Genomic DNA, 57,671 nt, shown 5'->3' with positions numbered 1-57,671 from the left:
CCACCGAGAAATTCGGCGGCTTTGAAGACTATCGTGGTGGCGGGCATTTTAGCGGCAGACTTACCTTAAACCTGGTAGCTGCCGGTGTCATTGCCAAAAAGATCCTGGGTGAAGAAATCCAGGTAAATGCTACCATCACGGAAGTGGGTGGCAATCCTGATCCGGAAGCCGGACTGGAAACAGCTATCGCAGCGAAGGATTCAGTAGGTGGTATCGTAGAATGTGTGGTAACCGGGCTACCAATCGGTTTGGGAGAGCCTTTCTTCGACTCGCTGGAATCAGCATTGGCACATGCGGTGTTTGCCATCCCTGCTATTAAAGGCATTGAATTCGGCGCCGGCTTTGCTGCCGCCAAAATGAAAGGGCTGGAACATAATGATCCGATCCTGGACATGACGGGTAAAACCGCATCCAATCATGCCGGCGGTGTGGTAGGCGGTATTACCAATGGCAATCCGCTGGTATTCCGCATTGCGGTAAAACCAACGTCCAGCACGCCTAAAGAACAACAAACCCTCAATATAAAGAGTGGAGAAGTAGAAACGTTCAGTGTAAAAGGTCGCCATGACCTTTGCATTGCACTGCGGGTACCGGTAGTATTGGAATCCGTGACGGCCATGGTGCTGGCCGATTTCCTGCTGCTGGAGCAGCGGAGACCAAGAGTATTTTCATCTCGCTAAAAATATAAAAAAAGGGAAGGCCGGTAAAGCCTTCCCTTTTTTATGAATGTGCTTATTGTTCGATAGCGAGCAACTCCACATCAAATATCAGTGCTGCACCCGGGCCGATTTTCGGACCTGCGCCACGATCGCCGTACGCCAGCTCAGAAGGAATGAAAAGACGCCATTTAGAGCCTACCGGCATCAGTTGCAGGGCTTCTGTCCAGCCTTTGATAACACCACCCACAGGGAAGGAAATTGGCTGACCTCTGTCTACAGAGCTATCGAACACGGTACCATCGATCAACGTACCGTGGTAATGTGTTTTCACTTTATCGCTGGCGGTGGGTTTCGGACCATTGCCTTCTTTCAGGATCTGGTACTGTAAACCATCAGGTAACGTTACTACACCTGGTTTTACTTTGTTTTCCGCCAGGAATTTCAATCCCGCTTCACGGTTCTTTGCAGCTTTGTCAGCTTTCAGCTGCTGCAGATAATTACTTATGCTCATATCAACTTGATCTTTTGACAGTAATAATGTCTGATTCTTTAATGCATCCTGTAACGCCTTGGCCAGTACGGTAGTGTTAATATTTTCGAGGCCCTGTGCTTTCAGGTTCTCTGCAATACTTACGCCCAATCCGTAACTTACTGAATCCAGTTTATTTTTTAATACCGGAGCTTTCACGGCGGTTTTAGCCACCGGTTTCTTAGGTGCAGGTTTAGCCTGACTGAAGCCTTGTGCTGATAAGCATCCCAGGACTCCTATGAACAGGTATTTTTTGTACATAAATGATTAATTGACAGAAATGTTAATTAAAATAAGGCTTTTAAAGACGGCTGCAAGTTAATCAATAAAATATTTCACAGGCAAGCCTTTTGCAGAGATGAACTTTCCGTGGCATTTCTTGTTTTGCACACGTTGGTATCATCCGTTTTTTTATGAAACAATTAGTCCTGTTTATTCTATTGTTATTATCCGGAAGATGGCTATCCGCGCAGGATACCACTGATTTATGGCAGAAAGCCAGGTTAAATCCGAACCTGGGAAGACACAAGTATATTGAGCTGAAACTCCATGGGGGCACGCATCTGTATTCCGGCGATGAGCTGAAAAACGCGCTGAACGAGGGGTACAAGTCGCTCGAACTGAGAATGGGGTGGCAGTCGACCGGGGAAAAGGAGTGGCAGCGGGTCTTCAATTATCCCAGTTATGGCATTGGATTCTACACCGGCGATATTGGTAACCCTACCATCCTGGGTAATCCCAGCGGCGTGTACGGTTTTTTTTATGCACCTTTTCACCGGCGTAAACGTAATCACTTTGAAGCGGGGTTATCGCTTGGGATCACTTACGACCTTAACCCTTACGACTCTACGTCCAATCCTCTCAACGATGCCATCGGCTCTAAGCTGGATGCCTATGTGAATTTCAGTGTAACCGGTGTGCTGAAAGTATCCAACTCATTTGATTTCCTCTATGGGATAGACCTTACACACTTTTCCAATGGCCGCACGCATACGCCCAACCTGGGACTGAATATGGCCGGGCTGAACATCGGGGTAAGGTATCATTACAATACGATCCGCAGCATTGTAAAGGAACAGATAGATCCCACCTACGAGGCTGCACGCCGGCCCACCTTCATCACCGATCCCGTGCCTCCGCAAAAACGTTATCATGAGCTGAGCCTGTATGGCGGCTTCGGTGTGGTACAAGCCTCCAGCGATGAAAAGCTGGAAGCCTTTTATGGAACGGCTTCCCTGATTATGGGATATGATTACCGCTTTAGTCATAAAAGCAGTGTGGGTATCGGTATAGATGGCTTTTACGATGGTTCCCTCGGCTGGACCTATCAGAAACGATACGGATCGGTGCGTACCAGCGATAAAATGCTGATGGCAGCACATCTTGCTTATGTATTGAATATCAAACATTTTCAGTTAAGAGCCGAAGTAGGCACCTATACCTGGAAGCGTGATAGTGAAAAGGGCGATTACTTTATGCGCCTGGCTTTGCGCTATAATATCAGTAAATACGGCTTTATACAGCTTGGATTGAAAACGTCGGATGGGGTAGCTTCCGACTGGATTGAATGGGGAGGGGGCGGAAAGGTGCGCTGGTAAAAGGGCCGGGGAAAAATCCGGGATAATGCCATGGCATCATCCCGGAAAAAAATTATTTAACAACAGGCAGCAACACGCTGGATGGGTGTTGCGCATCGTGGTAGATACGGATGGTAGCCTTTTTAAAGTCTTTATCCGTGGCTTTGTAAATATCCATGAACTGTTGCGGATTCCGGTCGGCCAACGGGAACCAGCTGCTTTGCACCTGGATCATAATGCGGTGGCCTTTCTGGAAGGTATGCGCCACATCCGGCATGGTGAACTTTACTTCAGCAGGTTGATCAGGAACAAAGGCTTCCGGCTTTTCAAAACTGTTACGGAATTTCCCCCGCATAATTTCCCCGCGCACCAGCATCTGGTAACCGCCCATCGGGTAGGTAGCAGAAGGAACCCGGCGATGTTCGCTGGGTGCATCTTCCTCGTACTTAAAATCGTTCGGGAATACGTCTATCACTTTTACAATGAAATCGGCATCAGTGGTACTGGTGCTGGCAATCAGATCAGCCACCACCGGACCCGCCAGGGTAATATCATTGTCGAGTACTTCACTTTCAAATACTGCTACATCGGGTCTGCGGGAAGCGAAGCGCTGATCATCGGTCATATAGCTGATGGTGCGGTTAAAATGTACGTCTTCTGTATAAGGAACCGGTTTGGCCGGATCGCTTACATATTCGCTGAAACTATTGCTGGTAGAAGGTTTAGAGAAGGATAACTTTCCATCTGCCTGCAGATACACCGGTGCTTCTTCCATATTGGCCGGAGGCCATTTAGGCAGTTGTTTCCATTTGTTTTCGCCGGTGAAGAAAATGGTGGCTTCTGCGATATCGGGTGCAGCGCCCTTACCTTTCAGGTAGTAGTTGAAGAAAGGAATTTCCAGGTTTTGCGCATAGTATTCAGCAGTGTTGCTGCCAAAGCGCACATTACCCAGGTGTGTACCGTCGTTGGACGACCATTGGCCGTGGTACCAGGGGCCCATTACAATACGGTTATTGGTGGCAGGGCTCTGGGTTTCAATGGCTTTGTAGGTATTCCATGCACCGAAGCAGTCTTCTGCATCAAATACGCCGCCCACTACCAGCATGGCAGGTTTTACATCTTTCAGGAAGTTGCGCACATTGCGTGCTTTCCACCAGGCATCATAGGTAGGATGCTCGTACATCTCTTTCCAGAAGGTAACGCTGTCGCCGATGATTTTTGCAAAGTTAGGCAGGGCACCGGTTTCCAGGTAATATTTGTAATTGTCGTGTGTATAGTAATCAATGCCTTTAGGACCTTGTGTAGTTGGTTTCGGATGTGGATGATCAAAAACCGTGTAGAAAGAAAAAGCGTCTGAAATAAAGAAAGCACCGTTGTGATGGAAGTCATCTCCCAAAAACCAATCGGTTACAGGGGCCTGTGGACTTACCGCTTTCAGGGCAGGATGACCGCTCAATGCGCCCATGGTAGAGTAGAAGCCCGGGTAGGAAATACCAAAGATCCCAACGTTACCATTGTTGCCGGCGATATTTTTTACGAGCCAGTCGATGGTATCATAGGTATCGCTGGCTTCATCAATTTCCTTCTTTCCTTTTTTAGCGGGATCAAAAGGTCTTACATTGACAAATTTACCTTCGCTCATCCAGGTGCCTCTTACATCCTGGATCACCATGATATAGCCTTCTTTCAGGTATTCCCTGTAATGATTTTTATACAGGGGACGGAATTCTTTTTCGCCATAGGGCGCGCAGGAATAGGGGGTGCGCGTCATTAATATGGGATGTTTCTCGGATTGGTCTTTCGGCAGGTAAACGGAGGTAAATAATTTAATACCGTCCCGCATGGTGATGTACACTTCTTTTTTGGTGTAGTGTTCATACATCCAGAGGGAATCCTGGTTCACGGCCTTACAGGCCACCGGGAAGACAAACAGCGCGGCACAGGCCAGCAGCAGCCATTTTCTCATAAACAGTTTATTTTTGATTTAGATCGCGGCTAAAGTAGTAAAAAAAATGGGGACGCCCGGAAGGTAAATGGGGAACGGTTATTGGCCGAGTTTCTCTCTTTCCTTTTTTGGCAGCGTGGCTACTACCAGGTTATACGAATTTTTGATCCATTCCAGGATGAGTTTATTGGGAATGCCGGAATGCACATCAACCGTATTCCAGTGTTTCTTATTCATATGGTAACCAGGTATTACGCCTTCGTATCTTTCACGGAGTTCAATCGCTTCTTCCGGATCGCATTTAAGGTTAATGGTTTCAAAATTTTCCAGTCCGCTGGCGGCAAAGATCTTTCCGCTTACTTTATACACAAGGGTTTCATCACCAAAGGGAAATTCTTCGGTCACGCCAGGGAGAGAAAGACAGTATTCCTGAAATTGAGCCAGGTTCATAAACGGTTGTTTTATGGTATCTGGCTGTAAAAGTCAGGAAATTTTCCGGAAGGGAGCTAGGGTGTCTGAATTATTTTATAACTGAATGTAACGTTTCTGTCGATTTGTGACATGATTTGGAAGAGCGGGTTAGCACTGGCATCTATCCATCCAAAAGTAGGGGTAGCAGAGATACGGGGCTTATTGTCTATTTGAACTCCCACCCCGGCGATGAGATGTTCGCCTACAAGGTAAGGGTAGTATTCGTTAACAAGATCAGGAAACTTACTTCCCAGGATAGCGCGAAACAGGAGGGGATTTTTTGATACCTGTGGATAGAGTGGATTTTTTAAGACAGTAGGAGTTATATCATACTTACTAATAACCAGGCTGGGAGCAGTATTGCGTACAGTCAGGTAGTTCATGTTGAGAAATCCGGTCAGGTCGTTGTTTTTGTAAGTATATTCTGTATAAGTCACCATTAGCCCTCCGAGTATGTCGAGAAGTTGGACGGTATCTTTACTTCCTTCCTGGATGAGCTGCCGTTGAGCGTTGATGAGTTGACGGACAGTATCGTAGCCGGAAATAGCGGTGCCAAGTTCACGGTAATTGGTTGTATAAATGGTAAGATTCCCGGTATTCCAGACGATTGAATCTTTCTGGGTCAGGCTCTTAACGTTGTACTCAATTTCGTTGTAATATTTTGCAGCGGCCAGATAGCCATCGGGGCTGTAAGTATAGGTTACATAGTTTTGCCATTTGCGATAGGTGGTATTGTAATCCCATCTTTCTATAGCCTGGTATTTGTCATTGTATACGAGGCTGTCTTTGGGTATATCGTTAACGCGGATAGCTGTAACGAGGTACACAGCTTTTACCGGGTCAGGGCCGGGAGGTGTTACTTCATTTTTTTTGTTGCGGCAGGCGGCTGTGATGAGGATTAACAGCAGGGCGATACCATAATATAGGTGTTTTCTGAGTGCTTGCATGTGGAATGGATGTATGACCTCAAAAATAGCAATTTTGAGAGGTTTTTGGGTGAAAAGTCGGGATAAGTTATCTAGCCATGTTTAGTTCCGGGAGATAGGGGGCAGATATGTTTACGGTTTTGGAACATAGCTGTAGGTAATTGTTTTAGTATTATTACCTTCCCTGATGGTTTGTGTCAGGATGTTTTCAGTGCCGGGAAAATTAGTAGCATCGGCGCTTATGGTTGATTCTCCATTTGGCGATTTCATTTTGGTCATATTGTAGTCACTCAACATAAACGGCCCGTAATTACCAAGCATAGCCAGTGCAGAAAGTGGATTATTACGCAGATATTTTGCCAGCGGGTTGCCGAGGCGGCCGTATTCAAGTGTAAAGATTTCATCGTTGGAAAAATTGCCATTTTTTCTGCGCCAAAACGAGGAGACCAGGTTATTACCTTTAAAGGCACCTTCCCAGAAGTCGTTTACTTTAGGAGAAGGAACGTTTGTGGTATCTTTGAAAAAATAGCCAGTCAGTCTCCGGGATTCATCCATTTTAAACAATGTGGTATCGTAGTGCTGAATCACACCACCTGCACTAAAAGTCACATAAGACAGCACTTTATCGGCAGACCATTTCAAGGAATCTTTGATGCTTATACCGGAATTTGAACTACAGATGGATAATATCAACCGGTCGTTGATATCGTAAGAAAACTTATAGCAGTAGTAATAACTGGAACTGAATTGCCATTGTTCAGAGATCCGTCCGTTGGCATATACCAGGCTATCTTTCACGATACCATTCAGGGAAATTGTTTTGACAAGATAGTTGTCATTCACAGGTAATGGAGGCGGAGGTGGTGGTGGCGTCGAAATATCATCTTTCCTGTGCCGGCAGCCGGTAAAGGCCAGGAAGATGGCTAAACATACTGATAATAAAACAATGCCCTGTTTAAACATAATATAGGTGTTGGATGCAACAAGTACAGCGAATGTTGCAAATTGCTATACAACTAAATCCGCTGTTGGATGAAGTACGAAGATAACAGTTAATGCCGGTTCTCTTATCGTAGTCTGCGTCATGACAATTTGCCCTCAAACGCGAAGTCCCGTACGTATCAAACATACAGGACTTCACATTTAAACAGCAGGTATAAATTATTTCTTGTTGATACTGATAATCACGCGGGAATAACGGGCATATGTAATTTCTACTTCCTGGCCTGCTCTGTATCCTTCCAGTGCGCCACGCATCCAGTAAAACAACCGCTTTTTCTTATTCTCCAGCAGGATCATAATATTGGTCTGGGTGTCGTTATTCTCCAGGTATACCGCTTCCATCGGTGCGTTAAGGGTAGCTTTCTGCAGGGTAGTCAGGTCCTTTTTTATAGCCCAGTAGCGTATATCTGTTACTTTTATCAGTGCAAAGACCAGTGCTACCACAAAGCTCAACAGCCATACCCAGAACCAAAGGTTTTTGAACGACAGGAGCGAATCATCTGCATCACCCAGGTTGTTGTGGGTGTACAAATAGATTTGCGGTATCACAGCGGCAATTAATAATAAGCCAAAACCAATAAGGGCGAATTTGGTTAACTGTTGCTTGTTTCTCTTCAGCGCATCCTGTAATAGAAAGTGTTCCTCAGTCGTAATAAAGGTGTAGTCAGACATAGTTGTTAGATGGTTTTTCAGTAGGCTAATATATATATAAACGATTAATTAATTAAATTTATATATATAAATATTTATTCAGTGATTATGTTTTTGCCCGTTTGTGGCCATTTTACAGTAATATGTGTTAAAATATTATTACATATTTCTGGAGATGTAAACGCCTGGTGTAACACGTATCTGCAGCTTTATTAACGTATATATAATTTAGTCATGTCGTTTTGAGTGAAAATTGTTTTCTAATTTGCGCCCATCATAACCCATCGTCCGTTATTCTTCCCCCATTTTTATTATCATAAATACAAGCAATAGTGAAAAGGATTTTTTTATTAGCTGCCGTTCTGTTTTCTCTCGGCAGCCAGGCACAGGACACTACCCAACAAGTAACACCCGGCAGGAAAAACAGCGCAACACAACAATCGAAACCTTATGTGATCATGATCTCCATCGATGGGTTCCGGTACGATTATGCAGAGAAGTATAAAGCAGAAAATCTGTTACGCTTGTCCGGTCAGGGCGTTCGTGCTACCGCTATGCAACCGGCTTTTCCTTCCCTGACTTTTCCGAATCACTATTCCCTGGTCACTGGCCTGTATCCTGCACATCACGGCCTGGTAGATAATCTCTTCTACGACCGTAAAAGAGATGCCGTTTATAAAGTAAGTAACCGCGATGCAGTAGAAGACGGTACCTGGTACAATGGGGTGCCATTATGGGTACTCGCAGAGAAACAACAGATGGTGAGCGCCAGCTACTTCTGGGTGGGCTCCGAAAGCGCCGTGCAAATGGTCAGACCCACCTATTATTTTAAATACCAGGAGAAAACAACTATCGATCGCCGTGTTCAACAGGTTGCAGAATGGCTTAGCTTACCCGAAGACCAACGCCCGCACCTGATTACATTCTATTTCCCGGAAGTGGATCACATGGGCCACTCCTGGGGACCAGACAGCGATAGTGTGAGAAGCGCTGTACAACTGGTAGATAAAGCCATCGGCAAAATGGTGGCCATGGTAGAAAAACAAAAACTACCGGTGAACTTCATCGTAGTATCTGATCACGGTATGATACAGGTGGATACCGTGCATACCATCTCTATTCCCGAATCTCCGCTGCTGCAACCCCTGAAAGTGCTACCTGCAGGCCAGAAGATAATGCTGTATGGTAAAAATGACGAAGAGATCAAAGCCGCTTACGATTATCTGAAACAACACGAAAATCATTATACCGCCTATCTCAAAAAAGAAACACCGGAAAGATGGCACTATGGCCAGGAAGATGTGTATAACCGCATCGGTGATATCATCCTGCTCGCAGAAGCCAATTATATCTTTAAGTCAGCGAAAGAATCGCATCCCGGTCATCATGGATATGATAATAATCTCACTAACATGAATGCCATCTTCATGGCCTGGGGACCAGCTTTTAAACCGCATACCCGCATTGCCACTTTTGAAAACGTACATGTGTATCCGTTAGTAGCCAGAATACTCGGCCTCGATATTACACAGCCGATAGATGGCCAGCTGGAAGTGCTGGAACCGATATTGAATTTCTAACCGGGAGATAGTAAAAGAAAAAGGGGAAAGCGATGATCGCTTTCCCCTTTTTAATAGTATTCACCGGCTGTTATTAAGCGGTAACTTCCTCATAGGCACTTGCAGGTTCGCAGGTGCAGATCAGGTTTCTATCGCCGAACGTATTGTTGATACGGCTTACAGAAGGCCAGAATTTATTTGCCTGTACATATTCCAGCGGGAATGCTGCCTGCTGACGGCTGTATGGACGGGTCCATTCGTCGGCAGTGATTACCTGTTGGGTATGCGGTGCATTTTTGAGTACGTTGTTTTGTTTGTCGGTATGACCCAGTTCTACTGCGCGGATTTCTTCGCGGATAGCCAGCAGTGCATCGCAGAAGCGATCCAGCTCACCTTTGTCTTCACTTTCAGTAGGCTCAATCATGATAGTACCCGGAACCGGGAAGCTCATGGTTGGAGCGTGGAAACCGTAGTCCATCAAACGTTTTGCCACATCTTCCGCTTCTACACCTGCCGTTGATTTAAACGGACGGAGATCAACGATGAATTCATGCGCACAGGTACCGTTTACACCGGTGTAAAGGATATCATATGCTTTCTCCAGGCGTGCCTTCATGTAGTTGGCATTCAGGATTGCATATTCAGATGCCTGTTTCACACCGTTAAATCCGAGCATACGGATGTAAGCGTAAGAGATAAGCAGGATGCTGGCAGAACCAAATGGAGCAGCAGATACCGCGTTGGAAGGTTTGCCTTCATTCAGCGTTACGTGACCGGGCAGGAATGGCGCCAGGTGTTTGGCAACGCAGATGGGGCCCATGCCGGGACCACCGCCACCGTGAGGGATAGCGAAGGTTTTGTGCAGGTTCAGGTGACAAACGTCAGCGCCGATCAGTCCGGGTGCGGTTAAACCTACCTGGGCATTCATATTGGCGCCGTCCATGTATACCTGTCCGCCGTGTTCGTGTATAGTAGCACAGATATCTTTCACACTTTCTTCATACACACCATAGGTAGATGGATAAGTGATCATGATACCGGCGAGGTCTTTACTGTGTGCAGCTGCTTTGGCTTTCAGGTCATCCACATCGATGTAACCGTTTTCCAGTGCTTTTACAATCACCACTTTGTAACCCGCCATTACAGCAGATGCAGGGTTGGTACCGTGTGCACTGATCGGGATCAGCATGATGTTACGGTGACCCTGGCCAATGCTTTGCTGGTATTCGCGGATCACCAGCAGACCGGCGTATTCGCCCTGGGCGCCACTGTTAGGCTGCAGGCTGCAGGCGTCGAAACCGGTAATTTTGCTGAGATACTCACCCAGTTCAGTGGCCATCTGTAAATAGCCGCCTACCTGGTTGGTAGGTGCAAAGGGGTGCATTTTGCTCCAGTGTGCCCAGCTCAATGGAATCATCTCTGTAGCTGCATTCAGTTTCATGGTGCAGGAACCGAGAGAAATCATGGAGGTGTTCAGGGAAAGATCTTTATTTTCCAGCATCTTCAGGTAACGCATCATCAGTGATTCACTGTGATGGTTATTGAATACCGGGTGCAACAGGTAAGCAGAAGTGCGTTGCAGGTCAGCCGGGATACCGGTGTTGCCACCGGAAACTGCTGCTGCATCTGTAGTACCTGCACCAAAGATGTGCAGGATATCGTTTACATCTGCAATGGTAGTCGTTTCATCCAGGGAGATACCAACATTGCCATTGGCGAAGTAACGGAAGTTGATACCCAGTGCTTCTGCTGCATCTTTTACATCAGCGCCTTCTACTACGATGGTGTCGAAGAAGCTGCTGGCCGCCAGTTTCAGGCCTTTGGCTTTCAGCTTTTGTGCAATTGTATTGGTGAGCAGGGAAATACGGGTAGCAATATTTTTCAGGCCTTCCGGACCATGGTATACGGCATACATAGCGGCCATATTAGCCAGCAATGCCTGTGCAGTACAGATATTGGAAGTTGCTTTTTCACGTTTGATGTGCTGTTCGCGGGTTTGCAGTGCCATACGCAGCGCACGGCCACCTTGTGCATCGATGCTTACACCGATGATACGGCCAGGGATGGAACGTTTGAAGTCGTCCTTCACAGCGAAGAAAGCTGCGTGCGGACCACCAAAGCCCAATGGAACACCGAAGCGTTGTGCAGAACCAAAGGCTGCATCTGCGCCCATTTCACCGGGAGAGGTGAGGAGGGTCAGCGCCAGCAGATCGGTCGCTACGCCTACGAATGCACCTACTGCATGTACCTGCTCAATAAACGCACGGTAATCAGCAGCAGCACCAAGATTATCAGGATACTGAATCAGGGCGCCAAAGTACAATTCGTCAAATTGTGCTGTTTTGTAATCACCCACTACTACTTCTATCTGAAGCGGTGTAGCACGGGTTAAGATCACATCCAGTGTTTGCGGATATACGTTGTTGTCTACAAAAAACTTAGGTCTGGTTACATGATCATGATCTTTGTTCAACGCATTGAAAAACATGGTCATTGCTTCGGCTGCTGCTGTTGCTTCATCCAGCAGGGAAGCATTGGCGATAGGCAAACCGGTCAGATCGCATACCATAGTCTGGTAGTTCAGCAGACTTTCCAGGCGACCCTGGGAAATCTCAGCCTGGTACGGCGTATACTGGGTATACCATCCTGGATTTTCAAATACATTACGCAGAATAACACTCGGAGTAATGGTATCAAAATAACCCTGACCAATGTAGTTGCGGTAAACTTTATTCTTCAGCGACACTTCCTTCAGGTGACGGAGATAATCACTTTCACTCATCGCAGCAGGAATAGCCAGTGGCTGTTGCATGCGGATGGCGCCCGGAACGGTGTTGCTGATCAGCTGGTCCAGGTTGGAGGCCCCGATGGTTTCCAGCATCTGGTTGGTCTCTCTTTCATTCGGCCCTATGTGACGGTGCACGAATTCATTTTGTTGAATATCAAAAAGATTCATGATGTAAGCAGGTAATTTGAAATAGAATGCGCAAAGCTATGCAGATTTCAAACAACGGCCAAACAATCAATACTGGCGGGGGAAATCAGTGATAAATGACGTATCACAACAGGATGTATATGTCATGATTTTGTCCATGTACTAATTACCTATCTTTGCATCAAATGAGTAAAATTTTAGAAGACTGGCAACAGAAGGCCCAGGAAAAGCAAAAGGCTAACAAACAGTTTCTCGCTAAACTGCAAACCCGCCGTGGAAAAGGGGTTGAGAAGCTGTTGCCGGACTTGCACGACGAAGCATTCAGCAAAATCGACTGCCTGGAATGCGGTAACTGCTGTAAAACAATCAGTCCCCGCTTCAAAGGACCCGATATCAGACGTATTTCCAAACATCTCGGGATGAAGGAAGGCGAGTTCATAGATACTTACCTGCGGCTCGATAAGGACGAGGATTATGTAGTGAAATTTACCCCCTGCCCCTTCCTGGGAGCGGATAATTACTGCGGCATCTATGATGTACGACCTGGTGATTGCGCCAATTACCCCTACACAGACAGCTACGATTTCTTCAAACGCCCGAAAATTACCTACGAAAACAGTACGGTGTGCCCGGCAGTATACTATGTACTGGAGAAGTTGAAAGAGAAAATGGATTTATAGCAGCGGAGGTAGCTGCTCTGACGAAAGGAACCCGTTTCCTGTCTGTTACTGAAAATATTCCGGGGAGATGAAAGTCGGTTAGCTGACTTCCATCTCCCCGGATCTTTTAAGCCGGTAACCCTTACCGGTAGTAGCTTTTGTAATTGATACCCATTGTCAGAGCCTCGTTAAGGCTTCAGATCCAGCTTCCGCATGGCAGGTGAAATCACATAGGTGGTGATTACCACGCCCAGCGTTACACAGCCGCCAAATACCACAGAGGGTACCAGGCCCAGCGCCCGCGCCATGAATCCGCTTTCAAAGGCGCCCAGCTCATTGGAAGAGCCCACAAACATTGAACTTACAGAAGCCACCCGGCCGCGCATGTCATCCGGTGTTTTTAACTGCAGGATCGTCTGACGGATGATCACGCTGATACCATCCAGCGCACCACTGATCAGCAGGGCAAACATCGACAGGTAGAAGCTGGTAGACAAACCAAACAGGATAATGGTAAGCCCGAAGCCGAATACTGCCGCCAGCAGCTTGATGCCCGGTTTATTCACCAGCGGTTTGTGCGCCAGGATAAACATCGTTACCAACGCACCCACAGCCGGGGCAGAACGTAACAGTCCGTATCCCAGGGAACCCACCTGCAATACATCCGTGGCAAAAGCAGGCAGCATTGCCACCGCCCCCCCGAATAATACCGCGAACATGTCCAGGGCCATGGCGTTTAAAACCACCTTGGTTTTCCAGACAAACCGCATTCCCTCTGTAAGACCCGTTACAAAGCTTTCTCCCTTCGACTTGTAATAAATGGGTTTCGGCTTTATATTGAGTAAACTATATAATGGTGCAAAGAAAATACCTACTACCAGCAACATGGACCAGTGTACACCAATCCAGTGGATGAACAGGCCGCCCAATGCAGGTCCCAGTACCCCACCGATCTGCCAGGCGGAGCTGCTCCACGTAGAGGCGTTGGCGTAGAGCTCGCGTGGTACCAGCAGCGACATCAGGGTAAAGTTCGCCGGACTGGTAAAAGCCCGGACGATGCCGCCCGTAAACACCAGCAGGTAAATCAGGTTCAGGATCCAGTTTTTCGAAAGCCCCGCCACCGCCTGGTCCCAGGTGAGCAGAAACAACCCCGAACTGATAAAGAGATAGGCAATCACACATTTGAGGAGCATTCCCCTTTTTTCCCGTTTATCCACCAGGTGACCGGCAAAAGGCGCCAGCAACACCGCAGGTATTACCTCTGCGAGACCTATCAGTCCCAGTGAAAAAGGATCTTTGGAGATTTCATAGACTTTCCATTCTATGATGGCGAATTGCATGGCCAGCGCAAATACAAAGGCAAAGCGGATAACCAGGTAATAATTGAATTCCGGAAAGCGTAGCGAAGCGTACGGATCATTCTTTTTCGGTGCCGTTGTGTCCAACCTGATGAGTTTTTTGCGAAGGTACAAAAATCAGAAAAGCGGATGACCGCCTACTTTTCGCCACTCGCCACAAACCCTTCCTCCTTTCCGCTTTCTGCGTTATATTTATTCTGCATTAATACCGCAGTACTATGAAAACACGTACCCTGGCTTTATTACCGGCACTGTTGATTCAAATGGCCTGTGCAGGCAGTCACTCCAAAAATAATGATCCGGAGCCTCCGGTGACAGGGACGCCTAAAGCGAAGCTGCAACTGGTAACTGATGCGTTTATATCTCCCGTAAACATGGCCGTTCCCGGTGATGGTTCCGGCAGGTTGTTCTTCTGTCAGAAAGAAGGGAAAGTATGGGTAGTACAACAAAACAAACTGCTCCCGGCGCCCTTCCTGGATGTGAGCAGGGACATGATCGCCGTAAACCCGGGCTACGACGAACGGGGACTGCTGGGAATGGCCTTCCATCCTGAGTTTAAAACCAATCATAAGTTTTATGTTTATTACAGCTCGCCTTCTTCCAAAAGTGGCTTTAACCATAAAAGCCGTTTAGTGGAATTCACGGTATCTGCAGCTAATCCCAATCTCGCAGATCCTGCTTCCAAAAGAATCATCCTGGAAGTAGATGAGCCGGAATCCAATCACAATGGCGGTCAGCTTCAGTTTGGCCCCGATGGTTACCTGTATGTAGGCCTGGGCGATGGCGGCGGTGGGGGAGATAAACATGGGCTTATCGGTAACGGGCAGGATCTCAATACTTTACTGGGTAAAATACTCCGGATAAATGTCAATGGTACACCCTATTCCATCCCGCCGGATAATCCCTTTGCAGGCCAACCGGACGCCAGGCCGGAAATATGGGCCTATGGCCTCCGCAATCCCTGGCGCTTTTCCTTCGACCGGAACACGAAGCTGCTTTTTGCCGGCGATGTAGGACAGGACAAGTATGAGGAGGTGGATATCATCACTAAAGGAGGCAACTATGGCTGGCGTATCCTGGAGGGCAACCACGATTATAACGTGCCCGCTTCGGCCGATAAATCCACATTGATTGCACCCATCCACGAATACGCCCACGATCTGGGGATAAGTATCACCGGTGGCTATGTATACCGTGGAAACGCCATCCCGGCGCTGAAAGGACTATATGTTTTCGGAGACTACAACGGTAAAAGCTTTGTGCTGCGGCCCAGTGGCCAGCAATGGAACCGGGAGACACTGGAACTGAGCGGCCGGCCAGCCGATAATATGCAGATACTCAGTTGGGGAGAGGATGAAGAAGGGGAGCTGTACATGCTCACCAGCACCTCCGGTAACACCGGTTTCAAAGGAGCCGTGTACAAGCTGGTAAAAGAATAGCACTTCTCAACATTCCGGGGGCTTTAACCGTTTATGTAAAGGTGCTTTATGGCAACACCGCCACTGCAGCATCTTACACGACCAGACCCGTACTGCGGCAAGCCGGAAAAGCAGGCTTTTTCAGCCACATATCTCGCCCAGCGCCCGTTTGGCCCAATTTTTTGTTAAAAGGAAATAAATTGCACGACCGACGGGTGATTTTATTTTATATTTGATTTGACAACGTTTAAGTTCAATTGAGATACATATGAGACTGAAAGTGATTATACCGGTTGTGCTGCTTAGCATCTCCGCAGGCGTGTTAGCTTTTAATAAGCTGGGACATAACGACGATCCTCCAGGTCGTTATGAGGTGATCATGAACCTCGTAGGGCAGATGCTGAAAGAAGGGCATTATCAACCGAGGGCCATAGACGATAAATTCTCCGTAGAAGTTTTCAATAAATACCTGCGCAGCCTGGATACAGAAAAGAAATTTTTCCTGAAATCTGACGTGGATAAACTGATGCCCCTGTCCGTTCATATCGACGATGAACTGAAAGGCGCCCCGATCGATTGTTTCCGCAGCATCAATACGCTGATCAAACAACGCGTGGCAGAAGCCGCAGCCATCTATCCCGATATCCTCTCCAAACCTTTTGATTTCACCGTAGATGAAAAGGTAACACTGGATCCGGATAAAGTGGATTATCCCGCAGACGAAAATGCCCGTAAAGAAGCATGGCGCAAAGTATTGAAATACCGTACCCTGGAAAAACTCACCGACCTCCAGGAAATGCGCGAAAAAGATAAAGGAAAAGACAGCGTAAAAGTTAAAACCGATGTGGAACTGGAAGCAGAAGCCCGCACCAAAGTAAAACAGCTGTACGACCGTTATTTTGAAAGATTGAAAAACAGGCAGAACGACAACGACCGCTTCAACCTTTATGTAAATGCCATCACCACCACCATGGATCCGCATACCGACTACTTCCCGCCGGATGAAAAACGCGCGTTCGAAGAACAGATGGCCGGTAAATTCTTTGGTATCGGAGCTCAGCTGAAAGAAGAAGGCGATAAGATCAGGGTGGTAAGCATCGTTACCGGTAGTCCGAGCTGGAAACAGGGACAACTGAAAGCAAACGATGTGATCCAGAAAGTAGCACAAGGCAACACCGAACCCGTTGATATTACCGGTTACCCCGTAGAAGATGCGGTGAAACTGATTCGCGGTAAAAAAGGTACGCCTGTAAAACTGACGGTAAAAAGCGTAGATGGTACTACTAAAGATATTACCATCATCCGTGATGAAATTGTAACAGAAGAAACTTTCGCAAAATCTGCTATCATCAACGGACAACATAAGATCGGCTACATCTATCTGCCTGAATTTTATGCGGACTTCAACGATCGTAACGGCGCCCGCAGTGCGGAAGACGTAGCGAAAGAAGTTGCGAAGCTGAAAGCAGAAAATGTAGAAGGCATTATCCTGGATCTCCGCTTCAATGGTGGTGGTTCCCTCCAGGATGTAGTGCAGATGGCTGGTTTGTTTATTCCGGAAGGCCCCGTAGTACAGGTACGCTCCAGGGGCGGTGATGCAGTAGTACTGCGCGACCGCGATAAGAACGTACAATACGATGGTCCGCTGGCAATCATGGTAAATGAGTACAGCGCTTCTGCTTCTGAAATCATGGCCGCAGCCATGCAGGATTACAAACGTGCTGTGATCATCGGTAGCACCCAAACTTTTGGTAAAGGTACCGTACAGCGTCTCTTCAACCTGGATGATTTCTATCCGGTGAAAGATGGTGGCAGCCTCGGCGCCCTGAAACTTACCCAGCAGAAATTCTATCGCGCTAACGGCGGTTCTACCCAGCTGAAAGGCGTGGCTTCAGATATCGTGTTACCGGATCCATACTATGAAGTAGCCGAACGTAAAGATTCCGATGCACTGGCATGGGATGAAATACCACGTGCGGCCTTCACCGCCTGGTACAACCCGGTAAATACCGAATCCCTGAAGAAGAACAGCGAAAAGAGAATGGCTTCCAGCCCGGCTTTCAAATTGCTCAACGAAAACCTGAACACGTTGAAAAAGCTGGAAAAACAGGAAACTTATTCCCTGAACCTGCAAACGTATAAAACAGAACAAAAAACCAATACTGCTGCATTGAAGAAATATGATGCAGTGAACGATAAGGTAAAAGAACTCAGCATCGTGAACATCAAATCTGATGTAGACAAATTTGGCGGTGATTCGTCCAAGATTGCCCGTAACAAGGACTGGATCAGGATCAGAACCAAAGACATCTACCTCGACGAAGCAGTGAATGTAATGAACGACCTGATCGTACAGTCATTACCGAAAATGCAACGTAAGAACCAGTAAGGAATCGCCTCCGGCGATTGCCCTTCTCAGGATTAAACCGGATCCTGGTTTGATGTTAAAAGACTTTGGGAGATAGAAGCATTCGCTTCTATCTCCTTTTTTTGTGACCCCTCTTATAAAGAATAGTTGATAGAATGATCTCAAAAAGAAAAGGGAGATAAAAGCATTCGCTTCTATCTCCCTGAATATTAAACACCAGATGGTGGGAAAATCATTATAGGCAACATCAGTTTAATCCTGCCCCAAGACAAGCGCCGGAGACGCTATTCCTTATCTTTATTCACTACTTCCAGTGCTTTCTTCACCATCGGATCTTCTGCATTGATGGCCTCATAGAAACCTTCCGTTCTGTACAGCTGACGCGCCAGCATGGCTTTAAGCCTGGTGCGTATTTCTGTTTCATCGCGGGGACTCAGGTGATCCAGACCTGGTACACTGTCTTTCTTCGCATACACCTTGAAGTCGCTGATCAGTTCACTGGTAGGCTGGAAGGATTTGGTGAAATCTTCCGCATTCTTATAAGATTTGAACGCGTCCCTGTGAGTGGTATAGTACTGATACGCAAAGTTGCTGAACGTATTGCGGGTATAAATAGCCGTTAAGGTAGGAGTGAAACGGGAGGTATCGAACGGAATGAAAATATCCGGTGTAATACCGCCGCCACCATATACCGGACGGCCTGCAGCCGTTTTGTAAAGCACCGTATCGGTGATTTTGATACTGTCTTTGTTCACCATTTCGCCGTGGTGGTAACGTTCCATGATGTCATCATCATAGTCGTCGTGACCTTTGCCATATGGTTTCTGGATGCTTCTGCCGGAAGGAATATAATAGCGGGCCACCGTGAGGCGCAGGGCGCCACCGTTGTCCAGGTCGTATTGTTCCTGCACCAGGCCTTTACCAAAGGTGCGGCGGCCTATAATGGTACCACGGTCCCAGTCCTGGATAGCACCTGCCAGGATTTCGCTGGCGGAGGCAGATCCTTCATCGGTCAGTACAGCGAGGGAACCTCTTTCAAAAAGGCCCGGGCGCTTGGTTTTATAATCAGTGCGTGGGAAATCTTTTCCTTTGGTATAAACGATCAGCTTCTGGTCTTCCAGCAGTTCATCGGCAATGCGGGTAGCAGCATCAAGATAACCGCCCGGGTTCTGACGGAGATCAATGATCAGTTTCTTCATCCCCTTTTTATCCAGTTCGCGGATGGCTTTCATAAACTCATCGTAGGTGGTGGCAGAGAACTTGCTGATTTTGATATAGCCTACGCCGGGTTCCACAATGTAGCTGGCATCTACACTATATAATGGAATCACCCCTCTTTTAATAGGGATGGTGATCTGTTTCTGGTTTCTTAATACAAGTGTGTTGACAGTAGAGCCAGCCGGACCTCTGAGTAATTTGCGGATTCTTTCCGGGGTAATGCTGTTGCCGGCTACGAGGCTGTCGTTTACTTTCAGGATCTTATCACCGGTTTGTACGCCAGCGGATTCTGAGGGGCCGCCGCTGAGTACACTCACTACATTCACGGTATCTGCGGTGATATTGAATTCTACGCCAATGCCCTCAAAATTACCTTCCATGTCTTCATTTACCCGTTGCAGTTCAGAAGGGGGTATATATATGGAGTGAGGATCCAGGTGAGTCAGTAAACCTTCTATTGCTTCCTGTTGTAAATCATCTGTATTGAGAGAATCTACGTATTTCGCTTTGATCAGGTCCATTACCTCCTGTAGCGGGCCTCTGTTGGGTTTGGTAAAAAATACAGTCGCTCCTCCATTGTTCGATCCAGGCATTTTATGTCCGAGGAACATTCCCAGGGCTAATACAACTGCAAAGAGAAGAGGTAAAAAAACATTCAACTTCCTGTTAGACATAATCAGATTATTATCCCGCTAATTTATATGACCAATCTTTGTTTCCATGTAGCATAAGCACCTGGCGGAAAGCAATCTGCTGCATACATGTATCATCATCATCTAAACTTAAAGCGGTCATTTGTTTTTATGAACCCCTTTTGTTTAAATTGTGACAAAAATAGCATAAATCGGGTGCAAACTTTTAGGATTCTTTAATTTCATAAATAACCGGATATGAGTGCTGGAATAAAGTTGATTGCAGACAGCGGATCTACAAAGACAGAATGGGGCTTACTTGGCGCGGGTGAGCCGCTGATCCTGAAAACACAGGGGGTAAGTCCGTACTTTCAATCTGCGGAGCAGATAAAAGCAATTCTGGAAAAGGAACTGGCGCCGCAGTTACCGCCCGGCAGTCATGTAACGGAAGTCTATTTTTATGGAACAGGGCTGTCGCAGCCAAAGAACCTGCAGCTCGTGTCCGACGCCATCCAGGCAGTATGGCCGGGTGTAACGTATGATGTACAGCACGACCTGATGGGCGCTGCCCGTTCGCTGTGCGGCCGCCAGGAAGGTGTAGTGAGTATCCTGGGTACAGGCTCCAACTCCTGTTACTACGATGGGAAAGAGATTGTAAAGAACAATCCCGGTCTGGGTTTCATCCTGGGTGACGAAGGCAGTGGCGCTTATCTTGGCCGGAAGGTGCTGCAGTATTACCTTTACAATAGTTTTGATGAAGACCTGCATTCCCGCTTCGAGTATAAGTACCATACCAATAAAGACGAGATCCTGGAAAGCGTGTACCGGAAGCCGTTAGCCAACCGCTACCTGGCAGGGTTTACCGAGTTTTTGTCGGAGAACCGGGAACATTATATGATTCAGAACATCCTGGAAGATGGACTGAACGACTTCTTCTTTAACCACATTTATAAATACCGGGAGAGCTGGACCACCGCCCTGCATTTTACCGGCGGGGTCGCCTGGCACTTCCGCGACATCCTCAGTGAGCTGTGTGAATTATATGAACTGCCCATGGGCAGAGTGTTAAGAACACCAATGGAAGGCTTGCTGGAATATCATCGCTAAACTTTTTAACCATCAGATATGTCATTTGTAAAAGTAACGGAACAGGCTTCTCACTATCGTCATCTGGAAAAGATGAGTGTGCCGGAGTTGCTGGCGAATATGAATAAAGAAGATCAGACCGTTCCGTTGGCAGTGGAAAAAGCGATTCCGCAGATAGAGAAACTGGTGACCGCCGTGGCAGACAAAATGCTGGCGGGCGGCCGTTTGTTTTATATAGGTGCAGGTACCAGCGGCCGTTTAGGTGTGGTGGATGCCTCTGAATGTCCACCTACTTTCGGTGTGCCGCAGGGATTGGTAGTAGGATTGATCGCCGGTGGCGACACCGCTATACGTAAAGCGGTGGAGTTTGCGGAAGACAGCCCTACACAGGGATGGAAGGATCTGCAGGCTTATGACATTACCGATAAAGATGTAGTAGTAGGCATTGCGGCAAGCGGTACTACTCCTTATGTTATTGGCGCCCTGAATGAATGCCGTAAACACGGTATTGTAACAGGGAGCATCAGTTGTAACCCGGATACGCCGGTGTCTGCGGCAGCCGACTTCCCTGTGGAGGTGGTAGTGGGCCCCGAGTTTGTAACGGGCAGCACGAGGCTGAAAAGCGGCACTGCACAGAAGTTGGTACTGAACATGCTCTCCACCGCCGTGATGATTCAACTGGGCAGGGTAGAAGATAATAAGATGGTGAATATGCAGCTCAGCAATGAAAAGCTGGTAGACCGCGGCGTTAAAATGCTGATGGAACAGCTGTCGCTCACCGATTATGAACAGGCACAACAACTGCTGTTAAAGGCCGGCAGCGTAAAAAAAGCGGTAGACGATTTTGAAAAAAAATGATTTAACCAGCACTTTGAAGGAATAACCAGGTATGCATAACATAGAGCCATATTACAACTGGCGGCATTTGTACACCGCCGAAGAAGATGAATACTCTCCTTTTTATGGTAGAGAATACAGTGAGTTTGAATATTCCAATTCGGTGTATAACTATTATATACATCCGCAATGGGATGAATTTGGCTCACGCAATCTGTACATGAAGATCCTTTTTACGGATTACCAGTTCAATTTTGTTATTATAGAACTATTAGGCGAATGGAACGATGCCATTGATAATGACATCATGACCATGAAGCGTAATATTATTGATACACTCATTGCACAGGGCATCACAAAATTTATTCTGATCACAGAAAATGTGATGAACTTCCATTCCTCAGATGATTGTTACTATGAAGAATGGTGGGAGGATATCCGCGATGATGGCGGCTGGATCGTGAGTCTGAACATGCCCGTACAAACGCGCGAAGAATTTGAAAGAGCACGTTTACATTATTATGTCCACCTGCTGGATGATGATAAATGGCGAACATATCAGCCTTTACATCTGTTTAATATGATAGATAATATCATGTTGAAACGGCTGGAATAATATTAATTTTCATTACAAAATGAAAGATATCATGCGTGAATTAGTGATTGTCAATGTGTAATGCATTAATTTACTCACGTATGTATACTAAAACCTGATAAATATCATTTGGTTTTTATTTTTCCTGCGTTAAATTTGCCCGACATTTCGAACATCTTTTTATACTAGGAAGCTTAGAATTTTACTTATGAAGTGGTCACAGTTCTTTAATACCTCTATCGGTAAGAAGTTATTGGTAGGTGCTACCGGCTTGTTTCTTTGCAGTTTTGTTATTGTGCATTTGGCAGGAAATTTCCAGCTGTTGTACAACGACGAAGGCAAGGCCTTTAACGCATACGCTGCGTTTATGGGACACAACAGCCTGATTCAGTTTATTGCCTGGGGGCTGAAAATTGTGATTCTGCTGCACGCATTCATTGCGCTCCAGCTCACATTCAGCAACAGGGCAGCCCGTCCGGTGAAATACGCCGTGAATCCGGGTAATCAGACATCTTCCTGGTTCAGTCGTCAGATGGCCATTATGGGAAGTATCCTCCTTATCTTCATTGTTATCCACCTGGCTAACTTCTGGGGAAAATTCCACTACACGGAAATGCCTACCCGCACTTACGAAGGTAGCATTGAGCCATTGAAAGATTTATACGCCCTGTCGTATGAAACCTTTAAAAACGCATGGCTGGTGGCATTGTATGTGATCGGTATGATCGGACTGTCTTTCCACCTGATCCACGGCTTCAAAAGCGCCTGTCAGACCTTTGGTTTAAATCATAAAAAATACAACGGCCTGCTCAGCTTCATTGGCGTTTGGGTGTTTGGAATAGCGATCCCTGTTGGTTTTGCTATCATTCCCGTTGTAATCTATTTCAAATAATTCTGTAAAGTAAGGATATATGTTTGACGCAAAAATTCCTGCCGGACAATTAAATTCCAAATGGGAAGACTATAAAGGACATTGTAAGCTGGTGAACCCTGCCAATAAGCGTAATCTGGAAGTGATTATCATTGGTACTGGTCTGGCTGGTGCTTCAGCAGCTGCTTCGTTAGGTGAGTTGGGATATAAAGTAAAAGCATTCTGCTTTCAGGATAGTCCGCGCCGTGCACACAGTATCGCCGCTCAGGGTGGTATCAACGCGGCCAAGAATTATCAGAATGACGGTGACTCTGTTTTCCGTTTATTCTACGACACAGTAAAAGGTGGTGACTACCGCGCCCGTGAAGCCAACGTACACCGTCTGGCGGAAGTGAGTGGTAATATTATAGATCAGTGCGTGGCACAGGGTGTTCCTTTTGCACGTGAATACGGTGGACTGTTAAGTAACCGCTCTTTCGGTGGTACACAGGTACAGCGTACTTTTTATGCCGCCGGTCAAACAGGCCAGCAGCTGCTCCTCGGTGCTTACTCCGCACTGGAGCGTCAGGTAGCATTGGGTAATGTGAAAATGTACAACCGCCATGAAATGCTCGACATCGTAAAGATCGATGGCAAAGCACGCGGTATCATTGCACGCGACCTCATCACCGGTGAACTGGAGCGTCATTTCGGGCATGCCGTACTGATCTGCAGCGGTGGTTATGGTAACGTATTCTTCCTCTCTACCAACGCAATGGGTTCTAACGTAACTGCCGCCTGGAAAGCTACCAAGAATGGTGCTTACTTCGCAAACCCTTGCTTCACACAGATTCACCCTACCTGTATCCCGGTTTCCGGTGATCACCAGTCGAAACTGACCCTCATGTCAGAATCACTGCGTAACGATGGTCGTATCTGGGTGCCTAAAAAACAAAACGATACCCGTAAAGCCAGCGAAATCCCTGAAGAAGAAAGGGATTACTACCTGGAAAGAAGATATCCTGCCTTCGGTAACCTCGTTCCACGTGACGTCGCTTCCCGTGCAGCAAAAGAAAGATGCGATGCCGGCTATGGCGTAGGTACTTCCAAACAGGCAGTATACCTCGACTTCGCCGCAGCGATCGAACGCTATGGTAATATTGAAGTTGGTAAACGCCAGCTTTCCAATATTTCCAAAGAAGAAATCATTAAACTGGGTAAGGAAGTAGTAGCCGAGAAATATGGTAACCTGTTCGACATGTACGCCAAGATCACCGGTGAAAACCCTTACGAACTGCCAATGCGTATCTACCCTGCGGTACACTATACCATGGGTGGTCTCTGGGTAGATTACGAACTGGGTACTACCGTTCCTGGTTTATACTCCCTGGGTGAAGCCAACTTCTCTGATCACGGTGCTAACCGTCTGGGTGCTTCCGCACTGATGCAGGGGCTGGCCGATGGTTACTTCGTGATTCCTTACACTGTAGGTAACTACCTGGCAGATGAGATCCGCACCAAGGCTATTCCTACTGACCATCCTGCTTTCGTGGAAGCAGAAAATAAAGTGAAAGCCACTATCGACAAGTTCATGAGCATCAAAGGCACCAAATCCGTTGATTTCTTCCATAAAAAGCTCGGAAAGATCATGTGGGATAAATGCGGTATGGCGCGTAATGAAAAGGGCCTGAAAGAAGCGATTGAGGAAATCAAGGCGCTGCGTGCAGAGTTCTGGAAAGATGTACGTGTACCGGGTACTGCCAATGAATTCAATCCTGAACTGGAAAAAGCCGGTCGTGTGGCCGACTTCCTGGAACTGGGTGAACTCATGTGTATCGATGCGCTCGACCGTCGCGAATCCTGTGGTGGTCACTTCCGCGAAGAATCACAGACAGACGAAGGGGAAGCACAACGTGATGATGTGAACTTCAGCTATGTTTCTGCATGGGAATACAAAGGCGAAGGCCAGTACGAACTGCACAAAGAACCGCTGGAATTCGTAGAATGTAAACCTACTCAGCGTAGCTACAAATAATGGTTATTGGTTGGCTGCATAACGGCCGGCCAGGATTATAAATCAAATAATTGTCCAAGGTATATGGAACATTATAACATGAACCTCACATTAAAAGTGTGGAGGCAGAAAAACAAAAACGATCAGGGTAGATTTGAAACTTTACAGGCTAAAAATATTTCTTCGGAAATGTCTTTCCTGGAAATGTTTGATGTGGTGAATGAAGAACTGATCAACGATGGCAAGGAACCAGTAGCTTTTGACCACGACTGCCGCGAAGGTATCTGCGGTATGTGTTCTATGCATATCAATGGCCGCGCACACGGTCCATGGGATGGTACTACCACCTGTCAGCTGCACATGCGCGCTTTCAAGGATGGCGATACCATTACTGTAGAACCGTGGAGAGCCGGTGCATTTCCGGTAGTAAAAGATCTGACAGTAGACAGATCTGCTTTCGACCGCATCATTGAAGCAGGTGGTTATATTTCCGTGAACACAGGTAATGCACAGGATGCAAACTGTTTACCGGTAGATAAAACCAATGCAGACCTGGCTTTTGCTGCGGCTGCGTGTATCGGTTGCGGCGCCTGCGTAGCAGCCTGTAAGAACTCTTCTGCCATGCTGTTCGTATCTGCTAAAGTTTCCCAGCTGGCATTGCTGCCACAGGGCCATCCTGAAAAACAATCCCGCGCCCTCAACATGGTGGCACAGATGGATAAGGAAGGTTTTGGTAGCTGTACCAACACCGGCGCCTGCGAAGCAGAATGCCCGAAAGAAATTTCCCTCACCAATATCGCCCGCCTCAACCGCGAGTTTATTGGCGCAGGTTTTTCTTCTGAGAAATAACATCAGACTCATTGCGCTGATAGCGCACAATTTATATAGGGAGATAGGAATGGAGTATCCATTCTTATCTCCCTTTCTTTTTTCGTTTGCAGGAAATAGCGAAAATCTCCCACTCATCCCGCCGACTTTATCTTTCTAATTTTTTTTACTATCATGTGTTTTTTCCACGCCACCCTTAAACAGCGAACACAATGTCAGATCAATCACGTAGAAAATTTATCAAATACCTGGGCGGTACTGCTGCCCTTCTCGGCGTAGGCAGCTTAGCCGTTACCGCTTCTGAAACTGAGCATGTAGAAATATTACAACCCGAAAAAAGAGTAACCCCGAACGATAAAATCCGCATTGCCTGCGTAGGTATGGGGATCATGGGATTTGGCGATGTAGACACCGCCATTAAAGTACCCGGCGTAGAACTGGTGGGCGCCGCCGACCTCTACACCGGCCACCTGGCTAAAGTGAAGGAAGTATATGGTTCGCACGTGTTTACCACCCGCGATTACCGCGAATTATTAAAACGTAAGGATATTGACGCCATCATTGTAGCTACGCCCGACCACTGGCACGATACCATTGCTATTGCAGCCATGGAAGCCGGTAAAGCGGTGTACTGCGAGAAACCGATGGTGCAGCAGATAGAAGAAGGACACCGGGTAATTGAGGCACAAAAGCGCACCAAGGCGGTATTCCAGGTGGGTAGCCAGCGCGTGAGCAGCGTGGCACTCGCGGAGGCGCGTAAGCGTTACCAGGCCGGTGAAATTGGTCAGCTGAATGTAGTAGAGGCCCGGATGGACCGTCACAGTGCCCTCGGCGCCTGGCAGTATTCCATTCCTCCCGATGCTTCCCCCGCTACCGTGGATTTTGATACTTTCCTGAAAGACACCGCCAAAATGCCTTTCGATCCGGTGCGCTTCTTCCGCTGGCGCAATTACCGCGCCTATGGTACCGGTATCCCCGGCGATCTGTTTGTACACCTCATCTCCGGGCTGCACTTTATTACCGGTTCCCTGGGGCCTACCTCCATTTATGCCAGCGGCAACCTGGTGCAGTGGAAAGATGGCCGCGATGTACCCGATGTGGTAGTCGCTATTTTTGACTACCCGGAAACCAAAGAGCATCCTGCTTTCCAGATGACCCTCCGCGTGAATTTTGCTGATGGCGGCGGCGGTGGTGAATATACCCGTCTCATTGGTACGGAAGGCGTACTGGAATTGGGTTGGAACGATTTCAAAATTAAAAAGCATAAACTGCCGGAAGCTCCCGGTTACGGCGGCTGGGATACTTACAATACCTTCACAAAAGAACAAAAGGACCTGTATGTGAAGAATTACAACGCCAAATATCCTGCGGATAAAAGAAATGCGATCGAAACATCCAGCGCCTATGCCGCGCCAAAAGGATACGACGATCGCCTGGAACATTTCACCAACTTCTTTGAATCCATGCGCACCGGAAAGCCCGTGGTGGAAGATGCCGTATTTGGTCTTCGCGCAGCCGGCCCCGCCCTGGTTACCAATGAAAGCTATTTCAGCAAAAAACTCATCAACTGGGATCCGGTGAATATGAAAATAGTGTAAGGAGAATTCGTAATTTGTAGTGCTTTAATGTAAAAACCGTACTATTTAAATCTATCTCCTATGTTTAAAAACTTCCAGGGTAATTGTTGGTTGCTTTTGGGAACGGTGCTTTTGTCTTGTAACGAAAAGAAAAATACTATGAATGATCAGGTGGATATAAAACCGCCGGTGGCGGAAAAGATAGCTAAAGAACTCAGTATACACGGCGACACAAGGATCGATAATTACTACTGGATGAACAACCGGGAAGATCCGAAAGTATTGTCCTGGCTGAACGCAGAAAATGCTTACCTCGACACTATCCTGTCTCCCGAAAAAAAACTCCGCGAGAAACTCTTTGATGAGATGAAATCACGGATCAAGGAAACAGACATGAGCGTTCCCTATCTCAAAAATGGATACTACTATTATACCCGTTTTGAAGAAGGAAAGGAATATCCTGTTTATTGCCGCAGGAAGGGTAGCCTGGAAGCCACAGAACAGGTGATCCTCAACGTGAACGAACTGGCGGCAGGCCATGCCTATTGCCAGGTAGCCGGTCTGAGTGTAAGCCCCGATGCCAAACTGCTGGCCTTCGGCATAGATACGGTGAGCCGTCGGCGTTATGTGATCCGTATCAAAAACCTGGAAACAAACGAACTGCTGAGCGATGAAATTCATGAAACTACCGCCGGCAGCACCTGGGCCAACGACAATAAAACCTTGTTCTATTCCCGGAAGGATACGGTAACGCTTCGTGCCGATCGCATCATGCGGCATTCCCTCGGTGTAACAGCCGATAAAGAAGTGTACCATGAAGCGGATGAAACATTCGATGTGGATGTATCAAAAACAAAATCCGGTAAGTATATCGTAATCAACAGCGAAAGCACATTGTCGTCCGAAAGCAGGATACTGGATGCAGATAAGCCCAATGAGGCATTCCGCGTTTTTCAGCCCCGTGAAAAGGATATGCTATACAGTGTTGATCACCGGGAAGATAAATTTTATATCACCACCAACTGGGATGCGCTTAATTTCCGGTTGATGGAATCCGCCCTGGATAAAACTTCGCGGCAAAACTGGAAAGAACTGATTCCTAATCGCCCGGAAGTATTGCTGGAAGGCGTGGAGCTGTTCAAAGACTTTACCGTTCTGGAAGAAAGAAAGGGCGGCCTCACACAGATCCGTATCATCAACGATAAGACGCACACGGAAAAATACCTGCCGTTTTCAGAAGCGGCTTATACTGCTTCCGTGGGCAGCAATCCGGAAATGGATAGCAAGGAATTGCGGTATAATTATACATCGATGATCACACCTAATTCTGTGTACGATTACAACATGGAAACAGGGGTGAGTGAATTGAAACGTCAGCAGGAAGTATTGGGTGGCTTTGATCCGAAGGACTATACCACGGAGAGATTGTTTGCTACTGCAACAGATGGTACAAAAATTCCGGTGTCCATCGTGTATAAGAAAACGTTTGAGAAGAATGGTAAAGCGCCCCTGTTACTGTATGGATATGGTTCCTACGGCAATAGTATGGATGCTACGTTCAGTTCTGCGCGGATCAGTTTACTGGATCGTGGTTTTGCATTTGCGATTGCGCATATCCGTGGTGGCCAGGAAATGGGGCGTCAGTGGTATGAAGATGGTAAGATGTTTAAGAAGAAAAACACCTTTACCGATTTCATTGCGTGTGCCAATTTCCTGATACAACAGCATTATACAGATACGGCGCATCTTTACGCTATGGGCGGCAGTGCCGGTGGTTTGCTGATGGGTGCCGTGGCGAATATGGCGCCCGACCTGTTTAACGGAATCGTAGCACAGGTGCCTTTTGTAGATGTGGTGACCACCATGCTGGATGAAAGTATTCCACTCACTACCGGTGAATTTGATGAGTGGGGCAATCCCAAAAACAAAGACTCCTATGATTACATGAAATCCTATTCTCCATACGATAATGTAACGGCGAAAGCGTATCCGAATATGCTGGTCACTACCGGCTTGCATGATTCCCAGGTACAATACTGGGAGCCTGCCAAATGGGTGGCCAAGTTGCGGGAGTTGAAAACAGATCATCACCTGCTGCTGTTGCATACGGATATGGAAACCGGCCATGGAGGTGCCTCCGGAAGGTTCAGCGCCTTGAAGGAAATTGCACTGGAATATGCGTTTCTGCTAAAGCTGGAAGGGAAGTAGTTTTAGTATTCATAAAAAGAAGAAAGGCCGGAGATATCTCCGGCCTTTCTTCTTTTTATTTTGTGAACATCTTTTTAGAACTGACTGCCTTTCCGTAAAAGATGGCGGCCATTTTATCAAAGATGCCCGGATCATCTGTTGTATAAAAACTGCGTTGCTGTTCCTTTGTGAGCCTGCTTTCCATCTCAGGATGGCGTTTCAGGTAATCCTTCAGGCTGTGCGCCACAATTTTTCCCTGTGAAATCACGGTGATGCCGCCGGGTAAATATTGTTTGATCTTTTTCAGCAGCAGTGGATAGTGGGTACAACCAAGTACGAGGGTATCGATGTTGGACGATTCAGACAATATCTGATCCAGGTATTCTTTTACGAAGTAGTCCGCGCCATCGCTTTCGTGTTCGTTATTTTCAATCAGGGGCACCCACATGGGGCAGGCCAGCTGATGTACTTTTACTTCCGGAAAAAATTTATGAATTTCCAGCGGATACGATTCAGATGAAATGGTGCCGTTGGTGGCCAGTATGCCGATTTCGCCGGTTTCGGTGAGGGTGCCAACGATTTCAGAGGTAGGCCGGATCACACCCAGCACGCGGTTATCCGGTGCAATGCGGGGCAGGTCTTTCTGCTGGATGGTGCGCAAAGCTTTGGCAGAGGCGGTATTGCAGGCGAGTATCACCAGCGGGCAGCCCATGTCGAATAATTTTTGCACACATTCCAGTGTAAACTCATGGATAGTATCAAAGCCGCGGTTACCATACGGTGCGCGGGCGTTATCGCCCAGGTAAACGTAATCGTACGAAGGGAGTTCTGCTACTATTTCCTTGAGTACGGTTAATCCGCCGTAGCCGGAGTCGAACACGCCAATGGGACCCATGATTATTCTGTATCGTTTTTCATCAGGCCGGAACCTGTTAAATCATAAATCTTCTGAATTTCATGTAATACGCCTTCAAAATCTATCTGCAGATCTTTCAGCATACCATTTTTCAGGTCATAAACCCAGCCATGTACGGTAGGATATCCTTTTCCTACATAAGATTTCTGTACGGCGGCGGTTTTGATCACATTGATACACTGCTCCTGTGTGTTGAGTTCCACCAGGCGGTTATAGCGATCATGCTCATTCTCTATAGCGTTGAGTTCATCCATGTGCAGGCGGTATACGTCCCGGATATTCCGCAGCCATGGGTTGAGGATACCGAGGTCTTTGGCCTGCATGGCGGCTTTCACGCCTCCGCAGTTATAGTGGCCGCAAACGATGATATGTTTTACTTCCAGGTGTACCACAGCGTAATTGATCACGCCCATTACATTGAGATCAGTGTTGGGTACAAGATTGGCGATGTTGCGGTGCACAAATACTTCTCCGGCTTCAAGTCCCATGATTTCATTGGTGGGTACACGGCTGTCGCTACAACCGATGTACAGGTAATCAGGTTTCTGTGTGTCGGCCATCTTTTCGAAAAACTCTGCATCAGTGGCCTTTTTGGTAGCTACCCAACGTTTGTTGTTTTCAAATATCTGGTTGTAAGCTGTCATGCGATATCCGTTTTTTGTGCGCTAAAGATACGCATAGAACAGATACATACAGACAACCCTTTCATGATGAAGGTGTTGCCGGAATGTTAAGTCTTGGATAATCCTGTTTTTTCCGTTTGGGGGCGTAAATTCGTATTGGGCGGATCATACTACCTGGCAACTTTTCCGGTGGATGATCCCTGCGCCGGTACCGGCGTCGTCCTTGTTAAACCGCAGTGAAAATGAATTCACAGTAGATATATAAAATCATATTATAAAGATATTTATTCATATCGTTTTCGGCCTATGTGAATGCCGGCATATTCTTGGAAACCCCGCATAAAATCAGTACCTTTGCAGCTTCAAAATTTACATAGCCAGCATGATCAGTGTTAAAAACGTAACGCTCTCTTTTGGTAAGAGAGTATTGTTTGACGAAGTAAACCTCAATTTCACAAAAGGGAACTGTTATGGTGTGATTGGGGCCAATGGAGCAGGAAAGTCTACTTTTCTGAAGATATTGTCCGGTGAAATAGAACCGAATAAAGGTACTGTGGAAATCACTCCAGGCGAGCGCATGAGTGTGCTCACGCAGAACCACTTTGGATTTGATGAGGTTACAGTACTGAATGCCGTACTGATGGGTAATAAGAAACTTTGGGAAATAGCGAACGAAAGGGACACTATTTATGCCAAGGAAGACTTTACCGAAGAAGACGGTATGCGTGCGGGTGAACTGGAAGCAGAGTATGGAGAGATGGGTGGTTACACGGCAGAAAGTGATGCCGGCGTACTGCTGAGCGATCTGGGTGTTAGAGAAGAAATGCATGGTACCCTGATGAAAGATATCGCCGGTAGCTTGAAAGTGCGGGTGCTGTTGGCACAGGCACTGTTTGGTAATCCGGATATCCTGCTGCTGGATGAGCCCACGAATGACCTTGACGTAGAAACCATCGGCTGGTTGGAAAACTTCCTGGCCGACTACCAGAATATCGTGATCGTTGTATCGCATGACCGTCACTTCCTGGATGCCGTATGTACGCATGTGGCAGATGTGGACCGCGCCAAGATCCAGATCTTCAGCGGTAACTATACCTTCTGGTATGAATCATCCCAGTTGATGGCCCGCCAGATCTCCGATAAGAACAAGAAAATGGAAGATAAGCGTAAAGACCTGCTGGACTTTATCGCCCGATTCAGTGCCAACGCTTCCAAAAGTAAACAGGCTACTTCCCGTAAGAAAGCACTGGAGAAACTGGTGGTGGAAGATATCCAGCCTTCTAACCGTAAGTATCCGGGTATCATCTTCAAGCAACAGCGTGAAGTGGGTAACCAGATCCTGAACGTAGAGAAACTGGAGAAGCTGGTAGACGGCCGCAAGCTGTTTACAGATGTTACCTTCTCTGTCAGCAAAGGAGATAAGATCGCTTTCCTGTCTAAAGATCACCTGGCACTTACTACTTTCTTTGAAGTAATTAACGGTAATGTGCAGGCAGACGGCGGTAAGTTCGAATGGGGTACTACCGTTACCAGCGCTTATCTGCCAAATGATAACCACGACTTCTTTACCAATAAAGACCTGAACCTGATGGATTGGTTACGTCAGTACGTTCCACCACATGTAACGGATGTGGATGAGCCGTTCCTGCGTGGTTTCCTCGGTAAGATGTTATTTGGCGGAGATGAAATCATGAAGAAAACTTCTGTACTGAGTGGAGGAGAAAAAGTACGTTGTATGACCAGCCGCATGATGCTGCAGGATCCGAACGTGCTGGTGCTCGATGAGCCTACCAACCACCTGGATCTGGAGTCTATCCAGTCATTCAATGAAAGTATGATCAACTATAAGGGCGTGGTGTTGTTCACTACCCATGACCATACCTTCATGCAGTCAGTAGCTAACCGTATTATAGAACTGACGCCAAAAGGAATCATCGATCGCCTGATGACGTTCGACGAATACCTGGCAGATGACCGTGTAAAAGCATTACGTGAAGAAATGTATGGCAGTGCCGTATTAGCATAAAAGCTACCTGGCTATAAATAATTGAAGGGAATGATCAGCTGATCATTCCCTTCTTTTTTAATGGTGTTTTTATAGCTTAGAGATACTCTTCTATTACCTTTAACTTGTTCTTGTCGAGCGGTTTGGTGATGTAGGCCATCAGCTCAGGAGTATGCTGTACTTTTTGCATATCCCGTACGTCTACAGACGAAGAGCACATAATGATGGGAATCGTGTTTTTCAAAGAGGTTTTCAGGCCCCTGTATGCTTCAATAAAATCCCATCCATTCATACGTTGCATATTCATATCAAGAATGATAAGAGAGGGTAAGGTAGGCTGCGGGGTGCTGGAAAGCTGTTCCAGGGCCTCTTCTGCACAAAGAAAAGAGGTAACCACCAGGTGATCGCTTTGCTGCCCCAACATTTTTTTGATAATGAAATGAAATATTTCATCATCGTCTACAACGTACACTATTTTATTCATGTCTTCCATGCTTCGGTTTTAATTGGGCTTCTTATCTTATCCTTTAATAATGGGAGGTGCGCAAAGACGATGTTCAAGAAGGAACTGCGTGGTCCGGCTCCGTTTTTGTGCGCATGCGGTCATCTGTTTCAGTGAACGGGAAGCTGCTGAAATCATATGTCCTTCATGGTAAACACGGGCTAATTTGGGCATCTATAGCATGCCTGTCACATTCTTCTTCTCAAGCATTGGTCTGGGAACACAGTGGCCTCCGGCTATCTTTAATCGTGCAGCAAAGAACGTTAATTTAATTTTATTTTTATATATATCTTTTTGTCAATAACTAATCATTAACAAATCAGGGGAGTGAAAAAAACATTAGCAAAACGAGCACAGGCAGCGATTTTCACCTCCCTGTAAAGGAAAATGGCCAGGGAGAAGAATGGATCTTCGCCCTGGCCATTTTAATAAGTTGAGTGCTGTTTGTTTAGAACAGTCCGCCTTTTCTCAGCGTTACTTTACCTTGTCCGATTTTGAAACCGTTATGGTAGATTTCTACCGCATAGTCGCCTGGCTTGAAATCAGAATTCTGTTTCCAGTCCATGCTTACGGTTTGTTTCTGACCGGTAGTATAAGCTACTGTTTTCTTGGCAGTATATAATTTTTCTGTACCATCTTCCAGGGTAAAGCGACCGGAACCCAGTGCTTCCACAGCCAGTGGCGCACCATCCGGAGCGGAAATGGCTACAAAGATTTCTTTGTCACCGGTAGGAGCGATGCGGTTATCATCCAGGTCGAAAGTGACACGCATCATATCAGCGCGTTTTGCTTTGCTGGTTTCTACTTCCTTACCATTGTTTTTAACACGGATCGGTTGCAGTTTGATATTAGAAGCATGTAATACGGAACCGAGGTCTACTTTTTTATTCAGGCTGTCTTTCACCGTAGAAACAGAGTCGCGTTCTTTACGGGCATAATCTCTTTCACCGGCAAGTACAATCTTCTCACCTTCCAGGCGTTCGATTGTTTCGTTATAGCCTTCGATATTGGATTTCAGCTGCTCAATCAAACGACGTGCTTCCGCCAGTTGTGCCTGCGTAGCATTTTTGTTGGTCAGGATACTGGAGATCCTGGCTTTCATATCCTGTATTTCTTTATCTTTTGTTTTTACCAGGCTGTCCATCCGCGTGTTTTGGGAAACCAGGTCATCGAGGCGGGCATTGGCGGCATTGTATTCCTGCTGTAAAGCATCGCGTGACGTAGAGATTGAATCTATCTGGACTTTTTGCTGTTGGGTAATCTCAGTGGATTTGTTCTTGTCGTATAACATATATATCCAGGTACCAGCTAATGCTGCAATTAAAATACCGTAAATTAGACCATTGCGGCTACGTGGTTTTTCTGGTCCGGGCGACCCCGGCGCAGGCGTGTTAAAAGTGTTCTCCGTCATAGTTGTGAGTTTTATGTTTAATTGTTATATGGTTAAAAATTGTTATTCAAAAGTACTTATAATATTCCTATTTTATAATAGCTATAAAACTGTTTTTTAATTGTGCTTCCAAATATTGCTTTAGATCAATTACTGTTGTTGGACATTGAGACAACCCCCGCTGCTCCTGCCATAGAGCAGTTATCGGAAGAGATGCAACAGCTCTGGCGGGAGAAAATTGCAAAAACTGCGCCAGTTTCCGGAAACGATGATTCGGCATACGCTGACAGGGCTGGCATCTACGCTGAATTCGGTAAAATTGTATGTATTTCAGTGGGCTTCTTCAGCCTGGAAAATAACCGGTATCAGTTACGGCTGAAATCGTTTTATAATGACGATGAAGCAGTTGTGCTTTCGGGATTTTTAGAATTAATTAATAAGTTTTATGCGAAGCATCCCCGCTTTCAGTTTGCCGGGCATAACATCAAAGAATTTGATATTCCTTTTATTTGCAGGAGGTCTGTTATCCATCTGTTATCTTTGCCACAGCCTTTACAGCTGCATGGATTCAAGCCCTGGGAAGTTCCCATGCTCGATACCCTGCAACTGTGGCGTTTCGGAGATTTTAAACATTATATCTCCCTGAAACTGCTCACCGCCGTAATGGGCATAGAAACGCCTAAAGACGATATCGACGGCAGTATGGTGGGAAAGGTGTACTGGGAGCAGAAAGACCTGGAGCGCATTGCCACTTACTGCCAGAAGGATGTACTCGCCGTAGCCCAGCTGCTGCTGAAGTTCAAACGTTTACCGGCATTGAAACAGGAAGATATAGTTATCGTAAAACAATAGTAGTAATGGAGTACCAGGATATCATCAGGGATTGGAAACAACAGAAATTCAAATCATTATACTGGCTGGAAGGGGAGGAAGACTTTTTTATTGACCAGGTAACCAGTTATGCTGAGCATGAACTGTTGCCCGAATCAGAAAGAGGTTTCAATCTCACGGTATTATACGGGAAAGATACCGACTGGAGCACTGTCATCAACGCATGCCGCCGCTACCCGATGTTTGCGGAGCGCCAGGTGGTGCTGCTGAAAGAAGCTCAGGCCATGCGTGACCTGCTGAAGCTGGAAACGTACATAGATAACCCGCTCACTTCCACCATCTTTGTGGTGGCGCACAAACAGGGCAAAATTGATGGCAGGAGTAAAATGGCGAAGCTCATTAAAGAAAAAGGCGTTCTCCTGTCTACCAAGAAATTATATGATAATCAATTACCTGCATGGGTAGAAAGCTATGTGAGCAGTCGCAGTCTGGCCATTTCCCAGAAAGCAGCTATCCTCCTGGTAGACCATATCGGCAATGACCTGTCCCGTATTGCCAATGAAATTGATAAACTGCTGGTAAACCTGCCTGCCCAGAAAAAGATCGATGAAGGAGATATTGAAAAGTATGTAGGCATCAGCAAGGAGTACAATGTATTTGAACTCCAGAATGCACTGGGACAAAAGAATTCCGCCAAGGTATATCGCATCATCACCTACTTTGCGGCCAATCCCAAGGCTGCGCCCATACAAATGACCCTCCCGGCCCTTTATAACTTCTTCGCAAAGGTAAACCTGATCTTCAGCGTGAAAGGAGGAGAGAAGGAAGTGGCCGCTGCACTCGGGGTACATCCGTTCTTTGTAAAGGATTATATGAATGCTGCACGTCAGTACGGACCAGACGGAACGGAGAAAGCTATCCTGTTGCTGCATCACTATAATCTGCGGAGTATAGGCATTAACGATAGCGGCGTAGAAGACGGTGAACTGATGAAGGAGCTGATGTACAAGGTGATGAATTAATTGATATACTTGCATGGTCTTTTTCCCAATAGCTAATTAAAGTAAACACCTATGTTCCGCCCAAAGTCCCGCATGCTTCGTGTTTTACTCGCATTGATCTGTATCATTGCAGGCGGGCTGTCGCTGTATATTACACTCTTTGCACTTTTAATGACTGTCAATTCTTTTGGGAACGCTTCTGCTCCCGGTATTCCGGAGAAGATAGGCAGGGGGATCGGTGTATTAATGGCGGTGTTGTTGATGATTGCGGTAGTCGTATTTTTCTTCCGGGCAGCATACCGGTTACTGAAAACAACTAAAAAAAAGGATGACGAAGCAGCTATCAGGGGGAAGATGGTATTCAGGGTATTATGGGGTATCGGCTGTTTTCTGATCAGCGCCATTTGCGCCGCAGTAGTGTTGCTGAATATCCTGACCTTTAGACATGGAAGATTTGGCATCAGTTTCAAAATGCCGGCAAACCAGGCAATGATACTGGTTTTCTTTACTATGGCCGCTGCTTTTTTCCTCTGGCGCGGTATCCGTTGGATGAGGTATCCTAAAAAAGATAAAGGCGCTATTGAACTGTTGGGAGAGGAGTTTTAAACCTTCGCCAATATCCCCTTCGCCTGCGCCGAATCCTTATCCATCTGCACAATCAGTGCGTCAATATTATCAAACTTCAGATTGGAACGGATATATTCTACAAAATGCACCGTGAGTTCCTGTCCGTAAATATCTTCATTGAAATCAAAGATGTGTACTTCCAGTCGCAGGTCGGTGCCATTGAATGTAGGGCGGAAGCCGATGCTCATCACAGCGGGGATCCATTCTGCGCGACCGTTTAATTGCGCCCGTACGGCATAGATACCTTCTGCAGGAATCAGCTTTCGTTCGTCTGCCAGGTGCAGATTGGCGGTAGGGTAGCCCAGCTGACGGCCCATTTTATCGCCATGTACCACAGTGCCGGTTAAGAAATAGGTGTAACCCAGTAATTCGTTGGCCAGCCGTACGCCGCCTTCCTGGAGACTTTTACGGATCTTGGTAGAACTTACCGTGAGATCATGTACTACCTGCTGCGGAATTTCGATGAGGGTAAAGCCATATTGCTGCTGCTCTGCTTCCAGTAATTCCAGGCCGCCTTCGCGGTTATGACCAAAACGGTGATCGTAGCCGATAATGATGGTATGTGGTTTGAAACGGGCCACCAGGAAATCTTCCAGGTAGCTGCGGGCAGGCATTTCAGAAAACGCTTTGGTAAATGGAACCACCACGAGATGATCGATACCGGCACGTTCCAGCAATGCAATCTTTTCAGGGAGGGTAGTCAGCAGCCGGATGTTATTGGGAGAAGGAAGTAATACTTCCCTTGGATGCGGGTCAAAGGTGATGATCACGGTTTCGCCCCCGCAGGCATTGGCAGCCTGTTCCAACTGCTCAATAATGAAGCGGTGTCCTGCATGTACTCCGTCGAAAGTGCCTATCGTGATAATAGCATTACGGAATTCCGGTAAGTGGTCTAAGTCCCTGTGAACCTGCATATAAATCAATAACTATCAAAATCGCCGTGCAAATCTAACACATTCGGCGGGCATTCTGCACGGAATCTGTTACTTTTGCAGCCTGGAGAACATCTTTATTCAGTTTATTTTTTATTTACATATTTATTTATTTCCCGGTGGATAATAATATTTACGCCAAACGTGGTGTTTCAGCAGGCAAGGAAGATGTGCATAATGCCATTAAGAATATTGACAAGGGGCTTTTCCCGAAAGCATTCTGCAAAATTGTACCCGATATCTTAGGCGGAGATGACGCTTATTGCAATATCATGCACGCAGATGGTGCCGGTACCAAATCTTCCCTGGCTTACATTTACTGGAAAGAAACCGGCGATCTGGGCGTTTGGAGAGGCATTGCCCAGGATGCCATCATCATGAACATGGACGACCTGCTTTGTGTAGGCGCTACAGATAATATTTTGCTTTCTTCCACCATTGGCCGTAATAAACAATTATTGCCCGGGGAAGTGATTGCAGCCATCATTAACGGTACAGAAGAAATTCTCGCAGAACTGCGCAGTCACGGTATCAGCATCTATTCTACCGGTGGTGAAACAGCGGATGTGGGCGACCTGGTTCGCACCATCATCGTGGATTCTACCGTTACCTGCCGTATGAAAAAGGAAGATGTGATCTCCAATGATCGCATCCAGGCAGGCGATGTGGTGGTAGGACTGGCTTCTTACGGACAGGCCACCTACGAATCTGAGTACAATGGCGGTATGGGCAGCAATGGCCTTACCAGCGCGCGTCACGATGTATTCAGCAAAGACATTGCAGAGAAATTCCCTGAGAGCTTTGACCCCAACATTCCTTGCGAACTCGTATTCAGCGGTAAAAAATCGCTGACAGATAAAATAGATATTCCTGGCTTTGGTGCGGTAGATGCAGGTAAACTGGTGTTATCTCCCACCCGTACCTATGCCCCGGTGATCAAAAAAGTGCTGGAGCAGTTCCGTCCGCAGATCCATGGTATGGTGCATTGCAGCGGCGGTGCGCAAACCAAGGTGCTGCATTTTATTGAGAAGCTGCATGTGATCAAAGACAACCTGTTCCCGGTGCCACCGCTGTTCAGCCTTATCCAGGAGCAGTCTGGCACTCCCTGGAAAGAAATGTACCAGGTATTCAATATGGGGCACAGAATGGAACTGTATGTTCCGGAAGCCATAGCAGCTGATATCATCAGTATTTCAAAGAGCTTTAATATCGATGCACAGATTATTGGCCGCGTAGAAGCAGCAGAAGAGAAGAAAGTGACGGTGATAGCGCCGGCAGGTACTTTTGTGTATTAATCATAATAATATTGAAAGGGAAGCAGTCTCGTTTTACGGGGCTGCTTTTTTATTTAGGGTAATCCTGTGTAGGGCAGGGTAATCATTACTTGCACTATATCACCCAGGTTAACTGGTCGCAACCTATAGATAACAGCTATTTTATAGTTATGGGTTACCTGGCGCTGAACTATATTTTAGATAGGGCTTAACTGGGGCTAAGCGCTACCTGGCGATGGCAATAAAAATGATATGGGGTTACTCCCGTGTCTGAAAATAGGTCTGTATCTGTTTACAGGGATCGCTTTTTTATTGGCTGTTTCTCCGGTGGAGGTATGGTAAAACGGATGGGTAAGTTTAAAAACGTACTCACCACCATACCTCCCTGCTTCCCCGGTTTCCACTTTGGCATCATACATATTACCCGTAACGCCTCTGCCTCCATGCCATAGCCTTTGAAACTGCCAACAGGATGCGCTTCTCCGATTAATCCTGTTTTGTCTACAATGAATTGTATAAAGACAGTACCGCTCACCTTTGCTTTTAACGCAGCAGCAGGATAGACGATATTTTTTTCGAGGTATGTTTTAAGTGCTGTTTCGCCTCCGGGAAAGGTAGGCATCTCTTCAACAGGACAAACAATCAGTTCCTCCGGAGTTATCGCTGTTACTGGCTTTACCGCCGTATCTGACAATGGGATACCAAGTGCAAGAAGCAAAAAATAAAACATAAAGCAGCATTTCTTATTCAGATGCCCCGCTCCGAAAAATCCATAAAAAAGGGTTCCGGTTTTACCGGAACCCTGTGGTGATTGATGGTATATCGTTGTGTTAATTCAAGGCAAATTTGATCGGCATGTTAAACTGCACACTTACCGGCCGGTTATTCTGCACACCAGGTTGCCATTTGGGCATTTTTTTGATTACCTGGATGGCTTCTTCTTCCAGTCCGTTGCCTTTCTTAGGTCCTACCGTTTTGGCATCCGTAATGGAGCCATCTGATTTTACTACAAATTGTACGAATACGGTGCCATCGGTTTTTGCTTTTTGCGCGGCTTCCGGGTAATGTATGTTGCGTGACAGGTACTTCATCAGCGCTTCTTCTCCGCCGGGGAATTTCGGCGGCTGTTCTACGAAGGTGAATATTTCATTGTTGTCCGGAGCGGCAAAGGTTACCGTTTTGCCGGCGGCTGGCTTACCATCAAGCTCGAAGCGGATGGGAAGGTTGAACTGTACGGATACTTTGCGTTTATTCTGCATGCCGGGCACCCATTGCGGCATTGCTTTTACAACGCGCACTGCTTCTTCATTCAAACCGAAGCCGAGATTTTTTCCGACGGTGTGCACATCCTGAACATCCCCGTCCTGGTCTACGATAAACTGTACGTATACGGTGCCGGTGATGTTTTTCTCTACCGCAGCTTTGGGATAGCGGATACTTTTGCTCAGGTATTTCATCAGGGCTTCTTCGCCTCCCTGGAACTGAGGGGGCTGGTCAACAAAGGTGAAGACTTCCCCTTTTGCTTTATTCTTTACAGGAGTAGTGTCCATTACAGCAGTGGTGGCCGATTCAATGGAGGACGGAGCTATGGCGGTAAGCGCCCGCATGGCGGATGGGCGCTTATCTGCCACAAAAGCAAGGGAGCAAAAAATGAATGCGGCCAGCGGCAGCACCAGTATGCGTCGCAGGTAACTGAACCTGGGGGTATGGAATTGTGTGAGCATAAGGATTCTTCTTTTTATAGGCGGATGAAAAAAATCATTGGTAATGCTGAATTGTTTGCTTTGAAAGGCCATCTGAAGGATCGTCTGGGCGTAGCCCGCTATTTCTTCTCCGGCGGCTTTTTTATCGGCCATGAATTCATGTACCAGTGCCAGTTCTCTTTTGATAAGATGAAAGAAGGGGTTGATCCAGCAGCAGGCCGTTACCAGCTCCATGAACAGCTTATCGGCACTGTGTTTTTCCTGGAGATGTACCAGTTCGTGTTTGAAGATCTGTTGTCCTTCGGGGCTATTCAGGGAGGTATGATGGTCCCAGAAAATGTAGCGGAAGAAGGAGAAAGGGGCTTTGATAGCTTCATTTTTCACAAACCGGTAAGGTGGAATTTCCTGCACCTGGCTGCGGCGGATCAGCTGCCGGATTTTAAACAGGCTGATACCGATCCGGGTGATAAACAACCCGATGATGGAGATGTACAGCGCATTCAGGATGACGCCGGAACTAAGGCCCGGATTAGCTGTGATCACGGTTTCCCGGATATTGATCATGCGGGCGGTGTAGGAAAGTACGCGGGAGGATTCATGGTCCTGGCCAGGCAGCGGTATATGCAGCAGGGGCGTAAGCAACGATACCATCGTAATCAGCAGCAGGTAGTAACGGTTCCACTGATGAAAGCGGTTGTTGCGCAGGGCGATGTAATAATAACTATACAGCACCGCAGAACAGAGGATCACTTTACAGAGATAGGTGAGCAGTACTGTCATGGGTTATGGTTTTTGTGATGCTTTGATTTTCTGTACCAGTTTTTCGAGATCGGAGATACTCAGTTCTTTTTCTTTTACAAAGAACGATACCATATTACTGAAGGAACCGTCGAAATAGCCTTTTACAATATTGTTTACCGTTTTATGGCTATAGGCGTCTTTGGTAACGAGGGCAAAGTACTGGTGTGATTTGCCGTAGGCTTTAAAATCGACGAAGCCTTTTTCGATGAGTATTTTTACGAGGGTTGATACGGTGTTGTAATGGGGTTTGGGCTCCGGCATTACTTCAATGATATCTTTAACAAAGGCGGGACCTGTTTCCCACAGGGCCTGCATGATTTGTTCTTCCGCTTTGGTGAGTTGTTTCATTTTCTGGTCTGTTTGTAAACGGAAGTTATAACTAGTTTCTTAGTTTGATAACTATTTTTTTAGTTTATGAAGATAATATTTGACATATTATCACAACGAGTTATTTTTTAATTAGTTATTTTTGTCCGCACACACCGTAAAAAACAGAAAGGACATGACGCCTGAACAACCTATCATACAATTAACAAACGCCAGTATATACCAGGGGCACTCATTGATATTAGCTGATGTGAATATCACGGTGAACAAGGGTGAATTTGTGTATCTCATTGGTAAAACCGGTACGGGGAAATCCAGTTTGTTGAAGACCCTGTATGGGGATTTACCTTTAAATGATGGGACGGGTCAGGTAGTTGGATTTGACCTGAAGAAGATGGATTGGAAAAAAGTGCCGTATCTTCGCCGGAATCTGGGTGTGGTGTTCCAGGATTTTCAGTTATTAACCGACCGCAACGTGCATGATAATCTGAAGTTTGCACTCCGGGCAACCGGATGGCAGGATCCAAAGGAAATGGAGAACAAGATCAGTGATGTACTGGAAAAGGTGGGATTGGGTACCAAAGGTTTTAAGATGCCATATGAGTTATCGGGAGGAGAGCAGCAGCGTGTGGATATTGCACGGGCTATGCTGAATTCACCGAAACTGATCCTGGCGGATGAGCCTACCGGTAACCTGGATCCGGAAACCTCTGATGGTATTATGCAGTTGTTATTCCGTATCTGCCGGGAAGGAACTGCCATTGTGATGGCCACACATGATTATATTGTATTACAGAAATTCCCGTCGAGAGTACTCCGTACCGAAAACGGGCATGTAACGGATAATGCAGCTGTGAATTTCTCTTCCTAGGAGTTGTTGAGAGAGAAAAGGTTACGGATGCACATTATCCCTCATTTATTATTAATTTCCGGTTAATTGGTATTTCCTATTTTTTAGACTACCTTTGCACCGGAAAAATAGCGACAAAAAACATTATTATTACTTATTATTTTTAAAGATGTCTTACTTAACTGTTGAAAAGAAAGCCAATATTTTTAAGGAATTTGGTGGAAGCGAAAAAAATACAGGCTCTGTGGAAGCACAAATCGCACTGCTGACTGAGCGTATCAACAGCATTTCCGGTCACCTGAAACAAAACAAAAAAGATTTTTCTACCCACCGTGGTTTGATGAAGATGGTTGGCCAGAGAAAGCGTTTGCTTTCCTATTTATCTAAAACCAACCTCACAGGCTACCGTGCCCTCATCGAGAAGTTAGGTATCAGGAAATAACCATGACTTAATTATAGCGCTATTCCCAACTTATATGGTTGGGAATAGTTTTTTTGTATGTATACGTTTTGTTATCCGGATGATTTGAAATGGATAACGTTATCTAATTAATCCTCACTTTATTATGAATCTGACACCTATTTCAGTGAAATTCGATATAGGAGACGGTCGTATGGTGACCATCGAAACCGGCAAGTTGGCCCGTCAGGCTGACGGTGCCGTTACGGTGCGTTTAGGGAACTCTATTTTGCTGGCCACTGTGGTAGCAAACAAAGAACCCAAACCAGGCCAGTCTTTCTTCCCCCTTACAGTTGATTACCAGGAAAAGTTTGCATCTGCAGGCCGTATCCCAGGTTCCTTTTTCAAACGTGAAGGCCGGTTGTCTGATTCCGAGGTACTTATTTCCCGTCTGATTGACCGCGCTCTGCGTCCCCTGTTCCCCGATAACTACTTATGTGAAGTTCAGGTATTAGTATCCCTGATTTCATCTGATCCCGAAGTAATGCCTGATGCACTGGCCTGTCTGGCTGCATCTGCTGCGCTGGCTGTTTCTGACGTTCCCATCCAGGAAATCATTTCTGAGTGTCGTGTAGCCCGCATTGATGGCAAACTGGTGATCAACCCTAACCGCACTGAACTGGCTAAAGCTGACATGGACTTCATCATCGGTGCTACCGATAAGAACATCATGATGGTGGAAGGTGAAAGTAAAGAGTGCCAGGAAGAAGACCTGATCCTCGCTATTGAAGCAGCACACGCTGCGATCAAGGTGCAGGTAAAAGCACAGGAAGAGCTGCGTGATCTGAAAGGTGTGAAAGGAAAACGTGAGTATGCTCAACCTCACCAGAACGAAGAACTGAAAGCAAAAATTGAAACTTTTGCAAAAGATAAAATTTACCAGGTAGCTAAGTCAGCTTCTGCCAAGCACGATCGCAGCGATGCGTTTGCAGCTATCGGCGTGGAACTGAAAGAACACCTGGGCGAATTACCGGAAGAAGACCAGCCACTGGTAAAAGAATACCTGCATGACCTGGAAAAAGAAGTGATCCGTAACATGATCCTGGATGAATCCGTTCGTCTGGATGGCCGTGCACTGGATCAGGTTCGTCCCCTGGCCATGGAAACAGATATCCTGCCTTCCCCTCACGGTTCTGCCCTGTTTACCCGTGGTGAAACACAGTCCCTGACTACTGTTACCCTCGGTACTCCGGAAGATGAACTGCTGATCGAGAGCGCTGCAGTATCCAACTACTCCAAATTCATCCTGCATTATAATTTCCCTCCCTTCTCTACAGGTGAAGTGAAAATGATGCGCGGTCCCGGCCGTCGTGAAGTTGGACACGGTAACCTCGCGATGCGCTCCCTGAAGCAGATGATGCCAGGCAGCGACTACGCTTACACTGTAAGGGTGGTTTCCGATATCCTCGAATCAAATGGTTCTTCCTCCATGGCTACCGTATGTGCCGGTTCACTGGCACTGATGGACGCAGGTGTACCTTTGCCTAAACACGTTTCCGGTGTGGCAATGGGTCTGATCTCCCGCGCTTCCGATGGTAAATGGGCGGTATTAACCGACATCCTCGGTGATGAAGATCACCTGGGTGATATGGACTTCAAAGTAACCGGTACCCGCGATGGTATTGTGGGTATCCAGATGGATATCAAAGTAGATGGTTTAAGCATGGATGTAATGCGCTCTGCACTGGCTCAGGCCAAGAAAGGCCGCCTGCACATCGTGGAAGCCATGTACGAAGCATTCCCTGCTGCACGTCCTGAACCAAAACCACATGCACCACGCATGGAGAAAATCATCATCGACCGCGAATTTATCGGCGCTGTGATCGGACCCGGTGGTAAAATTATACAGGAGATCCAACGCGAAACCGGTACTACCATCAACATCGAAGAAGTTGGTGAAACCGGTGAAGTGAGCATCTTCTCTGCCCAGAAAGAAAGCCTGGATAAGGCCGTTGCATGGGTAAAAGGCATCATTGCTATTCCTGAAGTAGGAGAAGTATATGAATCTGTAGTAAAATCCATCATGCCTTATGGTGCTTTTGTTGAGTTCATGCCTGGTAAACAAGGTTTGCTCCACATCTCCGAAGTTTCCTGGAAACGCCTGGAAACAATGGAAGGTGTGCTGACAGAAGGCGAAAAAGTAAAAGTAAAACTCACTGGTACCGATCCTAAAACCGGTAAGTTTAAGCTGAGCCGCAAAGTGCTCATGCCTAAACCGGAAGGTTATGTGGAAAGACCAGAGCGCGAAGAGCGTGGTGACCGTGGCGACTTCCGTGATCGCGGAGATCGTGGCGACAGACGTGGTCCCCGTGACGACAGACGTGGCGGCGATGACAGACGTGGTGGTGGCGACAGACGTGATTTCAACCGCGACGGTAACCGTGGTGGCGGAAATTACAACGCCGGTCCTGATAAACCTCAGGAGCCAACCTTTGACGCTGAATAAGCGCTGTTATAGCTAGCAGATAACTGGAATTAAATACAAAAAGAAAGCAGTCACTCAGGTGGCTGCTTTCTTATTTTAGGGAAGTGGTGATATTATCTTCTTGTCAGTTGCTCTACCCGGAAAGTACTCTCCCGGAAGATCTCCCGGCCGCTATTGAGACGGAAAACGCGGTAGTTATTGCCATCTACCGGCTCTGCAATCATCTTATAGGCAGGTTGTACCGCTTTGGTACTGCGGTCGATCACCCTTACTTCTCCACCCGCCAGCAGGTCAGGCATAATTTCTTCCACATAGGGCAGCATAATGCCGCCATCTTCTGCCCATAACATATTCATTTTACCGGTGCTGTAGCTGAAATCCTTGTTGGTGGTATCTTCCAGGTAGCAATAGGCCTTCCGGAAATGGTTACCCATATCGATGGCATTCAGCCGGGTAAACTGCACGCTGTTAAAAACCTTATTGCTATACTTCGCGTTGCGGAGCGTAGAATCCATGCCCGCCATATATGCTGTCAGATGCTTCCGGTCGAAGATCAGGGTTACATTTTCAGTCTGGTAAATGATGGAATCAAGGATCGGTTCAGGCGGTCTTACTTTAATCACCTGGGCTATTCCCGACATGGACAACGCCACGCCGGCCAGCAGGAGGAACAGTGCTTTCATAGTTTGTGATATGATTTATAAATCAAATATAATGTTTTTTAATATTGGGCGTGCTTTTTGGCTACCGGTGGGTCGGAGAAAGACCTGAATTTGCCTGGGTAAGCAAATTTTTATCATTTGTTAACCATCCTGGGCGCACGAAAGCTACCCGCTAAAAGCTATCTTTGCAGCCTATGTCTTACATTGCTATTACGATGCGCGCGGGTGCGGCACATACTGACCTGCTGATTGCACAATTATCTGAACTGAAGTACGAGGGGTTTGAAGAACAGCCAGACGCGCTCATTGCTTATATACCAGCCGTTGATTTTGATGAAACCGCACTGGAGGCCGAACTGGCGCCGCACGGTGTTACCTATACGAAAGAAACCATTGAACAAACAAACTGGAATGCCCTGTGGGAAAGCAATTTTGAGCCGGTACAGGTAGACGATTTTTGCGGTATCCGCGCAGATTTTCACCCACCGTTCCATCCGCAGCCTGCCTACGAGATTATTATTACGCCTAAAATGGCATTTGGTACGGGACATCACGCCACTACTGCTTCCATGATCAAACTGATGCAGGGACTGGAGATAAAAGGCAAAAGCGTGTTTGATTTTGGCACCGGCACCGGTATTCTGGCTATTCTGGCAGAAATGATGGGAGCCGCCACCAGCGATGCCATTGACTACGATGAATGGTCTGTGAACAATACCCTGGAGAACGTGGCCGCCAACGGAATGACTAAGGTAAAAGTATGGCAGGCCGACAAGCTTGATGCTATTACCGGAAAATATGATATATTGCTGGCGAATATCAACTACAACATTTTGTTGCAGTTTATGGGAGATATGAAAAACCTGGTGAAACCAGGGGGCAAACTATTACTGAGTGGCATTTTACCTACCGACGAAGAGAATATCGCTGCAGCTGCGGTTTCAAATGGATTTATCCAGGAAGGAAGAATAGAGAAAGACAACTGGCTGGCGCTTCAATTTTATGTACCGGAAGCGTAATAAATTAAAAATTACATATAAAAAGTGCTGACAATCCAACTTTTGTGTTACGATCTTTTCTAATATTCTCTCTATTTTAACACAGAATTTGTTATCTTAGCATTCCTAACTTGTAGTATGATAGAGATTTTATTGCTTATTGGTGCTTATCTGATCGGATCTGTTCCTACAGCTGTGTGGGTAAGTAAAGGTGTTTTTGGTATGGATATCAGGGAGTATGGCAGCGGCAACGCCGGTGCTACCAATACTTTCCGGGTACTCGGACCAAAGGCCGGGACTTTTGTAATGGTGGTAGACATGCTGAAAGGTGTGTTAGCAGTACGGTTATCCTATCTCGCTCCTTATTATCTTGATCCTGAACATCTTACTCAACTTGTGAACCTCCAGATAGGTCTGGGGCTCGCGGCAGTGGTAGGTCATATATTCCCGATCTGGGCCAATTTCAAAGGTGGTAAAGGTATTGCCACCCTGTTTGGACTGGTGCTGGCTATTCAGCCACTGGTAGCGTTGTGCTGTGTGGGTGTCTTTTTAATGATCCTGTTTTTAACCAGGTACGTATCATTAAGCTCCATTATCGCCAGCATCGCGTTTCCGATCCTGATCCTGTACATTTTTAATGAGCCGGAGATCTTTTACCGGATATTTGCCATCGCAGTGGCTTTAATGGTGGTATTAACCCACCAGAAAAACATCACCCGCCTGTTAAAAGGTGTGGAAAGTAAAGTGCCGTTGTTTAAGAACAAAAAGGACAAAAACTAGTCACAGTTATATAGTAAAAGCATGAAGCAGGAAGCAATGGCCATAAAATGTGCATGCTTTTTGCTTTGTGCTTTTTGCGTTTTACGCAAATTTTAAATTGATGCTCCCATGAAAAAGTATGTCTTATTCTTTACTGCAAGCCTTGCATTGGCGGCATGCGCCCGAGTTCCCATTACCGGCCGTAGTCAGCTCAACCTGGTTCCCGAAAGCACCATGCAATCTATGGCGCTGCAGCAGTACCAATCATTTTTATCAGAGAACAAAGTCGTAGCGCAGACTACCAACAAAGACGCTGAAATGGTAAAAAGAGTGGGTGCCCGTATTGCAGCTGCTGTTACCTCCTATATGAACCAGAATAATATGGGGAATGAGATCGCCAGCTATAAATGGGAGTTTAACCTGGTAGATAGCAAAGAAGTGAATGCCTGGTGTATGCCAGGAGGTAAAGTTGTAGTATATACCGGTTTATTGCCGGTTACCCAGAATGAAACCGCACTTGCCTGTGTAATGGGACATGAAATAGCGCATGCTATTGCCCGTCATGGTAACGAACGTATGAGCCAGGGACTGGTGATGCAGGGTATCCAGGTGGCAGGTGCAGTAGCATTGAATAAAAATCCTACAGCGGTGAATCTCTTTAACCAGGCCTTCGGCGTAGGTGGCAACTTAGGTACACTCGCCTTCTCCCGTGGTAATGAGCTGGAAGCCGATCACCTGGGTGTTATATTCATGGCCATGGCCGGTTATAACCCGCAGGAATCTATTCCTTTCTGGCAGCGTATGGCCAACATGAGTAATGGTCAGAAACCACCGGAATTTCTCAGCACGCACCCCAGCGATGCTACCCGTGTACAGAAGCTGCAGCAGCTGATGCCGGAAGCAATGAAGTATTACACGCCTGCAAAAGCATAACTGATTTATATAAAAGCAAAGGGGATCGTAATGATACATTACGATCCCCTTTGCTTTTATATCTGCCTATGCAGTTAATATCTCAATTACTTTTTTATTCTTCTGCACCTTCATCTTATCCGGTACATGTGCCAGGATTTCTTTTTTAAAGGCCTCAATCAGCGCCTGTTTAATGAAGTGACGATGCGTAACAAGACTGATTTCCCTTACCGGCTCAGGAGCTTTAAAATAGCGTACCATGTTCAGCTGACGGGAAGAGAGGTCCTGTAAAGACAACTCCGGCAATATTGTATAGCCTTCGTTAAGATCTACCATTCTTTTGAGTGTTTCCACGCTGCCGGTATTGTATTCAAGGTTCTTATTATCGCCCATGGTGAATTTATCTTTACAGATATTCAGCACCTGGTTGCGCATACAATGTCCTTCATTGAGGAGCCATACGTCTTTGATGTCCAGCTCTTCTGCCCTTACGATCTTCTTATCGTATAAGCTGTTGCTTTTGGCGGTGTATACTACAAACGACTCATAAAACAGCGGATGTTCTTCCAGGTGGGGATTATGCAGGGGAGTGGCCAGCAGTCCGCAGTCCAGCAGTTCCTGTTTCAGTTGCTGCATGATCTGTTCCGTGGGATACTCCCAGATTTCCAGTTTTACTTTCGGATATTTCTTCATGAAACCGGTCAGGATACGGGGAAGCAGGTAAGGCGCCAGTGTAGGAATGATCCCTACTTTCAGGTTGCCTTGTACTTCTTTCTTCTGGTCGGCGATGATTTCGCGGATGCGGGCATTTTCCTTGATAATGATCCTGGCCTGGGCTACCACAGAGATGCCTATTTCAGTAGGGACTACGGGTAATTTACTACGATCAAACAGTTTAATGCCTAATTCATCTTCCAGTTTCTGTATCTGCATACTCAGCGTTGGCTGGGTGACAAAGCATTTCTCTGCGGCCAGTACAAAACTTCTGTAGGTGTCTACCGCAACTATGTACTCCAATTGAACTGTCGTCATTTCCTCTAAGATTGTGATGGTAAAGGTATCAATAAAATCTATAGGACAGTGTTAAAAGATATAAAAGCAAAAAGCCGGCAGTAAATCACTGCCGGCTTTTTGCTTTATAAGTTGAAGTAGATTTAGAATATACGGTACCGGTATTTGATTTTTTCTGTATTGCTATACAGTTCCCGGATGTTGATAGAGGCCTGTATCTCGCCTACGGCTTCTGTTTTCAGGTTCCGGAATTCTGCCTGTTTGGTATCAATGATACTTTTATCGGCCAGTCCGTTGTCCTGCGCTATTTTCAGTGAATTATTCACTTTGGTGTAGTAAGAATCCAGCAGGGTAAAATATTCGTTATACAGGTTTTCGAATCGTTTGGTTTGAAGTACGAGATCTTCCAGCTGGTTATTCACTTCTTTCAGGGAAGAGTTTTCACGCAGCAGGGATTCATAGTCGATCCGTTTGCCTTTGGAATATTTTTCTTCCAGCTTGTTGAAGTAGTCTACTACTTTTTCTTTGCGGAAGTCGATGAAATATTCGTTCATGGTCTGGCTCAGGCTCTGATTACCTTTCTGTGGCGCCGGGAACTTCATGGAAGTAGCGGTAAACGACAGGTGATCGAAGAGGTTGTCCTGCAGGAGGCTGAGCTGATCTTTATTGAAGTTGAGACCATATTCGAATTTCTGGTTGGCATCATTTAATGCAGTATAATATACTACATATTTGTTGAGCTCTTTTTCGAAATCCTGTAATGACTTCTGATTGATCTGTTTGTTGTTCACACTCACACTATGCAGGAAGTTCATCACCGAGTTGGCGATGGCCAGCGGTGGTGTGAGGGAAGTAAAGCTCTGGAAAATAGGGCTGTTGATAATCGACTTGGTAGATTCTACAATTTTAGAATTCTTCTCGCCTTTATCTCCTTTATTTTTCAGTATAATTTTTTCTACCAGTTCTACAATGCGGTCACTTAGGGAGAACCCGAGCGCTTTACTTTCCGGGTTATTCAGGGAGGTGATAAATACATCGAGATTATTGGTAGTGGTACGTGATTTTAGATCTATTATTTTTTTGTTAAGCAGGTAATAGGTTTCGCTGGCATTGATAATATTATTCTTGATCAGGTCGTACTTGGTCATATTATCGAAGTCCTTTCCCTGAAGCAGTGCCTGGATGGCGTTGGAATTCTGTTTATCATTATCAGTAATGCGCTGTACTTCTTCCAATAGTTTGCGGATAGTGGTATCCTGGGTTTTGACAACAGGGGACACGGTGCTTTTGAGTTCCGGGTCTTGTGCATAGGCGGTCTGGAAAGTAAAAAGTAAAACAAGGGGAACTGGTAGCACTTTTATCCATCCTGAGGTCAGGAATTTTTGAGCCAGGTGTACTAACGGTAATGACTCATCGGGCTTGTTAGTCAAGCGTTTATCATGCATCATCTCCGTTGGTAGGTGTTTTAACATGTTGTTTTTGCTTTTTGTTAACAAAAATTTAAGAAAATATGATGCCAAAAACATCATCACACAAAGATAAATAATTAATAACAGTTAAAATTAAATCATGATAGGTGGTGTTGAATTACATTTCCCGGATATATTTTGAATTATCAGCAGGTGGGTTACCTTTGCTGCCAAATTTGATCCACTTTCATGCTTAATAACAAAAAGATTGTGGTTGTATTACCGGCCTACAACGCAGCACTTACGCTGGAAAAAACATTCCGGGAGATTCCATTTGACATAGTTGATGAGGTAGTACTGGTAGATGATGCCAGTAAAGACGACACCCTTGCCGTTGGCAGGCAGCTTGGTATTCAGCACCTGATCCGTCATGACAAGAACAAAGGTTATGGCGGTAACCAGAAATCCTGCTACAACAAGGCGCTGGAGCTGGGAGCTGATATTGTGGTGATGCTCCATCCCGACTACCAGTACACGCCCAAGCTCATTGTAGCGATGTGCAGTATTATTGCCAATGATGTGTACCCGGTGGTATTCGGGTCCAGGATCCTCGGAAAGGGCGCCCTTAAAGGGGGAATGCCGATGTATAAGTACATATTTAATCGTTTTTTAACACTGACACAAAACATCCTGATCGGTCAGAAGCTGAGTGAATATCATACCGGTTACCGGACTTTCTCTGCGGATGTGTTGCGTAATATCAACTATATGGCTGATAATGACGATTTTGTGTTTGATAATGAAATGGTTTCGCAGATATTTATGAAAGGATACGATATTGCAGAAATTACCTGTCCTACTAAATATTTCGATGAAGCCTCCAGTATTAACTTCAAGCGCAGCGCCATTTACGGTCTGGGCGTATTGAGAGTATCCCTGCAGCATCGTTTGCATATGTGGGGCATCGTAAAAGGAAAGATCTATTAAAATTAATTATAGCAGTGGGTTTAGCGCAACAGTACAATTTAGCCGGAAAGTACCTTAAATATTATTTTACATCAGGCAATCGCCATGATGTGCATTCTCCTTTCGTGTTTTCACTGATAGAGGATGTATTGCTGGATAAAAAGCAGCATCCTGCTTTCCGGGAAATAGAACAGTTGCGCAAAGAACTGCTGCAGAGCGATGAAACGCTCCAGGTCACCGACCTGGGCGCAGGGTCTCTGATATCGGCCGGTAAGGAACGCCGCGTGAGGGATATTACCCGTTATGCGGCCAAACAGCCCAAATTCGGGCAGTTATTCTACCGGCTGATACAATACCTCCAGCCGGTAAGGATCCTCGAACTGGGGACTTCTATGGGCCTTTCCACTGCATATATGGCCAAAGCGGCTCCTAATGCCCGCATTTATACCATTGAAGGGTGTCCTAACATAGCTGCCCGGGCCGCTAAAAATTTTGAATCCCTGGGCATCCGTAATATCACCCAGGTAACCGGCAACTTCGACACCGTGCTGCCGGATGTACTCAAACAGATGCAGTTACCCGACTGGGTGTACATAGACGGGAACCACCGGAAGGATCCGACGCTCGCTTACTTTCAGCAGTGCCTGCAGTTTGCAGATGAGTACTCCGTTTTCATCTTTGACGATATCCACTGGACGCCTGATATGGAAGCCGCCTGGCATACCATCCAGGAGCATCCGCAGGTGACCATGACCATCGACCTGTTTTTTATCGGGCTGGTATTTTTCCGGAAAGATTTTAAAGTGAAACAGCATTTCACCCTGAAATACTGAATTCCCGGTAGTATATTAGGGATAAAATCCCCCGTTATGCGTTACCTGACACTTTTTTTCCTGGGTTGTTTGCTGATAGCCGGAACGGCTGCAGTGGCACAGGATTATTCCGAGTATAGTTACGAATCGTTTAGCCGTAAGGGTGACCAGCTGAGGTACCGTCTCCTCCCACCGGCGAATTACGACATTCATAAAAAGTATCCCCTGATCGTTTTCCTGCATGGCTCCGGTGAAAGAGGCAGCGATAACAACGCACAGCTGCTGCATGGCGGCAGTATGTTCCTGCGCGATACCATCCGGGCCAATTACCCCGCTTTCGTATTGTTTCCGCAATGCCCGGATAACCAGACCTGGGCGCCCATGAAATTTGAACGGGATACCAGCGGTAAAGTTATAAGGGGGGAATTCCCGCTGGATGGCAATCCTACGCCGCCTACCGCTTTATTGAATCAATTACTGGACAGCCTGCTGGCCAGCGGAAAAATTGATACGAAACGCGTATACCTGGGCGGCCTGTCGCTCGGTGGTATGGGTACGTTTTACCTCATCACCAAACGCCCTAACCTCTTTGCTGCGGCGTTCCCGATCTGTGGCGCCGGCAACGTGGAAGCAGCGGGCAATTTCGCAAAGAAAGTACCGGTGTGGATCTTCCACGGGGGCGATGACCAGGTAGTACCGGTGCAGTCATCCCGGGCCTATGATGCCAAACTGAAGGCATTGGGTGCAGACGAAAAATATACAGAATACCCCGGTGTTGGGCACAACAGCTGGGATAATGCATTTGTAGAACCAGGCCTGTTGCCCTGGTTGTTCCAGCATCGTAAGAAATAGGGCAGGTGTGGTCTTACCCGGTGAGCTCCGGGTAAGACCATCTTCCTTTTAATTCCCTCCCAACGCGCGGTACAGTGATACCATTCCCTGGTATACATTCCGGCGTGTGGTCACTAAAGCCAGTTCCGCTTCCAGCACATTCTTCTGGGCGGTAATTACTTCCAGGTAATTGGCATATCCTGTAGTGAAAAGAAGATTTGCCGTAGACACGGCCTCCTGTAACACCAATACCTCTTTATTTTTCAGCGTATAGGCTTCCCGTTGGTTTTCTACTTTATTCAAAGCAGAAGCTACTTCCTGGTAGCCATTAACCAATGCCTGCTGGTAACCGTAAAATGCCGTATAGGCGTTGGCGGTACTGATGTTGTATTGTGCCCTGATCTGTTTTTTATTGAAGATGGGAGCCGTTAAGTTGCCCACTGCGCCCCAGGCAATGGATGCGGGCGATTGAAACAGCAACCCTGCTTTGAAGGCATTGAAGCCTGCATAGGGCGTAATGGTGAGTCCCGGCAGGAAGGCGGCCCTGGCGGCCTTTACATCGGCTTTGGAAGCGGCCAGTTCCAGTTCTGCCTGTTGTACATCCGGACGTTGCAGCAGCAGGCTGCCCGGAATGCCTTTCTGCACTGCATCAGGAAGGGCCTGTGCATCTTTTGCCACCGTACGTACAATGGGCTGGGGGAATCTTCCTAAAAGCGCATTCAGCTGATTTTCCAGCGAAGCGATTTCCTGTTTTACGCCAAAAGCCAGCGCCTGTGTACTCAGCAACTGTGCGGTAAACTGTTGTACGGCCAATTCTGTAGCGCGCCCGCCGGCTTTCTGGATATGTACCGTCGCTACCGCAGTTTCCTGCAATCCGATATTCCGTTGGATGATAGCCAGCTCATTGTCCATGGCTGTCAGCTCATAATACAGACCGGTAACACCCGCCACAATCTGTGTGGTGAGCAGTCGGCGGCCCTGTTCACTGGCCAGGAAACGGGCATAGGTAGCCTGCCGCTGACTTTTCAGTTTTCCCCAGAGATCTATCTCCCAACTGCTTCTCAGGCCCGCAAAATACTCCGGGGTAGGCCCGGGAATGCGCTGGTCCTTGCTGATATTGGGCGACAGGTTGGTATCGTAATTTCCAACCCCGTTTAAAGAGTAGTCTGAATACTTATCCACACCAGCCGACAGCGACAGGTTCAGGCTGGGCAACCAGGCATTTTTTGCCATCATGAGATTGGCCTGCGCCGTGGCTACCCGCTGTGCAGCGGATAACAGGTCGTAGTTGTTGCGCAAGGCCGTGTCAATGAGACTACGCAGGTTCGGATCATTAAATACCTGTGTGAAATTGGCCAGCGAGAGGGTATCATTATTATTTGCCGGTACAACGGGAACGGGTACACGTTCCGGAAGCGCCAGTTCTTTCTGCGTGCTGCAGGCCACTGTAATAGTGGCCATGGCAGCATACAATGCGTATGAAGAGAAATATTTATTCATTGGTGTAAGCTTTTATTTCAACGGATTTTTTCCTGATCATGGAGGCAAACAACACATATAACCCGGGTATGATCAGTACGCCGAAGATGGTTCCGATCAGCATACCACCGGCGGCGGCAGTACCGATGGAACGGTTGCCCATGGCTCCCGCACCGGAGGCGATACACAATGGTATCAGACCGGCAATGAAGGCAAAGGAAGTCATGAGGATGGGTCGCAGCCTGGATACCGCGCCTTCTTTGGCAGCTTCGAATACCGTAGCCCCGTGCTTATTGCGCAGGATGGCAAATTCCACGATGAGGATCGCGTTTTTACCCAGCAACCCGATCAGCATCACCAGGGCTACCTGTGCGTAGATATTGTTTTCCAGTCCCAGTAATTTCAGTGATAAAAAGGCACCGAAAATACCGGCAGGCAGCGACAGCAGCACCGGCAAAGGCAGCAGGAAGCTTTCGTACTGGGCGGCCAGCAGCAGGTATACGAAAATGAGTACAATGATGAAAATATAGATGGCCTGGTTACCGGAAAGGATCTGTTCCCGGGTCATACCACTCCACTCGTAGCTATAGCCTCTTGGTAGTTCCTTTGCCGCGACTTCCTGCACGGCAGCAATGGCCTGGCTGCTGCTGAACCCGGGTTTGGCATCGCCATTGATCATGGCGGCCGTGTACATGTTATAGCGGGTCAGTTGTTCCGGTCCGTATACACGTTCCAGTTTCACGAAGTCGGAGTACGACACCATTTCACCCCGGTCATTTTTTACGTGCAGCCGTAGCAGGTCGTCCGGTTTGGTACGATACGACGGATCTGCCTGTACCATTACCTTATACATCTGTCCGAAGCGGATGAAGTTGGACGCATAGAAGCTACCCATCAGTGTTTGCAGGTTACTCATCGCATTTTCAATGCTCACTCCTTTCTTGGCTGCCATGGCCTGGTCTACATGGATCAGGTACTGTGGGAATTCCGCATCAAAGCTGGTAAAGGCACTACCTATTTCCGGCCGTTTTTTCAGCGCATCGATAAACTGGTTGGTGATCTGGGCCGTCTGACGGAGATCGCCGCTACCGCTTCTATCGAGCAGTCGCAGTTCAAAGCCGCTGGAGTTACCAAAACCGGGAACGGTGGGCGGCGGGAAAAATTCAATGCTGGCATCTGCAATACCGGCGGTTTTCTTTTGCAGTATTTCGATGATGTCCTGTACGGAGGCCTTGCGGTCGTCCCACGGTTTCAGGTTCACCATGCCCATACCGTAGGAAGCGC

50 protein-coding genes (2 of these 50 running past the window's edge) are annotated in these 57,671 nt (G+C 46.8%); 28 read left to right on the top strand and 22 right to left on the bottom strand.

Features of this window, described 5'->3' with window-relative positions; genetic code table 11:
- A protein-coding gene (locus BMW79_RS30300; RefSeq protein ID WP_089902370.1) for a chorismate synthase crosses the window boundary here: on the top strand, nt 1-680 show its 3' portion. 322 nt of this gene lie to the left of the window's left edge; the window shows 680 of its 1,002 coding nt (coding positions 323-1,002); its start codon lies off the left edge, out of view; the stop codon is at nt 678-680.
- A gap of 52 nt (nt 681-732) precedes the next feature.
- Here BMW79_RS30300 and BMW79_RS30295 read toward each other — a convergent pair whose 3' ends face one another.
- On the bottom strand, nt 733-1,449 hold the full coding sequence (locus BMW79_RS30295) for an FKBP-type peptidyl-prolyl cis-trans isomerase (RefSeq protein ID WP_089902367.1): 717 nt from the start codon (nt 1,447-1,449) through the stop codon (nt 733-735).
- A 152-nt stretch (nt 1,450-1,601) separates the two neighbouring features.
- On the opposite strand from BMW79_RS30295, the gene BMW79_RS30290 reads away from it, so the two are divergent.
- On the top strand, nt 1,602-2,786 hold the full coding sequence (locus BMW79_RS30290) for an acyloxyacyl hydrolase (RefSeq protein WP_089902364.1): 1,185 nt from the start codon (nt 1,602-1,604) through the stop codon (nt 2,784-2,786).
- 52 nt (nt 2,787-2,838) lie between these two features.
- On the opposite strand, the gene BMW79_RS30285 is transcribed toward BMW79_RS30290, so the two are convergent.
- The 5 genes from BMW79_RS30285 to BMW79_RS30265 all read right to left on the bottom strand — a co-directional run bounded on the left by BMW79_RS30285 (nt 2,839) and on the right by BMW79_RS30265 (nt 7,781).
- A complete protein-coding gene (locus BMW79_RS30285) occupies nt 2,839-4,731 on the bottom strand; it encodes a CocE/NonD family hydrolase (RefSeq protein WP_089902361.1) in 1,893 nt (630 codons plus the stop codon).
- Nucleotides 4,732-4,809: 78 nt separating this feature from the next.
- Complete coding sequence (locus BMW79_RS30280) at nt 4,810-5,160, bottom strand: MmcQ/YjbR family DNA-binding protein (RefSeq protein ID WP_089902358.1); 351 nt, start codon at nt 5,158-5,160, stop codon at nt 4,810-4,812.
- Between the two features lie 56 nt (nt 5,161-5,216).
- Nucleotides 5,217-6,128, bottom strand: coding sequence for a hypothetical protein (locus BMW79_RS30275; RefSeq protein ID WP_089902355.1), 912 nt, complete (start codon nt 6,126-6,128; stop codon nt 5,217-5,219).
- A 111-nt stretch (nt 6,129-6,239) separates the two neighbouring features.
- Nucleotides 6,240-7,070 (bottom strand): hypothetical protein, encoded by an 831-nt coding sequence (locus tag BMW79_RS30270; protein WP_089902352.1) that lies wholly within the window; start codon nt 7,068-7,070, stop codon nt 6,240-6,242.
- A gap of 198 nt (nt 7,071-7,268) precedes the next feature.
- Nucleotides 7,269-7,781, bottom strand: coding sequence for a hypothetical protein (locus tag BMW79_RS30265; protein WP_089902349.1), 513 nt, complete (start codon nt 7,779-7,781; stop codon nt 7,269-7,271).
- A gap of 311 nt (nt 7,782-8,092) precedes the next feature.
- Between BMW79_RS30265 and BMW79_RS30260 the strand changes: the two genes are divergently transcribed.
- Nucleotides 8,093-9,340 (top strand): alkaline phosphatase family protein, encoded by a 1,248-nt coding sequence (locus tag BMW79_RS30260; RefSeq protein WP_245752740.1) that lies wholly within the window; start codon nt 8,093-8,095, stop codon nt 9,338-9,340.
- Between the two features lie 73 nt (nt 9,341-9,413).
- On the opposite strand, the gene gcvP is transcribed toward BMW79_RS30260, so the two are convergent.
- On the bottom strand, nt 9,414-12,275 hold the full coding sequence (gene gcvP, locus BMW79_RS30255; protein WP_089902343.1) for an aminomethyl-transferring glycine dehydrogenase: 2,862 nt from the start codon (nt 12,273-12,275) through the stop codon (nt 9,414-9,416).
- A gap of 164 nt (nt 12,276-12,439) precedes the next feature.
- Between gcvP and BMW79_RS30250 the strand changes: the two genes are divergently transcribed.
- A complete protein-coding gene (locus BMW79_RS30250) occupies nt 12,440-12,934 on the top strand; it encodes a YkgJ family cysteine cluster protein (RefSeq protein ID WP_089902339.1) in 495 nt (164 codons plus the stop codon).
- A gap of 167 nt (nt 12,935-13,101) precedes the next feature.
- On the opposite strand, the gene BMW79_RS30245 is transcribed toward BMW79_RS30250, so the two are convergent.
- Nucleotides 13,102-14,358, bottom strand: a complete 1,257-nt coding sequence (locus tag BMW79_RS30245; protein ID WP_089902334.1) for an MFS transporter — start codon at nt 14,356-14,358, stop codon at nt 13,102-13,104.
- A gap of 131 nt (nt 14,359-14,489) precedes the next feature.
- Here BMW79_RS30245 and BMW79_RS30240 point away from each other — a divergent pair, with 131 nt between their 5' ends.
- A complete protein-coding gene (locus tag BMW79_RS30240; protein ID WP_218150480.1) occupies nt 14,490-15,710 on the top strand; it encodes a PQQ-dependent sugar dehydrogenase in 1,221 nt (406 codons plus the stop codon).
- Between the two features lie 247 nt (nt 15,711-15,957).
- Nucleotides 15,958-18,078 (top strand): carboxy terminal-processing peptidase, encoded by a 2,121-nt coding sequence (locus BMW79_RS30235; RefSeq protein WP_089902330.1) that lies wholly within the window; start codon nt 15,958-15,960, stop codon nt 18,076-18,078.
- 263 nt (nt 18,079-18,341) lie between these two features.
- Here BMW79_RS30235 and BMW79_RS30230 read toward each other — a convergent pair whose 3' ends face one another.
- Complete coding sequence (locus tag BMW79_RS30230; protein WP_245752738.1) at nt 18,342-19,949, bottom strand: S41 family peptidase; 1,608 nt, start codon at nt 19,947-19,949, stop codon at nt 18,342-18,344.
- Nucleotides 19,950-20,165: 216 nt separating this feature from the next.
- Between BMW79_RS30230 and BMW79_RS30225 the strand changes: the two genes are divergently transcribed.
- From BMW79_RS30225 to BMW79_RS30190, 8 genes are all read left to right on the top strand, one after another.
- Nucleotides 20,166-21,014 (top strand): BadF/BadG/BcrA/BcrD ATPase family protein, encoded by an 849-nt coding sequence (locus BMW79_RS30225; protein ID WP_089902324.1) that lies wholly within the window; start codon nt 20,166-20,168, stop codon nt 21,012-21,014.
- Nucleotides 21,015-21,032: 18 nt separating this feature from the next.
- Nucleotides 21,033-21,851, top strand: a complete 819-nt coding sequence (gene murQ / locus BMW79_RS30220; RefSeq protein ID WP_089902320.1) for an N-acetylmuramic acid 6-phosphate etherase — start codon at nt 21,033-21,035, stop codon at nt 21,849-21,851.
- A gap of 31 nt (nt 21,852-21,882) precedes the next feature.
- The gene (locus tag BMW79_RS30215; RefSeq protein WP_089902317.1) at nt 21,883-22,446 is read left to right on the top strand and encodes a hypothetical protein; all 564 of its coding nucleotides are present in this window, start codon (nt 21,883-21,885) and stop codon (nt 22,444-22,446) included.
- A 187-nt stretch (nt 22,447-22,633) separates the two neighbouring features.
- A complete protein-coding gene (locus tag BMW79_RS30210; protein WP_089902315.1) occupies nt 22,634-23,317 on the top strand; it encodes a succinate dehydrogenase cytochrome b subunit in 684 nt (227 codons plus the stop codon).
- A 19-nt stretch (nt 23,318-23,336) separates the two neighbouring features.
- Entirely contained in the window at nt 23,337-25,310 is a 1,974-nt protein-coding gene (locus tag BMW79_RS30205; RefSeq protein WP_089902312.1) for a fumarate reductase/succinate dehydrogenase flavoprotein subunit, read from the top strand.
- A gap of 63 nt (nt 25,311-25,373) precedes the next feature.
- Complete coding sequence (locus tag BMW79_RS30200) at nt 25,374-26,138, top strand: succinate dehydrogenase/fumarate reductase iron-sulfur subunit (RefSeq protein ID WP_089902305.1); 765 nt, start codon at nt 25,374-25,376, stop codon at nt 26,136-26,138.
- A 191-nt stretch (nt 26,139-26,329) separates the two neighbouring features.
- Nucleotides 26,330-27,715 carry a Gfo/Idh/MocA family protein gene (locus BMW79_RS30195; RefSeq protein ID WP_089902302.1) on the top strand — a complete coding sequence of 462 codons (1,386 nt, stop codon included), beginning with the start codon at nt 26,330-26,332 and terminating at the stop codon, nt 27,713-27,715.
- 138 nt (nt 27,716-27,853) lie between these two features.
- Nucleotides 27,854-29,902: a S9 family peptidase gene (locus tag BMW79_RS30190; protein ID WP_245752736.1), complete on the top strand. Its 2,049-nt coding sequence runs from the start codon at nt 27,854-27,856 to the stop codon at nt 29,900-29,902.
- A 55-nt stretch (nt 29,903-29,957) separates the two neighbouring features.
- Here BMW79_RS30190 and murI read toward each other — a convergent pair whose 3' ends face one another.
- On the bottom strand, nt 29,958-30,776 hold the full coding sequence (gene murI / locus BMW79_RS30185) for a glutamate racemase (RefSeq protein ID WP_089902296.1): 819 nt from the start codon (nt 30,774-30,776) through the stop codon (nt 29,958-29,960).
- 2 nt (nt 30,777-30,778) lie between these two features.
- Nucleotides 30,779-31,441: a carbonic anhydrase gene (locus tag BMW79_RS30180; RefSeq protein ID WP_089902287.1), complete on the bottom strand. Its 663-nt coding sequence runs from the start codon at nt 31,439-31,441 to the stop codon at nt 30,779-30,781.
- Between the two features lie 361 nt (nt 31,442-31,802).
- Here BMW79_RS30180 and BMW79_RS30175 point away from each other — a divergent pair, with 361 nt between their 5' ends.
- A complete protein-coding gene (locus tag BMW79_RS30175) occupies nt 31,803-33,446 on the top strand; it encodes an ABC-F family ATP-binding cassette domain-containing protein (protein ID WP_089902283.1) in 1,644 nt (547 codons plus the stop codon).
- 76 nt (nt 33,447-33,522) lie between these two features.
- On the opposite strand, the gene BMW79_RS30170 is transcribed toward BMW79_RS30175, so the two are convergent.
- Nucleotides 33,523-33,918: a response regulator gene (locus BMW79_RS30170; protein ID WP_089902280.1), complete on the bottom strand. Its 396-nt coding sequence runs from the start codon at nt 33,916-33,918 to the stop codon at nt 33,523-33,525.
- 457 nt (nt 33,919-34,375) lie between these two features.
- Nucleotides 34,376-35,338, bottom strand: coding sequence for a hypothetical protein (locus tag BMW79_RS30165; RefSeq protein WP_089902277.1), 963 nt, complete (start codon nt 35,336-35,338; stop codon nt 34,376-34,378).
- Between the two features lie 138 nt (nt 35,339-35,476).
- Between BMW79_RS30165 and BMW79_RS30160 the strand changes: the two genes are divergently transcribed.
- From BMW79_RS30160 to BMW79_RS30150, 3 genes are read left to right on the top strand one after another with little or no spacing between them, the layout of a single operon-like run.
- A complete protein-coding gene (locus BMW79_RS30160) occupies nt 35,477-36,169 on the top strand; it encodes a ribonuclease H-like domain-containing protein (RefSeq protein WP_245752734.1) in 693 nt (230 codons plus the stop codon).
- 5 nt (nt 36,170-36,174) lie between these two features.
- The gene (holA, locus tag BMW79_RS30155; RefSeq protein WP_089902273.1) at nt 36,175-37,170 is read left to right on the top strand and encodes a DNA polymerase III subunit delta; all 996 of its coding nucleotides are present in this window, start codon (nt 36,175-36,177) and stop codon (nt 37,168-37,170) included.
- A 51-nt stretch (nt 37,171-37,221) separates the two neighbouring features.
- Entirely contained in the window at nt 37,222-37,755 is a 534-nt protein-coding gene (locus BMW79_RS30150) for a hypothetical protein (protein WP_143059302.1), read from the top strand.
- Here the strand turns inward: BMW79_RS30150 and BMW79_RS30145 are convergent.
- Nucleotides 37,752-38,690, bottom strand: a complete 939-nt coding sequence (locus BMW79_RS30145; protein ID WP_089902266.1) for a bifunctional riboflavin kinase/FAD synthetase — start codon at nt 38,688-38,690, stop codon at nt 37,752-37,754. The two genes, BMW79_RS30150 and BMW79_RS30145, sit on opposite strands and share 4 nt — an antisense overlap.
- Nucleotides 38,691-38,827: 137 nt before the next feature.
- Between BMW79_RS30145 and BMW79_RS30140 the strand changes: the two genes are divergently transcribed.
- Nucleotides 38,828-40,003 carry an AIR synthase related protein gene (locus BMW79_RS30140; protein WP_089902263.1) on the top strand — a complete coding sequence of 392 codons (1,176 nt, stop codon included), beginning with the start codon at nt 38,828-38,830 and terminating at the stop codon, nt 40,001-40,003.
- A gap of 271 nt (nt 40,004-40,274) precedes the next feature.
- Here BMW79_RS30140 and BMW79_RS30135 read toward each other — a convergent pair whose 3' ends face one another.
- From BMW79_RS30135 to BMW79_RS30125, 3 genes are all read right to left on the bottom strand, one after another.
- Nucleotides 40,275-40,712, bottom strand: a complete 438-nt coding sequence (locus tag BMW79_RS30135; RefSeq protein ID WP_089902260.1) for an energy transducer TonB — start codon at nt 40,710-40,712, stop codon at nt 40,275-40,277.
- 100 nt (nt 40,713-40,812) lie between these two features.
- A complete protein-coding gene (locus BMW79_RS30130; protein WP_089902257.1) occupies nt 40,813-42,465 on the bottom strand; it encodes a M56 family metallopeptidase in 1,653 nt (550 codons plus the stop codon).
- A 3-nt stretch (nt 42,466-42,468) separates the two neighbouring features.
- Nucleotides 42,469-42,834 carry a BlaI/MecI/CopY family transcriptional regulator gene (locus BMW79_RS30125; RefSeq protein WP_089902253.1) on the bottom strand — a complete coding sequence of 122 codons (366 nt, stop codon included), beginning with the start codon at nt 42,832-42,834 and terminating at the stop codon, nt 42,469-42,471.
- Between the two features lie 154 nt (nt 42,835-42,988).
- On the opposite strand from BMW79_RS30125, the gene BMW79_RS30120 reads away from it, so the two are divergent.
- The 3 genes from BMW79_RS30120 (at nt 42,989) to BMW79_RS30110 (ending at nt 46,569) form a co-directional block, all read left to right on the top strand.
- Complete coding sequence (locus BMW79_RS30120) at nt 42,989-43,684, top strand: cell division ATP-binding protein FtsE (RefSeq protein ID WP_089902250.1); 696 nt, start codon at nt 42,989-42,991, stop codon at nt 43,682-43,684.
- A gap of 148 nt (nt 43,685-43,832) precedes the next feature.
- Nucleotides 43,833-44,105 carry a 30S ribosomal protein S15 gene (gene rpsO / locus BMW79_RS30115; protein ID WP_079470431.1) on the top strand — a complete coding sequence of 91 codons (273 nt, stop codon included), beginning with the start codon at nt 43,833-43,835 and terminating at the stop codon, nt 44,103-44,105.
- A gap of 124 nt (nt 44,106-44,229) precedes the next feature.
- On the top strand, nt 44,230-46,569 hold the full coding sequence (locus BMW79_RS30110) for a polyribonucleotide nucleotidyltransferase (protein ID WP_089902247.1): 2,340 nt from the start codon (nt 44,230-44,232) through the stop codon (nt 46,567-46,569).
- 92 nt (nt 46,570-46,661) lie between these two features.
- On the opposite strand, the gene BMW79_RS30105 is transcribed toward BMW79_RS30110, so the two are convergent.
- Nucleotides 46,662-47,231, bottom strand: coding sequence for a hypothetical protein (locus BMW79_RS30105; protein ID WP_089902244.1), 570 nt, complete (start codon nt 47,229-47,231; stop codon nt 46,662-46,664).
- Between the two features lie 173 nt (nt 47,232-47,404).
- Between BMW79_RS30105 and prmA the strand changes: the two genes are divergently transcribed.
- The 3 genes from prmA to BMW79_RS30090 all read left to right on the top strand — a co-directional run bounded on the left by prmA (nt 47,405) and on the right by BMW79_RS30090 (nt 49,900).
- Complete coding sequence (gene prmA / locus BMW79_RS30100) at nt 47,405-48,229, top strand: 50S ribosomal protein L11 methyltransferase (protein ID WP_089902241.1); 825 nt, start codon at nt 47,405-47,407, stop codon at nt 48,227-48,229.
- Nucleotides 48,230-48,346: 117 nt separating this feature from the next.
- Complete coding sequence (plsY, locus tag BMW79_RS30095) at nt 48,347-48,988, top strand: glycerol-3-phosphate 1-O-acyltransferase PlsY (RefSeq protein WP_089902238.1); 642 nt, start codon at nt 48,347-48,349, stop codon at nt 48,986-48,988.
- A gap of 108 nt (nt 48,989-49,096) precedes the next feature.
- The gene (locus tag BMW79_RS30090) at nt 49,097-49,900 is read left to right on the top strand and encodes a M48 family metallopeptidase (RefSeq protein ID WP_089902236.1); all 804 of its coding nucleotides are present in this window, start codon (nt 49,097-49,099) and stop codon (nt 49,898-49,900) included.
- A gap of 66 nt (nt 49,901-49,966) precedes the next feature.
- Here BMW79_RS30090 and BMW79_RS30085 read toward each other — a convergent pair whose 3' ends face one another.
- Nucleotides 49,967-50,911, bottom strand: a complete 945-nt coding sequence (locus BMW79_RS30085; protein ID WP_089902233.1) for a hydrogen peroxide-inducible genes activator — start codon at nt 50,909-50,911, stop codon at nt 49,967-49,969.
- Between the two features lie 122 nt (nt 50,912-51,033).
- Nucleotides 51,034-52,362, bottom strand: coding sequence for a hypothetical protein (locus BMW79_RS30080; RefSeq protein WP_143059301.1), 1,329 nt, complete (start codon nt 52,360-52,362; stop codon nt 51,034-51,036).
- A gap of 186 nt (nt 52,363-52,548) precedes the next feature.
- On the opposite strand from BMW79_RS30080, the gene BMW79_RS30075 reads away from it, so the two are divergent.
- From BMW79_RS30075 to BMW79_RS30065, 3 genes are all read left to right on the top strand, one after another.
- A complete protein-coding gene (locus BMW79_RS30075) occupies nt 52,549-53,286 on the top strand; it encodes a glycosyltransferase family 2 protein (protein ID WP_089902229.1) in 738 nt (245 codons plus the stop codon).
- 89 nt (nt 53,287-53,375) lie between these two features.
- Nucleotides 53,376-54,098, top strand: a complete 723-nt coding sequence (locus BMW79_RS30070; RefSeq protein ID WP_245752732.1) for an O-methyltransferase — start codon at nt 53,376-53,378, stop codon at nt 54,096-54,098.
- Nucleotides 54,099-54,134: 36 nt separating this feature from the next.
- Nucleotides 54,135-54,929 carry a carboxylesterase family protein gene (locus BMW79_RS30065; RefSeq protein WP_089902224.1) on the top strand — a complete coding sequence of 265 codons (795 nt, stop codon included), beginning with the start codon at nt 54,135-54,137 and terminating at the stop codon, nt 54,927-54,929.
- A gap of 48 nt (nt 54,930-54,977) precedes the next feature.
- On the opposite strand, the gene BMW79_RS30060 is transcribed toward BMW79_RS30065, so the two are convergent.
- Nucleotides 54,978-56,408 (bottom strand): efflux transporter outer membrane subunit, encoded by a 1,431-nt coding sequence (locus BMW79_RS30060; protein ID WP_089902221.1) that lies wholly within the window; start codon nt 56,406-56,408, stop codon nt 54,978-54,980.
- Nucleotides 56,401-57,671, bottom strand: the end of a protein-coding gene (locus BMW79_RS30055; protein ID WP_089902217.1) for an efflux RND transporter permease subunit. Its footprint extends 1,870 nt past the window's final position; 1,271 of the gene's 3,141 nt are visible here — the last part of the coding sequence; the start codon falls outside the window, past its right edge — the gene reads right to left on this strand; the stop codon is at nt 56,401-56,403. Before BMW79_RS30055 ends, BMW79_RS30060 begins: the two co-directional genes overlap by 8 nt.

The organism is Chitinophaga arvensicola, assembly GCF_900110835.1.
Classification (GTDB): domain Bacteria; phylum Bacteroidota; class Bacteroidia; order Chitinophagales; family Chitinophagaceae; genus Chitinophaga; species Chitinophaga arvensicola.
The sequence above is the reverse complement of the archived record's forward strand: the minus strand, read 5'-3'. Positions and strand labels throughout refer to the sequence as shown.

Coding starts and splice junctions, on each gene's coding strand:
- BMW79_RS30270 (WP_089902352.1), bottom strand. CDS start 7,070: ATGTTTAAACAGGGCATTGTTTTATTATCAGTATGTTTAGCCATCTTC.
- BMW79_RS30105 (WP_089902244.1), bottom strand. CDS start 47,231: ATGAAAGCACTGTTCCTCCTGCTGGCCGGCGTGGCGTTGTCCATGTCG.
- BMW79_RS30145 (WP_089902266.1), bottom strand. CDS start 38,690: ATGCAGGTTCACAGGGACTTAGACCACTTACCGGAATTCCGTAATGCT.
- BMW79_RS30265 (WP_089902349.1), bottom strand. CDS start 7,781: ATGTCTGACTACACCTTTATTACGACTGAGGAACACTTTCTATTACAG.
- BMW79_RS30150 (WP_143059302.1), top strand. CDS start 37,222: ATGTTCCGCCCAAAGTCCCGCATGCTTCGTGTTTTACTCGCATTGATC.
- BMW79_RS30080 (WP_143059301.1), bottom strand. CDS start 52,362: ATGTTAAAACACCTACCAACGGAGATGATGCATGATAAACGCTTGACT.
- BMW79_RS30215 (WP_089902317.1), top strand. CDS start 21,883: ATGCATAACATAGAGCCATATTACAACTGGCGGCATTTGTACACCGCC.
- BMW79_RS30180 (WP_089902287.1), bottom strand. CDS start 31,441: ATGACAGCTTACAACCAGATATTTGAAAACAACAAACGTTGGGTAGCT.
- plsY (WP_089902238.1), top strand. CDS start 48,347: ATGATAGAGATTTTATTGCTTATTGGTGCTTATCTGATCGGATCTGTT.
- BMW79_RS30290 (WP_089902364.1), top strand. CDS start 1,602: ATGAAACAATTAGTCCTGTTTATTCTATTGTTATTATCCGGAAGATGG.
- BMW79_RS30225 (WP_089902324.1), top strand. CDS start 20,166: ATGAGTGCTGGAATAAAGTTGATTGCAGACAGCGGATCTACAAAGACA.
- BMW79_RS30120 (WP_089902250.1), top strand. CDS start 42,989: ATGACGCCTGAACAACCTATCATACAATTAACAAACGCCAGTATATAC.
- BMW79_RS30085 (WP_089902233.1), bottom strand. CDS start 50,911: ATGACGACAGTTCAATTGGAGTACATAGTTGCGGTAGACACCTACAGA.
- BMW79_RS30170 (WP_089902280.1), bottom strand. CDS start 33,918: ATGGAAGACATGAATAAAATAGTGTACGTTGTAGACGATGATGAAATA.
- BMW79_RS30285 (WP_089902361.1), bottom strand. CDS start 4,731: ATGAGAAAATGGCTGCTGCTGGCCTGTGCCGCGCTGTTTGTCTTCCCG.
- BMW79_RS30090 (WP_089902236.1), top strand. CDS start 49,097: ATGAAAAAGTATGTCTTATTCTTTACTGCAAGCCTTGCATTGGCGGCA.
- BMW79_RS30235 (WP_089902330.1), top strand. CDS start 15,958: ATGAGACTGAAAGTGATTATACCGGTTGTGCTGCTTAGCATCTCCGCA.
- BMW79_RS30205 (WP_089902312.1), top strand. CDS start 23,337: ATGTTTGACGCAAAAATTCCTGCCGGACAATTAAATTCCAAATGGGAA.
- BMW79_RS30130 (WP_089902257.1), bottom strand. CDS start 42,465: ATGACAGTACTGCTCACCTATCTCTGTAAAGTGATCCTCTGTTCTGCG.
- BMW79_RS30110 (WP_089902247.1), top strand. CDS start 44,230: ATGAATCTGACACCTATTTCAGTGAAATTCGATATAGGAGACGGTCGT.
- BMW79_RS30275 (WP_089902355.1), bottom strand. CDS start 6,128: ATGCAAGCACTCAGAAAACACCTATATTATGGTATCGCCCTGCTGTTA.
- BMW79_RS30135 (WP_089902260.1), bottom strand. CDS start 40,712: ATGTTTTATTTTTTGCTTCTTGCACTTGGTATCCCATTGTCAGATACG.
- BMW79_RS30125 (WP_089902253.1), bottom strand. CDS start 42,834: ATGAAACAACTCACCAAAGCGGAAGAACAAATCATGCAGGCCCTGTGG.
- BMW79_RS30250 (WP_089902339.1), top strand. CDS start 12,440: ATGAGTAAAATTTTAGAAGACTGGCAACAGAAGGCCCAGGAAAAGCAA.
- prmA (WP_089902241.1), top strand. CDS start 47,405: ATGTCTTACATTGCTATTACGATGCGCGCGGGTGCGGCACATACTGAC.
- BMW79_RS30065 (WP_089902224.1), top strand. CDS start 54,135: ATGCGTTACCTGACACTTTTTTTCCTGGGTTGTTTGCTGATAGCCGGA.
- murI (WP_089902296.1), bottom strand. CDS start 30,776: ATGGGTCCCATTGGCGTGTTCGACTCCGGCTACGGCGGATTAACCGTA.
- BMW79_RS30210 (WP_089902315.1), top strand. CDS start 22,634: ATGAAGTGGTCACAGTTCTTTAATACCTCTATCGGTAAGAAGTTATTG.
- gcvP (WP_089902343.1), bottom strand. CDS start 12,275: ATGAATCTTTTTGATATTCAACAAAATGAATTCGTGCACCGTCACATA.
- BMW79_RS30165 (WP_089902277.1), bottom strand. CDS start 35,338: ATGACGGAGAACACTTTTAACACGCCTGCGCCGGGGTCGCCCGGACCA.
- BMW79_RS30295 (WP_089902367.1), bottom strand. CDS start 1,449: ATGTACAAAAAATACCTGTTCATAGGAGTCCTGGGATGCTTATCAGCA.
- BMW79_RS30075 (WP_089902229.1), top strand. CDS start 52,549: ATGCTTAATAACAAAAAGATTGTGGTTGTATTACCGGCCTACAACGCA.
- rpsO (WP_079470431.1), top strand. CDS start 43,833: ATGTCTTACTTAACTGTTGAAAAGAAAGCCAATATTTTTAAGGAATTT.
- BMW79_RS30240 (WP_218150480.1), top strand. CDS start 14,490: ATGAAAACACGTACCCTGGCTTTATTACCGGCACTGTTGATTCAAATG.
- BMW79_RS30190 (WP_245752736.1), top strand. CDS start 27,854: ATGAATGATCAGGTGGATATAAAACCGCCGGTGGCGGAAAAGATAGCT.
- BMW79_RS30060 (WP_089902221.1), bottom strand. CDS start 56,408: ATGAATAAATATTTCTCTTCATACGCATTGTATGCTGCCATGGCCACT.
- BMW79_RS30280 (WP_089902358.1), bottom strand. CDS start 5,160: ATGAACCTGGCTCAATTTCAGGAATACTGTCTTTCTCTCCCTGGCGTG.
- BMW79_RS30175 (WP_089902283.1), top strand. CDS start 31,803: ATGATCAGTGTTAAAAACGTAACGCTCTCTTTTGGTAAGAGAGTATTG.
- BMW79_RS30195 (WP_089902302.1), top strand. CDS start 26,330: ATGTCAGATCAATCACGTAGAAAATTTATCAAATACCTGGGCGGTACT.
- BMW79_RS30230 (WP_245752738.1), bottom strand. CDS start 19,949: ATGTCTAACAGGAAGTTGAATGTTTTTTTACCTCTTCTCTTTGCAGTT.
- murQ (WP_089902320.1), top strand. CDS start 21,033: ATGTCATTTGTAAAAGTAACGGAACAGGCTTCTCACTATCGTCATCTG.
- holA (WP_089902273.1), top strand. CDS start 36,175: ATGGAGTACCAGGATATCATCAGGGATTGGAAACAACAGAAATTCAAA.
- BMW79_RS30200 (WP_089902305.1), top strand. CDS start 25,374: ATGGAACATTATAACATGAACCTCACATTAAAAGTGTGGAGGCAGAAA.